This is a genomic window from Psychrobacter lutiphocae DSM 21542 (assembly GCF_000382145.1).
GTDB lineage: Bacteria > Pseudomonadota > Gammaproteobacteria > Pseudomonadales > Moraxellaceae > Psychrobacter > Psychrobacter lutiphocae.
Map to the genome: position 1 here is coordinate 4,670 of NZ_KB907628.1, position 57,671 is coordinate 62,340.

The window sequence follows — 57,671 nt, forward strand, 5'->3', positions numbered from 1 at the left end:
TAGACAATTTGTATATTACCAGTTAATAACTAGAATTGAAAAATATTTATAGCTTAATATTCACCCTTTAGTCAATGCTTATTCATTAATTTGTCTGATTTTCATGTATATAGGGGCTGTTTCAGGCTGTTTGTTAAAATGTGTCTAACTATTACAAGTAGCTACAAATTGCAGTAACAGGTGCTTAGTTGTATATAGAGTTCATAATTGGCAGTACAAGTAGCTACAAATTGCAGTAACAGGTGCTTAGTTGTATATAGAGTTCATAATTGGCTTGGCGTTTTTGGCTTAGTAAGTAAGAGAGCTGTAACAGTTATTTATGTCAATATGGTGACTGCTAGCCTGTTAATTTTGACAAATTGACAAACCTATACAAAGCTTATACAAATCAAGTAATAGAAGGGACGACAGTTAGTAAGCACTTAAAAAATGATGTAAAAAATATTGTTTTTTGATGCTTATTTAGATCTAATTTTGGCGCAAACTACCTCTAAATGAGTATTTTATTTGTAATTGATAGCAACAAACTCTATAATTAGGACATTAATAGATGCTGGCTTAGTTTTTAAGTTGGTGGTTATATCGTTTTTTAACCAGTTAATGAGCGAAAATTAACAAGTTAAGCAACGAAGATATCACAGCTGTAAAGTAAGTCGCCAACGCCTCCCAGATTTATTCTGCCCAGATTTATTCTGTATAGTTGAGCATTCTGTCTTGTGTTGTTAGGAATAGATGGATCTGTAAAACCTAGGTATGAAGACCAGTCTGGTAGCGGTGTCAGCTTTAGCATCGCATCCAAATGCTCTAAGTCTTTTAAATATTATAGATATCTTTTGAATGTAGATATTTAATAGCTCAATATCGATATCATTGCATAATTTGATATCGTGTAATTTGATTATGGCTATCTATATAATTTTGTTATATTATTAAGCATAATATTTAAAATGCTGTAAGCTTTACAGTATGGCTAAAAAATAGCCAGTTAGCTACTCCTTAACTTATCCGTCTCGTGTACGTTTTTAAGCGCGTATCCTGCTTAATAACCAGCTTGCTTGAGCGATTGTTGATCTTAAAGATGTTTTTACTCTAGTTGCTGTTAAACATTCGCTGGGTATTAACATTAAGTCATCACTGGCATAAGCACTGCAAACTCTAAGCAATTGAGCGTTAAAACTTATCCACGAGTGTCAACCGCAAAAGGACGCCCGCTGTGAAAAGCAACCGACCGATAAATCTGCCACTTAGCCAAGTGATAAGCGTTAACAGTTCACCAACGGCCAGAGCTTCGATTTTACATCGTATCTCGGGAATTATTTTATTTGTATTAATTCCGGTGATGTTGTGGCTTTTGCAAACCTCTTTATATTCTCCTCACCATTTTGCAGCTGTATTTAATAATATTGCTGTCCGCTTTGTTGCCTGGATTTTTGTTGCAGCAACGGCATATCATTTCGTTATGGGTATCAAGCACCTGTTTGCTGATATGGGTTATAACGAAGATTTGCAATCTGGTAGAAGAGCGTCAATTGTGAGCTTTGTGATTGCCGCTATATTGATAGTGCTATCATTTATATGGGTGATGTTCTAATGAAAAATGATTCAGGAATTAAAGCTGCGACAGGCCTAACCGGCTCAGGATCGCGCGATTGGATAATGCAGCGTATCAGCGCTGTGGTATTAGCCGTGTATGCCGTAGTGATGGTGGCATTCTTCTTGTTCAATGGCAGTGTTAGCTATGAGCAATGGGTGATGTTCATCATGAGTATGCCGATGCGTTTATTAAGCTTATTGGCAATTGTTGCCTTAGCAGTACACGCATGGGTTGGGATGTGGACGGTATTCACCGACTATATTAAATCTACTGGTCTGCGTATCGTACTACAAGCTGCTATGATCATCGCAATTTTGGTATACCTATTTTGGGGCGTCATGATTTTTTGGGGCCGCGGTATCATGTAGTTGACGAATGCGTTTGAGAGAGTCTCTTAAACGTCTTCTTGTATAAAGGTTAATACTTTGAGTAATCTATCTATTTATAGCTAGCCTGAAGTAACCATAGCTAGCCTGAAACAACAGCTGATCTGACGACTGACGTAATAGATTGAACCATGCGTTAGATTGAAGCCAAGCAAAAGTGACAAAAGCAAGATAGAGCGTCTCGAAGCAATGTTGAATCAATTGATGACCTAAAACTACTTTAGATTTAAGTGGGCCTATCTGGTAATGTAACGCTATAAAATAAAAAATGAACAAGATATTTTATAGCCCATCGCCAGCTAATATGACGACTAACGTATTCATTAGGAAAACGTAATGGCAACTAGACAAGACAATACAATCAGCAATATCAAAACCCTAAATTACGACTCTGTTATCGTTGGCGGTGGCGGCTCAGGTATGCGTGCGGCTCTGCAATTGGCAGAAGGCGGCATGAAAGTAGCTGTCATTACCAAAGTATTCCCAACGCGCTCGCACACAGTGGCAGCGCAAGGTGGTATTGGTGCAAGCCTAGGTAACATGAGTGACGATAACTGGCATTTCCACTTTTATGACACTGTTAAAGGGTCAGACTGGTTGGGTGACCAAGACGCTATCGAATTTATGTGCCGTGAAGCACCAAAAGTGGTGTATGAGCTTGAGCACATGGGTATGCCGTTTGACAGAAACCCAGACGGTACCATTTATCAGCGTCCATTTGGTGGCCACACCTCAAACTATGGTGAAAAAGCGGTACAACGTGCTTGTGCAGCTGCTGACCGTACTGGACATGCTTTATTACACACCTTGTATCAAAAGAACCTTGAAAAAGGGACTGAATTTTTCATCGAGTGGATTGCATTAGACCTTATCAAAGATGAAAAAGGCGATATCAACGGTGTGATTGCTATCGAGCAAGAAACAGGTACGGTTGCAGTATTCCAAGCGGCCAATACTATTTTAGCAACTGGTGGTGCAGGTCGTATTTTTGCCGCCTCAACTAACGCCTATATCAACACAGGTGATGGCCTAGGTATGGCAGTTCGTGCTGGTATCCCATTACAAGATATGGAGTTCTGGCAGTTCCACCCGACTGGTGTATTCGGTGCAGGTGTGCTATTAACTGAAGGTTGTCGTGGTGAAGGTGCTATCTTACGTAACAAAGACGGTGAAGCCTTCATGGAGCGCTATGCACCAACCGTTAAAGACTTAGCACCACGTGATCTAGTATCACGCTCAATGGACCAAGAGATTAAAGAAGGCCGTGGTTGTGGTCCAAACAAAGACCACATCGTAATGGATATGACCCACTTAGGTGTGGATACCATTATGAAGCGCTTACCATCGGTATTTGAAATTGGTAAAAACTTTGCCAACGTTGATATCACCAAAGAGCCAATTCCAGTTATCCCAACCATTCACTATATGATGGGTGGTATTCCAACAACCATGCATGGTCAGGTTATTGTACCTGACCTAGAAGGTAATGTTGATGATCACGGTCTTTATACCGATTCTAAAATCGTTAAAGGCTTATATGCCATTGGTGAGTGTGCTTGTGTGAGTGTCCACGGTGCCAACCGTTTGGGTACTAACTCATTACTTGACTTGGTTGTGTTTGGTCGTGCAGCAGGTAAGCACATCATTGATAACTTCAGCAGCTCAGATCACAATTATCATCCAATGAACCCTCGTGTATTAGACTTCACTATGGGTCGCTTGAATAAGCTACAAAATTCAACTGAAGGCTACAATGCGCAAGACGTTGCCGATGAGATTCGCAGAGTTATGCAATCACACGCCAGTGTATTCCGTACGCAAGCATTGATGGATGAAGGTGTTGAGAAGTTATTGGCACTGCAAGAAAAAGTTGACAATATTCATTTAGACGACAAGTCACAAGTCTTTAATACAGCTCGTATTGAAGCCTTAGAAGTTGCTAACCTTTATGAAGTCGCCAAGGCAACTATGATATCAGCTGCACATCGTCACGAATGCCGTGGTGCGCATACTGTATTAGACTATGATCGTCCTGAAGATGATCCAGTCGCACCAAATGGTCGTAATGATGATGAGTGGATGAAGCACACTATCTGGTACTCTGAAGGCAATAAGATCATTTATAAGCCAGTTCGTAAAGTACCACTGACTGTTGATTACGTAGAGCCTAAAGTACGTGTTTACTAATAAGTTTGTTATTTTATAACAATAAGTCTTATTTAATTTTAAACTTATTTAATTTTAAACTTATTTAATTTTAAATTAGTAACGCTGTTTTACACCGACAACACGTGATGCAAAAACAGCGTTACACCGTGTGGAGTTAGCACTATGAGCCGAGGTACTCGCACCATTGAGATATACCGCTACGATCCAGATAAAGACGCAGCGCCTTACATGCAGACTTATACGATTGAGCTTTTAGACTCAGATCGTATGTTGCTTGACGTTTTACTACGTTTGAAAAAACAAGATGAAACCATTACCTTCAGACGCTCTTGCCGTGAAGGCATCTGTGGCTCTGATGGGGTTAATATCAATGGTAAAAACGGTTTGGCATGCTTGATTAATATGAATACCCTGCCAGAGAAAATTACCATTCGTCCACTACCTGGCTTGCCAGTTGTACGTGACCTTGTGGTCGATATGAATCAGTTTTATGAGCAGTATGAAAAGGTACATCCTTTTTTAATTAATGATCAGCCAGCACCACCAACTGAGCGTTTGCAATCACCAGAACAACGTGAAAAGCTAAACGGTCTATATGAATGTATCTTATGTGCTTGTTGTTCAACCAGTTGCCCGTCGTTCTGGTGGAATCCAGAAAAATTCTTGGGCCCTTCAGCACTATTAAACGCCTATCGTTTCGTAGCTGATAGCCGTGATACCGATACCCGTGCACGCTTAGCTCGCTTAGATGATCCATTTAGCCTGTTCCGCTGTCGTGGTATTATGAACTGTGTCGCTGTTTGTCCAAAAGGGTTGAACCCAACACGTGCTATTGGTCATTTACGCGGTCTGCTATTAGAGCAAGCCGGTTAAGCTGATACGCTTAGGTTACAAATTTGCAATACTTTACGTGAATACCACAGACCTCTATTTGTTGATAGGGGTCTTTTTTTGTTAAAATTGTCACAGTACAAATGACGAATATTTAGCTTATAAATAGTTACTATTGAGCAAACAAACGCTAAAGAAGAAGGTTACATGATACTCTTATACTCAGTGTGCAACTGTATGCCCAAATTGCTGTGATAAATACAGCATGTATAATAATTACATTGAAAAAGAGCATACTTACTTAGAACAAGAATCCCACGCTCAACTTATTAATAGGCAATAAAATTAATAGGCAATAAAAGTGTAAATAATAAGTTAAATAACACAATTAACCATATTTTGACGGCTTTAGGCTTGAAATAATTTTAATTTGACATATTTTTAATTTGACATATTTTTAATTTGGTATATAGATGAATTCATCTATTGAAATAGCAACTGCATAAATGCCTGTGTTTTTATTTTAATTAAACCTTAATGTAAACAAGAAAAGACTATGAATACTATGACTAGTAATGACTTAAAAGCTGATGCTACTGAGCTTGCAGGGGACAACGCAAGCTATATCGAGTCTCTTTATGAGCAATATCTACAAGATCCAGATAGTGTAGATGCTGACTGGCAAGCCTATTTTAAAAAATTTGAAACTGGTAATGACGCTTTGCATCATGCCATTCAAGATCAATTCTTGCTATTGGCTCGCAATCAAACAGCGAACAAGATACCAGCACAAGTAACAGGGGCTGTCGGAAGCTCAGCAACGGGTGACATGCATTGCGTAGATCCCCGTCAAATGGGCGTGCAGAAGTTAATTTCTGCCTACCGTCGTCGTGGTCACCGCCGCGCACAGCTAGACCCTTTAAACTTACAAGTTCGTGATGAGGTCGAAGATTTAGCCCTTGAGTATCATGGCTTATCAGAAGCAGATCTTGATACAATCTTCCCTACCAGTGACTTTAATATTGGTAAATCAGAAGCGACACTACGTGAAATTATTGAAATTGCAGAACGCGTGTACTGCCAGCACATAGGCTTGGAATATATGCATGTTACAACCAGCACCGAAAAACGCTGGTTTGAAAAGTACATGGAAAGCAACTTAGGTTATATCAAGTTTGATAATGAAAAGCGTAAATCTATTTTAGAGCGCTTAACTGCAGCCGAAGGCTTAGAAAAATACTTAGCCCGTAAATATACTGGGGTGAAGCGTTTTGGTTTAGAAGGTGGCGAGAGCTTTATTCCTGCAGTGCATGAAATCATTCAACGTGCGGGTAGTTATGGTACCAAAGAGATGGTCATAGGTATGGCCCACCGTGGACGTCTCAACCTATTGGTCAATATCTTAGGTAAAAACCCAGAAGACTTGTTCGATGAGTTCGATGGTAAGAAAATTCCTGAGAAAGGATCTGGTGACGTAAAATATCACAATGGTTATTCTTCTAACGTGATGACACCAGGTGGTGAGGCGCATTTGGCATTGGCCTTTAACCCATCTCATCTAGAAATTGTTTCACCGGTATTAGAAGGCTCAGTACGCGCCCGTCAAGTCCGCCGTAATGATACTAATGGCAACCTAGTGTTACCACTGGTAGTACATGGAGATGCCGCTATTGCTGCGCAAGGTGTGGTACAAGAAACTTTCCAAATGTCACAGACTCGTGCGTATGGCACAGGTGGTACGGTACATATTGTCATTAATAACCAAGTAGGTTTTACTACCAGCCGCAAAGAAGATGCCCGCTCAACTGAATACTGTACTGACATTGCTAAAATGGTACATGCCCCGATTATTCACGTAAACGGTGATGATCCTGAAGCAGTAGTATTCGCAGCGCAAATGGCGTTAGACTACCGTCATAAGTTCCATAAAGATATTGTGATTGATTTGTTCTGTTATCGCCGTAATGGGCATAACGAGGCAGATGAGCCTTCTGCAACACAGCCACTTATGTATGCAGTAATCAAAAAGCAACCAACGACACGTACTTTATACGCCCAAAAGCTACTTGCAGAAGGTGTGATTAAAGAAGGTGATGATAAGAAGCTAGATGATGAATACCGTGAAGCTTTAGACAATCACGAATATGTGGCGAACTCTTTAGTACGTGATCCAAACGAAGAGCTATATGTTGACTGGAGTCCATACTTAGGTCACGATTTAGAAGATGACTGGGATACCAGTGTTAATATTGAAAAGCTAAAAGAATATGGTCGTCGTATGGCAGAAATGCCAGAAGGCTATAAGCTACAACGCCAAGTTAAGCGTGTGGTTGAGCAACGCCTAGCGATGCAAACGGGCGAAGAGGCATTAAACTGGGGTGCTGCTGAAACACTTGCTTATGCATCTTTGGTTGATGAAGGTTACCTAGTACGTATCACAGGGGAAGACGTAGGTCGTGGTACTTTCTCGCATCGCCATGCTGAGATTTACAATACCGAAAATGGTGAGATGTATGTGCCACTAGCCAACCTTAACGAGACACAAGCACGTTTTGCTATCTATAACTCCTTGTTATCAGAAGAAGCGGTACTGGCATTTGAATATGGTTATTCCACCACAGTGCCTAAAGCATTGATCATATGGGAAGCGCAGTTTGGTGACTTTGCCAACGGTGCGCAGGTAGTTATTGACCAATTTATCTCAAGTGGTGAAACCAAGTGGCAGCGTGTGTGTGGCTTAACCATGTTGTTACCACATGGCTTTGAAGGTCAAGGTCCTGAGCATTCATCAGCACGTTTAGAGCGCTTCTTACAGCTATGTGCTGAAGATAATATGCAAGTAATCACACCAACTACCCCAGCGCAAATCTTCCACGTCTTACGTCGTCAGGCAATTCGCCCAAGTCGTGTACCTTTGGTTGTTATGTCACCGAAGAGTTTGTTGCGTCATAAACTAGCAACTTCTGAGCTTGAAGAGCTGGCCAATGGTAAGTTTGAAACAGTATTGCCTGAAATCGATAAGCTAGACAACGACAAGGTCACTCGCATGATTATGTGTGGTGGTAAGGTCTATTATGACTTACTTGAGCAGCGTCGTGAGCTTGGATTAGATCATGTGGCTATTGTACGTATTGAACAACTTTACCCACTACCAGAAGAAAGAATGATCAAAGAAGTACAAAAATATGCCAACCTTAAAGAAATTGTTTGGTGCCAAGAAGAGCCACTAAACCAAGGCGCATGGTACTATTTAGCACCACATATGTACCGCATTTTTGGCCCACAGCCAGATGGTCAGCCACGTGTCACACAAGCACATATCGTTGAACCAGTAGCGCGTGAAGCCTCTGCAGCACCAGCAACAGGTCTTGCATCTATCCACGCCAGGGAGCAAAAACAATTGGTTGCTGGTGGTCTAGGTGTTGATGTAGATCAGCTAAAATAAGGCAAACAAGGTCTAAGTGGTCCGCCACTTAGACCTTTATATGGATAAAGCGAGATACACAGTATTTTGGCTAAACTGTATTTTGATCAAACAATACTTTTACTCAAACTGTTTATCAACGTTAAATACAAGTTATTAAATACAAGTGATTAAATAACTTTCAGCACAAGCTATTAAGTAAGTTAAATAATTAAACAAGTAAATAAATAAAAAAGTAGATTATTAATCTGTCATTTTTATTCACCAATACATAACACATAACATAAATAATGCGCTTATCTTTTTGTCATAACCTTATAAAGTTATCAATTATCCATAAGTCATTAATTAATAATATTAATATACATAACAGGAGCAGTTCCCATGTCAGAGATTAAAGTCCCCGTATTTCCAGAATCAATTGCTGATGGTACCCTTGTTGAGTGGCACGTAAGCGAAGGTCAGCAAGTGAATCGTGATGATGTTCTTGCTGAAATTGAGACCGATAAAGTGGTATTAGAAGTTGTTGCCCCAGATGATGGTGTGGTTACTAAAATAGTTAAGCAAGTAGATGATACTGTACTGTCAGAAGAGGTGATTGCTGAGTTTGAAGCTGGTGCAACAGGCACTACTGGCGCAGACGACAGTGCTGAAGAGGCAACAGAAGAAGCGCCAGCCGCTGAAGCTAGCAAGCCAGCTGCTAGCTCTGATAGCGAAGGTAACTTCAAAGATCAAAGCCCAGCAGTACGTAAAGCAGCTAAAGAGTCTGGCGTAGATCCAAAACAAGTTGAAGGCACAGGCCGTGGCGGTCGTGTGACTAAGCAAGACATGGCAAACCCAACTTTAAAAGCAGACAACTCTATCAAGTCAGACAGCGGTCGTCCGGTTGCTGAGTCAGTTGGTGAGCGCACTGAAAAGCGTGTTCCAATGACACGTCTACGTAAGACGGTTGCAAACCGTCTGTTAGCAGCCACCCAAGAAACAGCCATGTTAACCACTTTCAACGAAGTGAACATGAAGCCATTAATGGACTTACGTGCTAAATACAAAGACGAGTTTGAGAAGCGTCATGGCACTCGTTTAGGCTTTATGTCAATGTTCGTTAAAGCGGCAACTGAAGCTCTTAAGCGCTTCCCAGCAGTGAACGCCTCTATCGATGGCGATGACATTGTTTATCATGGCTACTATGATGTAGGCGTTGCAGTATCTTCAGACCGTGGTCTAGTGGTACCAGTATTACGCGATACTGATCGCATGAGCATGGCTGATGTTGAAGCGGGTATCCGTGAGTTTGCTGGTAAAGCACGTGACGGTAAGTTGGCGCTAGAAGACATGACAGGTGGTACATTCACCATTACTAACGGTGGTGTATTCGGTTCATTAATGTCAACACCAATCTTGAATCCACCACAAACTGCTATCTTAGGTATGCACGCGATCAATGAGCGCCCAATGGCAGTGAATGGTCAAGTTGAAATCCTACCTATGATGTATCTTGCACTGTCTTATGACCACCGTATGATTGATGGTAAAGACGCGGTACAGTTCTTAGTAACGATTAAAGAGCTTATCGAAGATCCAGCAAAAATCTTATTAGACCTATAAGCTCAAAAGGCTTGTACTGGATACAATCTGGTACAAGCTTTTTCATTCCAGATTCATTAATTTGCGTTGATTAGTCAATAAATTATTTTAAAAATAAAAAAACGTTTAATGAATGTTTAATGATTGAATTAATAAAACAAATAAACAGGAAATAATATGAAAGATAATTATGATTTGGTTGTGATCGGTGGTGGTCCTGGTGGTTATGAAGCGGCTATTCGTGCTGGTCAACTTGGTATGAGCGTAGCTTGTATTGAGAAGCGTGTCTATAAAGGCGAGCCTGCTCTTGGTGGTACTTGCCTGAACGTTGGATGTATCCCATCAAAAGCGTTATTAGACTCATCACATCGCTATGAAGTTACCAAGCATGAGCTTGGTGAGCATGGTATTAGTACTGGTGATGTGAGTATCGATGTTGCCAAAATGATTGAGCGCAAAGAAGGCATTGTGAAGCAACTAACTGGTGGCGTTGCTATGCTGTTAAAAGGCAATGGCGTTGACTGGTTACAAGGTTGGGGAACTTTAGTTGACGGTAAAGGTGACGAGAAAAAAGTTAAATTTACTTCACTTGAAGACGAGTCAGAAACCACCATTACTGCTAAAAATGTTATTTTAGCAGCGGGCTCTGTACCAATTGATATTCCAGTTGCACCTGTTAATAATGAAGAAGGTATTATTGTAGATTCAACTGGCGCACTAGACTTCACTGAAGCACCAAAACGTTTGGGTGTGATCGGTGCTGGTGTTATCGGTCTTGAGCTTGGTTCAGTATGGCGTCGCTTAGGCTCAGAAGTGGTTATCTATGAAGCACTACCTGAGTTCTTAGCTGCTGCTGATAAAGACATTTCTAAAGAAGCGGGCAGACTGCTTAAAAAGCAAGGTCTAGATATTCGCGTTGATACCAAAGTAACTGGTACTGAAATTAAAGACGGTCAAGTGGTTGTCACCAGCGAAAAAGGTGGCGAATCTAGTGAAGAAACCTTTGATAAGCTAATTGTGTGTGTGGGTCGTCGTGCTTATTCTGAAAAGCTACTTGCTGAAGGCTGTGGTATTGAGTTAACTGAGCGTGGTCTTGTCGATGTTAATGATCAGTGTAAGACCAATCTAGATGGCGTTTATGCTATCGGTGACTTGGTACGTGGTCCTATGCTTGCGCACAAAGCAATGGAAGAGGGTATGATGGCCGTTGAGCGTATTCATGGTGAAAAAGCACAGGTTAACTATGATACGATTATCAACGTTATTTATACCCATCCAGAAATTGCTTGGGTTGGCTTGACCGAACAGGCGGCAAAAGAGCAAGGTTATGAGGTGAAAACAGGCTCATTCAACCTAGCGGCTAATGGTCGTGCGTTAGCTCAAAGTGAAGGTCAAGGCTCAATCAAAGTGGTTGCCGATGCCAAAACAGATCGTCTGTTAGGTATGCACGCAATTTGTGCTGGTGCAGGCGATATCGTGCACCAAGGTATGATTGCAATGGAGTTTGTCTCTAGTATTGAAGACTTACAGTTAATGACCTTTGCTCATCCAACTATCAGTGAGGCAGTACACGAAGCCGCCTTATCTGCTGATGGTCGTGCAATTCATGCGATTCAGCGTAAAAAACGCAAATAATGCTGATTAGCTGAATAATTATGTTTAGGTTAGTAACATTAATAGCAATAGAGTTAATAAAAAATAGAGTTAATAAAAAGGTTATAGACTTGGCTTCATTCAAATAAGTCTGTTACTAATACAAGTAGCTGATCCTAAAAAGGCTTCATTGAGCAAGTTTGGGGTCAGCATTACCCTGTTAAATAAAAAAACTAAAGGATAACTTTATGAATTTACATGAGTATCAAGCAAAACTATTATTAGAAAGCTATGGATTGCCTATCCAAAAAGGTATCATCGCTCACAATGGCGAAGAAGCAGCGGAAGCTTTTGACAAAACACCAACAGACGTTGCAGTAATTAAAGCACAGGTTCATGCTGGTGGCCGTGGTAAAGCAGGTGGTGTTAAGCTTGCTAAAACTCGTGAAGAAGCCAAAGAAATTGCTGAAAGCCTAATCGGTACAAATCTAGTTACTTATCAAACAGATGCAGAAGGTCAGCCAGTTAACTTTGTCCTTGTTGCAGAAGATATGTACCCAGTACAAACAGAGCTATATTTAGGTGCTGTCGTTGACCGTGCGACTCGTCGTGTGACTTTCATGGCCTCAACTGAAGGTGGTGTTGAGATTGAGAAAGTTGCAGAAGAAACACCAGAGAAAATCTTTAGCATCACCGTAGATCCTTTAGTAGGTTTAATGCCCTTCCAAGCCCGTGAAGTTGGCTTTAAGTTGGGCTTAGAAGGTAAGCAAATTAATCAGTTCGTCAAACTAATGACAGGTGCTTATCAAGCCTTTATCGAAAATGATTTCGATATGATTGAGATCAACCCATTAGCAGTGCGTGAAAATGGCGAATTGGCTTGTGTTGACGGCAAAATCGGTGTGGATTCAAATGCTTTATTCCGTCAGCCAAAAATTGCTGAATTACATGATCCATCACAAGAAAATGAGCGTGAGCTAAAAGCGGCTGAATTTGACTTAAACTACGTTGCATTAGAAGGTAACATTGGTTGTATGGTAAACGGTGCCGGTCTTGCAATGGCAACGATGGATATTATTAAGCTATATGGTGGCAAGCCAGCTAACTTCTTAGATGTTGGTGGTGGTGCGACAAAAGACCGTGTTGTTGAAGCATTCAAAATCATTCTAGAAGATGACAGTGTAAAAGGTGTTCTAATTAACATCTTCGGTGGTATTGTACGTTGTGACATGATTGCTGAAGCCATTATCGCTGCTGTTAAAGAAGTCAATGTTACTGTACCAGTTGTGGTTCGCTTAGAAGGTAACAATGCTGAGATGGGTGCTAAGCTGTTAGATGAGTCTGATGTTGAGGTCATTTCAGCACAAGGCTTGTCTGATGCGGCGCAAAAAATTGTTGACGCTGTTAAAGCATAAACCTAAAAAAATAAGAAACCATAATTAGGAGTAAATAATGAGTGTATTAATTAATAAAGATACCAAAGTATTGGTACAAGGTTTTACTGGTAAAAATGGTACTTTCCATTCAGAGCAAGCGATTGAGTACGGTACAAAAGTTGTTGGTGGTGTTACCCCAGGTAAAGGTGGTCAAACTCACTTAGGCTTACCTGTATTCAATACTATGAGCGAGGCGATGGAAGCGACCAATGCTGATGCATCAGTCATTTATGTTCCAGCACCTTTCGTTCTAGATTCAATCATTGAAGCGGTTGACGCTGGCGTTAAGCTAATCGTTGTGATCACTGAAGGTGTGCCAACACTAGACATGCTAAAAGCAAAACGCTATATCGAGCAAGCTGGCGATGTAAAAATGGTTGGTCCAAACTGCCCAGGCGTTATCACTCCAGGCGAATGTAAAATCGGTATTATGCCAGGTCATATCCATCAGCCAGGTAAAGTGGGCATCATCTCACGCTCTGGTACATTAACTTATGAAGCAGTAGCTCAGACTACTAAACTAGGCTTCGGTCAGTCTACTTGTATCGGTATTGGCGGTGACCCAATCCCAGGTATGAACCAAATCGATTGCTTGAAAATGTTCGAAGAAGATCCACAAACTGAAGCCATCGTACTAATCGGTGAAATCGGTGGTACGGCTGAAGAAGAAGCAGCAGCTTACATCAAAGAGCACGTAACCAAGCCAGTTATCGGTTACATCGCTGGTGTTACTGCGCCTAAAGGTAAGCGTATGGGTCATGCTGGTGCAATTATCTCTGGTGGTAAAGGTACTGCTGAAGAAAAATTCAAAGCATTCGAAGATGCGGGTATTGCGTATACACGTGACCCATCTAAGATTGGTGAGACAGTTAAAGAAGTCACTGGTTGGTAATTTACCAGTCGTTACTTTAGTCAGTACTTATTGTCACTGACGCTGTTTTTAGCAAAAAGAGCATTCCTACGGGGATGCTCTTTTTTGTTTAGAATGTAAGTGGATTAATTTGATACAATACAAACAGAACCAGACAAACAGATTATTGATTCACTTTAAAATGATATTTGGATACTTATGACTACTCAAGTTACGCATGCTGTTATTCCTGTCGCTGGCTTTGGCACCCGCATGTTGCCTTTATCTAAGTCCGTACCCAAAGAGCTGTTGCCACTTGGCAATCGACCTGCCATTCATTATGTGGTGGAAGAGGCCATTGCGGCAGGCATTAAACACATTGTGCTGGTCGGCCATGCGCAAAAGAGTGCCATTGAAAACTATTTTGATGTCAATGCTGAGCTGGACAATCAATTAAGAGCAAAAGGCAAAGATAAGCTGGCAGACAGCTTAAATTGGCTGCCAGTGGATGTGTCTGTGTCTATGATACGTCAAGGCAGACCTTTGGGCTTAGGACATGCGGTATTACAAGCACGTCCTATTGTCGGCGATAATCCTTTTGCCGTGTTGCTACCTGATGTGGTGCTAAACCCTTTTACCACCAATTTGGCACAAGATAACCTCGCCTTTATGATAAAAGCGTTTAGAGAGTCTCAGCATTCTCAAATTTTGGTCAGTGCTGTTGCCGATGAAGATATACATAAATATGGCATTGCTGAACTGAAACAAGCAGAACAGTTAGAGCGAATGTCAGGGGATGAGAATGCCAGCTTTGCTGTGGCTGGATTTGTTGAAAAGCCAAGTTTGGCGCAAGCGCCCTCTAATCTGGCAGTCGTCGGTCGTTATGTATTTGATGCCTGTATCTTCGATTATTTGGCAAAGACTCAGCCTTCGGTCGGTGGTGAGATTCAGTTAACCGATGCCATTGATGCTTTAATCAGTACTCAGGGTGTGGATGTGACGACTATGTTGGGAGACAGCTTTGACGCTGGTGATATGACCAGCTATATGCAGGCGTTCATTTATTTTGCGCAACAGCAATTAGCCGCGCGTTAAAGTTGGGTTGTTAATATTCGAAGTTTACTAACATTGAAGTCATTTACTGAGTATCGTTGTCATGTCTAACCCCTTACCAAACCAGCTTTCACAATGGCAAAATCTACAAAATCTGGCACAGCAAGACTGGTCATTAACTGCCTTATTTGCACAAGATGTCAATAGAGCACACAACTTTAGTGTCAGTGCTCAGGGTATTTATTTTGATTACTCAAAGCAGTGCTTAGATAAACGTGTAAAATCTGAGTTGCTTGCGTTGGCTAAGGCTTGTCAGCTGCAACAAAAAATCAAGGCATTATACCGAGGTGACAAGGTAAATAGCAGTGAAAAGCGGGCAGCATTGCATACCGCATTAAGATTACCAGCAACGTCTCAGTTGGTGGTCGATGGTGAAGATGTGGTCAGTGCCGTACAGGCCAGCTTAGCGAAAGCAGCTGATTTGGTGGCGCGTATTCGTCAGGGGATTTGGCGTGGATATTCGGGCAAAGCCATAACTGACGTAGTGAATATTGGGGTTGGTGGGTCTGATTTAGGTCCAGTGATGGCCAGTACAGCGCTAGATGAGTGGGCAGACAGTGATATTAATGTGCACTTTGTATCAAACATGGATGGCACTCAGTTGGGGAGCTTGTTGGAGCGGTTAAACCCAGAAACCACTTTGTTTATCGTGTCATCCAAATCATTTGGTACGGTTGATACGCTATCTAATGCTCAAACTGCCAGAGCGTGGTTATTAACCACAGGAGCAAGTTTGCCTAGTTTGTTGCGCCGTCATTTTATTGGGGTATCTGCCAATCCAGAGCGGGCATTGGCATGGGGTATTGATGAGGCGCACCTATTGCAACTGTGGGACTGGGTGGGCGGTCGCTTTTCAATGTGGTCATCGATTGGTCTGGCAGTAGCAATTCGTATAGGCATGGCTCGATTTTATGACATGCTGGCAGGCGCACATGCGATGGATGAGCATTTTGTAAACACAGATTTTGAGACTAATTTACCCGTATTATTGGGCTTAATTGGTGTATGGAACAGTACGTTTTTGGGCATTAATGCGCATACGGTGTTGCCTTACGATGGACGTTTAAAGTATTTGCCCAGTTACTTAACGCAGTTAGAGATGGAGAGTAATGGTAAATCGGTAACCCATACTGGGGAGCCTGTCACATATTCGACCTGTCCAATTTTGTGGGGTGAGATTGGCTCAAATGCCCAGCACGCTTTTTATCAGTTGTTGCATCAAGGGACGCAAAAGGTCTCTTGTGACTTTATTGCCTGTGTCCATTATTATGACACTAGTGATGCAGGCGAGTTTAAGCATCAGCATGCACTATCCTTGGCCAACTGCTTGGCACAAAGTCGAGTGCTGGCCTTTGGCAATGATGCGGTCGTTGCCAGTCCAGACCAGCCTGTATCTAGGCTTGATAAATTCAAACGTTATCGTGGCAATCAACCGTCAACAACCTTGTTGTTAGATGAGCTGACACCGACCAGCTTTGGTGCGTTAATCGCTTTGTATGAGCATAAGGTATTTGTGATGGCTAGTATTTGGGACATCAATCCTTTTGATCAGTGGGGAGTGGAGATGGGCAAACAGGTAGCGAATGAGGTATTTGCGCATATTCACTGTCAGCAACCTAATCATCAGCAAGACGATGGTTCAGATGCAAAATTTGATGGCTCAACACAAGCGCTACTGGATCATATTAATCAGCAGTTAGATACCTAAGTTATTAGGGACACGTCCTAAATCGCCGAATAAGCAATTGCTCAATCATTAATCACTTAATACAAATTAATCACCTAATACAAAAAAAGGATGAGTCCCTCATGGCGACATCAGCTTCCGTATCAGATAATAACCCAGCCCAACGACTTGCCAGCAAAGAACCTTGCGTGATTGTCGGCCATTCTATCGACGCCATTACCACAGCGACGGTGATGGTCAGTCTTGGTAACTCAGTGTATTTATATGCCGATACCAAGCAGTTACAACACACTTTAGAAAATTATAGCTTTGAGCATCAGCAACAAGCCCTATGGCAACTGTATCTTAGTCAAGATAACCTGAAAGTATTGCCGATGCCAGCAGAGGCTGGTGATCTATTTTCTCAGATGGATAACAAAAAATTTCAAGCAAATAATCACGTTAGCGCAGCCAGTCAACAGCAGTGCCAGCCCAGCTTGTATTGGCTATTTTATAGTGACTTCCCCACGTCTTGGTGCCAGGCAGATGTGGTGACGCAAGCTGGTACTCAGCCTTGGGTGAGTGCGCTAAATGACAGTCAGATAGCGACTCAAACACCCATTATTTTAAGTGGCATTAGTACTTTAGGAGTATTTGCCGATATTGCTAACCAGTGCCGCCGTCCTTGGGTGTATTATGTGCCTTTTGTATTTTTACAAGATGGGCGTGCTTATCCTTCAATGCTGTCACCTAAGCTGTGGTTGATGGGTGAAAAAACAGCGGATTCAGTTGATAAAGTCGCCCTACTACAACCTCTAATAGCTCAAGCACAGGATAGCTATATTAGTGATATTGCGACTATTGAGTTTGCTCGCAGTGCCATCATGAGTATGCTGGCTACTCGGGTTAGTTTTATGAATGAATGGTCACGATTGGCTGATCAACAGGGTGTCGATATCTTAGAGGTGGCTGACATTATGGGGCTTGATAGCCGTATTGGTAGTAGTTACCTAAAAGCGGGCTGGGGTTTTGGCGGACAAACCTTACCTGCCGAAATTAAAGCATTGCAACAGACTTTAGAGCATACTCAAGTAGAGCATCGCCTGATGCAGGCAGTAAATGTGATTAATGATGATCAAAAAGAGCTGATTTTCCGTAAGTTTTGGCAGTATTTCGATGGGGCGATTGAACAAAAACAGGTCACCATTTGGGGTGCCAGCTATAAGTCAGGCTCTGGGCGTACTTCATCGGCAGCCATTCATCCATTATTGCGTCTGCTTTGGTCCTATGATATTACCACTTATGTCTATGCCTTAGAGGCAGAGTCTGAACTGGCTAGCTTGTATCCTGAACAGCCCTTATTGCAGTTTATTGATCAAGCAACTGCGACATTAGCGGACAGTGATGCGTTGTTTGTGCTGTCATGGCCGGAGACCAAGCGCTTACCGATTGGTGCCATTAATGAGGTGGTTGTGCCTGTATTTGATGCACAAAATGCCTTTAGCAATGCGCAAGTTCAGTCTCTGCAAGGTGAGTATCAGGGCATTGGTCGTCGTAACTAAAGTCATCCATCTTTCTTAATTCAAGTTTTTATGTTTTTTTAAACAACATAGCCGAATAACAGTTGAGCCTATTATGACCACTTCTTTAGCGTTTCCACACAAAAGCATTACCTCGTTTAAAGCCTATGATATCCGTGGCGAGCTGGGGGTTAACCTAGATGAAGACATTGCTTACCGTATTGGCCGAGCCTTTGCGCAAATATTGGGCAATACTAGCAGTAACGAAGACAAAAGCTCTGACAGTGACACCCCATTGCGTCGTTGCATCGTGATAGGCTGTGATATCCGAGACTCTAGCGACAGCTTAAAGCAGGCGACCATTCGTGGTATCGTGGATGCTGGCGTGGATGTGATAGATTTGGGCATGACAGGCACCGAAGAGGTGTATTTTGCGACCAGTCATTATCATGCGTTGGGCGGTATTGAAGTCACAGCCAGCCATAATCCGATTAATTACAATGGTTTAAAGCTAGTACGTGAAGGCTCTCGTCCAATTAGTGCTGATAGCGGTCTTGCGCAAATCCAACAAGTTGCGGAGCAAGGTGACTTTCAACCGGTCACCCAAGTCGGGCAAGTACAACAGCTGTTAGATAAAATCGCTTATATCGATCATTTAATGAGCTTTATTGATACCGATAAGCTTGTGCCATTAAAAATTGTGATTAACTCAGGCAATGGCAGCGCCGGTCCTGTGGTTGATTTGCTAGAGCAGCGCTTACAGCAAGCGCAAGCGCCAATTGAGATAATCAAAGTACATCACACGCCTGATGGCAGCTTCCCGAATGGTATTCCCAACCCCATGATTTTGGCCAATCGTGACTCTACCAAACAGGCGGTATTAGACAATCAAGCAGACCTGGGCATTGCCTTTGATGGTGACTTTGACCGCTGTTTCTTGTTTGATGCCAAAGGCGAGTTTGTGGAAGGTAGTTATGTGGTCGGCATGTTGGCGCAGGCTTTTTTGCAAAAGCACTCTGGTGCCACCATCGTGTATGATCCTAGAGTGTTGTATAACACCGAAGCCATTATTGCTGAAGGGGGCGGTAAGGCAGCCATCAGTAAGTCAGGGCATTCGTTTATTAAGCAGGTGATGCGTGAGTCGGGCGCAATTTATGGCGGTGAGATGAGTGCGCACCATTATTTCCGTGACTTCTTTTATTGTGACAGCGGCATGATTCCTTGGCTATTGACCATTGAGTTGTTATCGACCACAGGTAAATCTTTGGGTGAGCTGGTGAATGAGCGTATTGCGGCTTATCCAAGCTCAGGCGAGATTAACTTTAAATTGACTAAGGCCAGCAGTGATGAAATTTTGAGTGCCATTGAAAGCCACTTTGCGGCAGAAAGTCCGGTTAAAAATACTTTAGATGGGTTAAGCCTTGATTTTGGTGATTGGCGCTTTAATATCCGAGCGTCAAATACAGAACCTTTAATTCGATTAAATATTGAGACCAAAGCCGATGCGCAGTTATTGGCACAAAAAACGGCGCTGATTAAACAATGGTTGGCAGAGCAAGGCGCACAGTTGGCTTAAGTTAGTAAAGGTGGAATCCAAAAGCTTCTATTTTAGGACTGACGCACGAGTAGATATTATGGCAACTGGTAATCATTTATGTATCCTCTGAAGGTAGAGCCAGACGCTCCATAAATAATTAGCAGTCACTTTTAAAGCCTTGAAACCGTATTTTTGCGTAAGCCCTATATTCGAATTAACGAATTAACCAAATGCAGCAGTTAGCTCAAATTAGGTTCTAAACACAAGCTAAGTGCTAAATGTAAATAAGAGGTCAGTCATGCAATCTAATTCAGAGATTCAATCAAGCCAACAGCCACAGCCGCCGCAGCCAGTCGCAGGCACGCCAACAGCTACTGGTGAGCTGGATGACTTATTGGCATTGATGGCACGCCTGAGAGCAGACTGTCCTTGGGACAAAAAACAGACCAATCATAGTCTTATTCCTTATGCCATAGAAGAGGCGTATGAGCTGGCAGAAGCAGTGCAAGAAGGCGATATAGAAGACATCAAAGGCGAGCTTGGTGATGTCTTATTGCAAGTCATTTTCCATTGTCAGCTGTATGCCGAGCAGCATCAGTTTGATTTATCAGATGTGATTTACACTTTGCAAAGTAAGCTGATTCGTCGCCATCCGCATGTGTTTGAAGCAGACAAATTGCCCGATGATGAGGCGGTCAAACAACGCTGGGATGAGATCAAAGCGTTAGAAAATGCCGAGCGAGAGCGCCGTGGTAAGCCCAAACGCAGTTTAGATTCAGTCAAAGCGGGCAGTGCGCTGATGCAAGCGCAAAGTTTGCAACAAGCTGCCAGCAAATTAGGCTTTGACTGGGATGGCGTGGATGGGGCGATTGCCAAGCTTGAAGAAGAGATTGCCGAGCTAAAACAAATCATACCCAAAGCCGGTGAAAAAGCAGATGCGGCTCAAAAAGCAGCGCTAGAAAAAGAGCTGGGTGACTGTGTGTTTGGTCTGGTTAATGTCGCCCGCAAGCTGAAATTGGATGCCGAAGCGGCCACCTTGACTTGCACTCACAAATTCCGCTCCCGCTTTGCTTATATCGAGCAGGAGTTGGCTAAGCAGGGTCAAACCCCAGAAACCAGTAGCTTACAACAGATGGATGCGCTGTGGGAGCAGGCCAAGCAGCATGAATAAGCGCTGGCAGGATGATGTTAAAGACAGCATAAAAGAAGGTGTCAAAGCAAACGGCCAATCAACAGGTGTTATCAGTAAGCGTTTTTCGCCTGTTATTATTAGCAGAGGGCTTTTTGTATTATTTATGCTCTGGATACTGCTGTTTGTGGCAATGGTTAATTCCCATGCTCAAGCCAAAAACAACCTTCAAGTCCAAGCCGAGCAATGCTTTGCAGATCCTAAGCAGGCGTATGCTTACTTAATAGCGCAACAGCAGCAACAACGTCTGCAAGCCGATCAGGCTAAGCACAATACAATCATTAATATCAATCAAGCTGGTGAGGCAGAGTTAACCCAATTGAGCGGTATTGGCAGTCAAAAAGCGCAGCAGATTATTTTGTATCGAGAGACGTTTGGGCTATTTACATCGGTAGATGATTTGGCAAAAGTGAAAGGCATCGGCGCTCAGACGGTCGCAAATAATCGCGATAGAATGATAGTGCAGTAGCGGTTTGTCACTTAAATTGGCTTAAACTAAGGCTTAAATGACATACTTTAAAATCATAATATAGTGACAAATGGCGCCAGCCAGTACAAATAAATGCCAGATGACATGGTTATAAGGTATTTTTTCAACCGCATAAAATATGATGCCTACCGTATAAAATAAACCACCAGCTGCTAAATATAGCAAGCCATTCCATGCCACAGCCGCTTTTAGTGACGTTAAGTCCACCAAGATTAACCAGCCCATGACCAGATACAATAAGGTTGAAAATAATTCAAAGCGGCCAGTAAAAAACAGCTTCATAATGGTGCCAACAGCTGCAATCCCCCAAACACACCCCAATAAAATTAGACCATTGTGATCTAACATATTAATAACCAATACTGGGGTGTAAGTACCGGCAATTAGTAGGTAGATGCTGATATGGTCTAACACTCTCAGCTTTCGTTTCAGCTGCGGCTGAGATACCCAGTGATAACAGGTTGATGCCAAAAACAATACAATAACCGATAGCCCATAAACAGTAATCCCAGCTTGGCTGTATTTGGTTTTATGGCTGTCATTAGCCAGTAACGCCAATAAGCCAAAACCACCCAATATAGCCCCAATGCCATGAGTAAGCGCATTGAGACGTTCTTCTATTACAGTCTGTACGCGCATATTGTTCAAAACTACGATGATGAATGAAGAATTCTGACTATAGCATTGTATAATTCAATTTGAAATACCCGACAGGTGTTGAGAATGCTTCATTCACGTTTACGGCTTAGGTTGGTCTAGTGAGACTCGGTGATGAGTTTAGGTGATGAAAGTAGGGGAGCCAGTGCAAGTTTTATTAAGTCTATATGTTAAAAATAATAATAAAATTAATAAGATAGGTTTGTAATCCACACAAATATATATCCAAAATTTACATCTTATTTCAAGTTAAATATGATGGATTACTCAGTTATTGTTTAATGAGTACAGACGGCTTGCAGAATTTTGTCATCTTTAGCAAGAGGCTGCCAGATAAGTTCATTAAGGGATTTAAGTGTGTTAGGCGCATTGTCTGAGCTAGTGAGACTGTCTTGATCGCTATCTATATTGGTATTGAGACCGATAGGATCGGCAAGGGTTTGCTGGGTGCAGTTAACCAGTTGAGGTACTATCTTAGTGCTCATGCGTCGTTCAAATAAATAGAGATTAACTTGTTTGATGACCTCTGCTTGAGAAGAGTCGAGACGCTTGTTGGGGGCTACGGCCATAAAGCGAATCACTTGTGGTTTGATATAACTCCAAGGACGAAACCAAGTCTTACCTTCAATCAGTTTAAGTACCTGTGCATCTTTGGGGAGTTTTTCTATTTGTTGCTCATGCCAGTGATATTCTTGATGAATTTGAAACCCTAACATGCCAATGCCTGCAAAGATAGGGATAAGCCATTTGGGTGAGTTAAATCCGATAAGTTTAGAGAGGTGGCGGATAATAAGTGCTAAGCCTGCCATCGCAAATCCTGCGCTGATGGTGGCAATAAATTCGTAAATCATTTCTTTTCCTGTGTTGGCTTGTAAGCCCGTACCTGTCAGTGAAATGAGCCAGATAACTCTGGCTCATTTTTATTAACGTGTTCCATTTATACACGAACTAATTCTAATCTTATATCAGCTCGGTAGCTTAGTGATCAACGGCAGCACCAGCACCACGTGGAGAGCGGACGCTTTCTACCAGCTCTTGAATATGAGCAGGAGGTGGCGCAGTCATTGATGACACGACAAAGGCAACGATAAAGTTAATTAAAGCGCCAACAGCACCAAATGATAGTGGTGAAATACCAAATAACCAGTAATCAGCGGTATCTGGGAAGTTGGCAGTCCCTGCCATAAAGAACCAGCCTTTATAGATAAAGATATAAATCAAGGTCAGGACTAGACCAGTTAGCATCCCTGTAATAGCGCCAATACTGTTGATACGCTTCGAGAAGATCCCCATCATTAATGCTGGGAATAAAGACGCACCAGCAATACCGAAGGCGAGAGCAACAACCTGAGCGGCAAATCCTGGGGGATTTAAACCAAGATAAGTGGCAACAATGATAGCAACTGCCATAGAAATACGGGCAGCTAACAATTCACCTTTATCAGTAATATTGGGGTTAATATTACGCTTGATTAAATCATGGCTAATGGCTGATGAGATGGCTAATAATAAGCCAGCAGCGGTCGATAATGCAGCGGCCAAGCCACCAGCAGCAATTAGACCAATAACCCAAGGTGGTAGATTTGCAATTTCGGGGTTGGCAAGTACCATGATGTCCTTGTTAACATCAAGCTCGTTACCCTGCCATCCAGCGCCATCAAATTTACCATCTAATACATTGCTATGGGCGCTACGAGCCGCTTCAACAGCAGCTGTGGCTGCAGCAACATCGCCACCTTCAGCTTCAGCAGTGGCTAATGCTGCTTGAGCTGCACCGAGGCCACTATCATTATACATCTGAATACGGCCATCGCCATTTAAGTCTGAATATTGAATTAAGCCAGTTTCTTCCCAAGTTTGCATCCAGCTTGGACGCTCATCATAAGGAAGGGCAGGTGCATCTACACCTTGTGGATAAACGGTATCGATTAAGTTTAAACGTGCCATAGAACCTACCGCAGGGGCGGTAAAATATAGCAAGGCAATAAATACCAGTGCCCAACCAGCAGACCAGCGTGCATCAGCAACTTTCGGTACCGTGAAAAAGCGAATGATAACGTGTGGTAGACCAGCCGTACCTATCATTAATGATAAGGTAAAGAGCACCATGTTTAACTTATTTGGTACGTCAGCAGTATAAGCGGTAAAACCAAGCTCAGTGACCACTTGATCCAGTTTGGTTAATAGTGGTAAACCAGATTCGGTATGGGTTGAGAACATGCCTAAGCCTGGAATTGGATTGCCAGTAAGCTCAAGTGAAATAAACACCGCAGGGACAGTATAAGCGATAATCAATACCACATATTGTGCAACCTGAGTATAGGTAATGCCTTTCATACCACCCAAGACAGCGTAGAAGAAAACCACGATAGCGGCAATAATAAGCCCTGTGGTATTGTCCACTTCTAAGAAGCGAGAAAATGCTACGCCGGCACCTGTCATCTGACCGATAACGTAAGTGGTCGACGCCACAATTAAACAAACCACAGCGACCAAAGCGGCTGTTTTTGAATAAAAACGATCGCCAATAAAATCTGGTACTGTAAATTTACCAAACTTACGTAAGTAAGGAGCAAGCAGGAGGGCAAGCAATACGTAGCCACCGGTCCAACCCATCAAATAAGATGAGGCACCATAGCCACCTGCGGCCAATAAGCCCGCCATAGAGATGAAGGAGGCGGCACTCATCCAATCAGCGCCTGTTGCCATCCCATTTAAAACAGGGTGAACACCGCCACCTGCGACATAAAATTCTTTGGTAGATCCTGCGCGCGCCCAAATTGCAATACCGAAATACAGCAAGAAAGAGGCACCAACGAACAGAATATTAATTGTAAATTGACTCATTAGGGTTATTCCTCGTCTACACCGTATTTTTTATCAAGCTTATTCATGCGCCAGGCGTAGAAGAAGATGATGGCGATAAAGGTCGCAATCGACCCTTGTTGGGCAAACCAAAAGCCCAAATCAGCGCCGCCGAATTGGATGTTTGCAAGTAGAGGTCGGAATAAAATAGCAAAGCCGTAAGGGACAATGGCCCAAACCGCTAAGCAGCCTAAGATGAGGCGCACATTGGCTTTCCAATAGCCTGAGGCATCATGATTATTACTCATGTGACAAGCTCCTTTTGTCATAGTTATTTTATAAGAGGGCTGTTTGGGGGGAACACAGCCTGATGATAATCCGTTATATCAAGCATAAACGTGTCGCTTTATTTAGACATATTGTCGTAAGCGTATTGTTTTGAAGCTATCAAGGCAGGAGTTACTATTGTAACTTTAAGTGTAAATGTGCTTTAAAGTTAAGCAAATTGTATGAACTAAGTTACTATAATGTTTCAGTTTACAGCTGTAATTGACGGATAGCAACCAACTATTTAGAAAAAGTTAGTCTTTTTGAGTAAAAATAAGGCTTAGAGAGTGATATGAGGTTTATCAAGCGTTGATGACGTTTATGGGATTATGAGAAATACAGAGTCAAAAAATACCCCACTCAATAGAGTAGGGCATTTTTAGCAAAATTGTATTACAAAGCTAAAGTCGATTACATATTTGGATAGTTTGGACCACCGCCACCTTCTGGTGTTATCCAAGTAATATTCTGTGATGGGTCTTTAATATCACAGGTCTTACAGTGCACACAGTTTTGAGCATTAATTACAAACTTGGCACCTTCTGCATTTTTAACGACTTCATAAACCCCTGCTGGACAGTAACGCTGTGCTGGTTCTGCATAGACAGGCAAGTTCACCTCAATAGGCACGGTAGGATCAGTAAGTTTTAAATGGCTTGGCTGATCTTCAGCATGGTTGGTATTTGAAATAAATACCGATGACAGCTTATCGAAAGTCAGCTTACCGTCTGGTTTTGGATAATCAGGCTTGTATGATGTGCTTGCTTTATCCAAAGCCTTATAATCAGGTGTAGTGTCATGGATGGTTAACGGCATTTTGCCACCTAGGATGTTGTGCTCAATAAAGGTGAATGCGCCACCCATAAATAGACCTAAGCGGTGCATGGCCGGGGCAAAGTTACGTGCTGATTTATTGTCTTCATATAGCCAAGACTGCTCAAACTTGTCGGTGTAGCTGGTGACTTCATCATGCTGACGGCCAGCTTGTAGAGCTTCAAAGATGGCTTCAGCTGCCAACATACCTGACTTCATTGAGGTATGTGTGCCTTTGATTTTAACTGGATTTAAGAAGCCAGCATCATCACCAACAAGTACGCCACCTGGGAAAGTTAGCTTAGGTAAAGAGTTTAAGCCACCTTTGGTCATGGCACGTGCACCATAAGATAAGCGTTTGCCGCCTTCTAAGACCTCTTTAATCACTGGATGTGTTTTTAGGCGCTGCATTTCATCAAATGGCGATAGGTAAGGGTTGCTATAAGATAAGTCGATGACCAGTCCAAAGCTGACTTGGTTGTTTTCATCATGGTATAACCACCAACCACCGCTTGAGCCAGTTTCGGTTAACGGCCAGCCTAAGCCATGCATGACGACACCTGGCTCATGCTTGCTAGGATCTACTTCCCATAGTTCTTTGATACCGATACCATAATGCTGGGGATCGCTGTCTTTATCTAGGTCAAAGCGACTGATTAAACGCTTACCTAGGTGACCACGACAGCCTTCGGCAAATACTGTATATTTGGCCAATAGCTCATAGCCTGGCTCATAGCCTGGTTTGTGAGAGCCATCGGCTGCCACGCCCATATCACCCGTTAAGACACCGCGGACTGAGCCATCATCGTTATATAGAATTTCTGCAGCGGCAAAGCCTGGGAACATCATGACTTCAAGCTCTTCTGCCTGCTCAGCCATCCAGCGCACCACGTTGCCTAGAGACACAATGTAGTTGCCTTCGTTGTGCATTGGCGCAGGGATTAAGCCGTTTGGGGTTCTGATTGAGCGGGTTTGTGAGTTGAGATAAAACACTCTGTCTTCGGTGACAGGCACGTTTAGTGGCGCCCCTTTTTCTTTCCAGTCTGGGATAAGTTCATTTAACGCACGAGGTTCGATGACTGCACCAGATAGGGTATGAGCCCCAAACTCTGAGCCTTTTTCAACCACACAGACCATAAACTCTTCATTGCCAGCTTCTAACGCAAGTTGGCGCAGACGAATGGCTGTTGCCAGACCAGAGGGACCACCCCCAACGATAACAACATCAAACTCCATAGATTCACGTTCTATTTGTTCATCTTGCATTTTAGACTCCTTATAGCTGGCTTAATAATCACACAATGCGTGGCTAGACCATGATTGATTTGACAAGTCGTTGCTTAATAGTAAAGTATTTAATATAACTAAAAGTGAAGTAATCAATAGTAAAAATCAACTTAAAATCTTAATGAATAAATTAAGGCCTCAGTTAATTAATAGTTACTAATATCTATAATACAACTACTCATCAGTCACTTGTTCGCTGTGACTGTGCCATTATGTTAATTTTGAATGCTAGCAGATTTGGTTCAAACCGGTCCTTTATACCCAAGAATAATGTCAATTTATGGGCAAAAATCAGATTTTGGCACTTCATCTGGCAGTAATATAAAAAAAAGGGTTGCAGTTAGTGACTCATTATAAAATAAAAGTTAGATAAAGACGATACGATTTGTGACTGAGGCGTGATAAAGTACGAAAGTCATACTTTTCTTGTCAGGATACGATTATAATGTCTAATAATACTCTGAATCAGGTGAAAACAGCGCCTGTTGGATTAGAAGATCTGGTCACTCATCTTGAGCCATCTATTATCGATACACAGCAGAGTGACGAGCAACCGCAAGCAATGCTGCAAGGGCCCAATATTCCACCATTAAAACAGTGGCAGCCTAATTATTGTGCTGATATGGATCTACTCATCAAAGCCAATGGGGAATGGTGGCATGAGGGACGTCAAATTATGCGGCAATCTTTAATTGATTTGTTTGCTACTATTCTTTGGCGTGAAGGCAGTGATGAGGCGCCCCAGTATTTCTTAAAAACACCCGTGGAAAAAATGCGTATTCAAGTAGAGGATGTGCCATTTTTTATCACTCAGGTAAACGAGGTTCAGCAGCAGGGGATGAGTTATTTGCAGTTTGTCACTGCTACTGGTGATGTGGTGTATTTGACTGAGGATAATCTGATTGAGATGCGACCGTATTATCCTCAAGACAGCGCCCAAAAGCAAAGTGCTGAACCAGAGTACAGACCTTATATCCCTGTGAGATTTGGGATGTATGGCTTGATTTCACGTTCTGTCTTTATGCACTTGGTCGGACTTGGTGAGATCACAGAGCAAGATGGTGAAACACGACTGTCGCTGATCAGTGGCGGTAAGACCCACCACTTGTCGGTACCTAGCTAGTCAGCTTATAGCACAACAGCCAGCCAGCAGCATCAAATTGCGACATCAATTTCAACTTCGAAACCAAACGCTATGTCAGAATCTAAATCAAGTGCGACACCAGTCTCTGCCGATAGTACACACTTACTGACTCAAGCACACAGCTTGAGCCGCCCCTTATCTTTGCAAGCCAGTAATGAAGCTGATCTTATGCTGTCCTCTGCTGTCGCCCCTATTGGACTATTTGATTCAGGTGTCGGTGGACTGTCAGTATATATGCACTTAAAGCAGGTACTGCCTAACGAGCGTTATATCTATTATGCAGATACGCTCAATGTGCCTTATGGCCCACGCTCAAGTGACGAGATTAAGCAGTTAACCCTAGCGGCTGTCGATTGGTTGGTGGCTGCTGGCTGTAAGCTGTTAGTCATCGCCTGTAATAGTGCGTCAGCACACGCATTACAGCTGGTACGTCAACACTACCCACATATTCCGATTGTCGGACTGGTACCAGCGCTGAAACCTGCCGTTCTAAATACCGTCAGTAAAAGTGTGGCAGTGCTTGCCACCAAAGCCACCTTAGATGGGGTCTTGCTAAATGCGGTTATAGAGAATTATGCAGTACCAGCGCAGGTGAAGGTTATTAAGTGGTTTAATCCAGATTTGGTACCTTGGGTTGAGTCAGGAATGCCGATGCAAAGTGAGACTGTCTTGCGACTCAAACAGCAGTTGTATCAATTTGCACAAGAGCAGGTAGATCACTTGGTATTGGGCTGTACGCACTATCCATTTTTTCGAGATTATGTGATGGAAGAGGTTGCCAGTCAAAATCTTGGCATCACCGTCATTGACTCTGGTGCGGCGATTGCCAATCGGGTCAAAGATTTGTTGCGGCAATCCAATCAGCTTGAAGCGTTGCAGTTGCCTTTAGGGTCAGTCACTGGTGGCTTGTATGTCAATCATACTCAAGCACTAACTAAGCAAAACGCTAGGTTGGCAGTCAATACGCATAGGTTGTCATTTTTTGTCTCTGATCCTGGTGCTGATTTGAACAGTGTTTCCAACTTGGTGCAACGCTTGATATACCGCTAAGGTGATCAGAGTGCTCATCTAGATAGTGAGTAACAGCGAGATAGTGAGTAATAGCGAGATAGTGAGTAACAGCGCAGGTAAACCAACCAAAATATGAAGTAAGAATAAGAAATAAGAGTTAAGAATAAGTAAGGCTAAACGGGTAAGAAAAAAGAAGTGGTAGATTTGTTTGTACTTGTATTGGGCTTGGAGTAAAATTAAGATACCCTTAAAATTTTGGACCAGCAGGTCTAAGGACAATAAAATGAGTACGCCAGAAACAGAACGCTTAAAAGAAGAACTTGATCATTTAGAAGAAGTGATGCATGAGGTTGAACAGTTTCATACGTTAGAAGAGCAAGTTGAAGATATGAAACGCCGCGGCATCGACCCGCATGAGTCATACAAAAAGTGGGACGATGAAAAGGAAGATAAAGAAGAAGAGACAGACGCTGACAAAGATGACTAAAATCGTTTGGCTCATATCTTTATTGGTCTTAAGTGGTGTTGACTGATATTAATTTATGTTGATTGATATTGTTTGATTCACAAAAAAAGCAGGGAATCCCTGCTTTTTTTGCGTTTATCTATGCCTAAATCCATCCTCAGCCCTGAGAAGCGTTAAAAAAAGCTCTAGGAGAGCTTTTTAGCTTTGCAAGAGCCAAGCTGTGCTTGGCTAAAATCCATCCCCAGCCCTTCCTTTGAGAAAGGAAGGGGGTCAAACCTTGTAAGAGTTAAGGTTTGGTGTGTGGCGTGGAGATTATGGTGTAGGCTGGTGTGGAGGTAACGACACCCAGCAGTGTTACGCAACGAATGTGGACTGAAGGGGTGGTTTAGCCTCGACAGTAGCGGTATCCTGCCAAAGACAATGGCGATGCGGACTGTGGCTAGAGGTGGTGTCGAGATAACAGCAACACCTCTGGCCACGAGAGTCTGCACGCCATTGACGAGGCAGATACAAGCGGATGGCGAGATTTGGCTCCATAGACTCCTATTTATTTGCCACTGTCAATACGAACTAAGCGCACGCTGCCATCTGCACCGACCACACGGCGATAGCCATCTTGGCGCTCAATCAGTTGAGTGATGCTGTCATTGGTGGCACTTGGAGTTTTTTGAACAGGGGTGGTTGGGGTATTAAAAGAACGGCTTGATGCGCCACCGCTGTTGTTGCCCATAATTAGGCGGTAAAACTTCTGTCCAGCACGACCGTCGGCAGGGAACACGCCTTTGCTGGTTTGATACTGTTGAATGGCGGTACGGGTATTGTCACCGATAATGCCGTCTACGTCACCAATGTCGTAGCCTGCGTTGATTAGGGCTTGTTGGATGTCTTTGGCTTGTTGGCGACTGATGCCTGGGTCGTCAGTCGGCCATGCGGTGATAAAGTCTGTTTTACTGCTGTCCTCTTTGGCGATGAGGTCGGATAAGTGGGCGATGGCTAATGCATAGTTTTCTGATGCATTGTATGAGTAGAAGGTGTCGAAGTTTTTGCCTACGAGGAATGCAGGGCCGTTAAGACCAGCAGGTAGTAATAGGCCGGCACGATCTAGATCATAGGGTAGTGGGCGTCCGTCAACTAGCGTGAGACCTTTGTCACGCCAGTAGCTCATTGGCTTTTTGTCATGACGGCTGTTGGCACCCCAGAAGCCTTGTGGCAGCTTGACTTCATAGCCCCAAGGTTCACCGCTTCGGTAGCCACGATTTTTTAGGAAGTTGGCGGTAGAGGCTAGGGCGTCCGGCTTGCTGTTGACTAGATCGCGGCGGCCATCACCGTCAAAGTCGACGGCCAAGTCTAAGAAGGTGCCTGGCATAAACTGCGTCTGACCAAAGGCGCCTGCCCATGAGCCTTTCATGTCGCTGGCGGCGATGTCACCGTTTTGTACAATCTTTAACGCATTGGCAAATTCTCCACGAAAGTATGATTGGCGGCGGTCAAAGCAAGATAGGGTCGCCAGTGATTGGAACAAGTCTTTTTTGCCTAGGGTTTGTCCAAAGTTTGATTCCACGCCCCACACGCCAAGCACGTGCTCCGGCTTAACGCCATATCGTGATTCGATACGGCGTAAGGTGTCCGCCATTTCATATTTGGCGCGGATACCATCTTCGACACGCTCTTTGTCAACTAGGACAGACAGATAATCCCACACATCCTTTTGGAACTCTGGCTGATAATTAAGCGACTGAATGACGCTTGGATCTGGCTCACTGGGACGATAGTTGTTAAAGGTATAGCTGTCAATACTGCGAAAGGCGCTAGATCTTTGTAGGTTGTCTAAGCACTGCTGAAAATGAGCATTGGATAAGTTGGGTGCAGGAGGCTTGGCGGCTTGCGCTGTTGTGGCAGTTAGGGTTAGACCGATGGCAGTGGTGATTGCGGTAATCTTGGCGTAACGCATAAAAAAATCCTTTCATTTAAACGGCTGTGTTGTTATGTGTTTATCTGGCTATTCGGCATGTTGTGTCAGGGTGTCTGTGACAGGGACTACTGCTATGACAGGGACTAGTGTTATAACAGTGACAGCACCTATGACTGTGCCTGAAAACGAGAAGCATAAAATAAGGTTAGCTTAGGGTAACTAAAATCAGCTTTAAATTAAAGCTGTTCGGTATTTTGGTTACGATAAGATGACGTGAGAACAAGGTGAGGGAGAGGTGGGGGTGTGTATCGCCATAGCTTAAGAATCCAGTTTAACTCTATATCCAGCAATAAACATCATTATTTGAACGTAGAAGCTGTCTAATTGCAATGTGGAATTTAACAAGGCTATGTCGTCTATCAATGGCTATGTTGTCTATCAATATAGTAGAAAATACATCGTTAAATTGATTAGTGTTATGTTATAACATATTATGTTAATCCTACTAATTATCATGGAAATTAAACTATTTATCATGGAGCTTAAACTATTTATCATGGAGCTTAAACTATGATTGCCATCAAACAACCTATGTCTCAAGCATGTTTAGCCGAGCAAAGCTTATATCCGCAATTAATATCAGACATTCGGTCGCTATCTAAAACTTGCAAAATAACCTTAAATTATTTTTATGATGCGTTCTCAAGAGGGGTATGCCCAAGCTTAGAGCAATATTTCCTTGCTACACACACAGAACAACGTTTGATGGGCGTTGACTCGCAGCAAGGCGTGGTCACTGGATGCTTTGGGTGCTATTGTCAGTTTAAAAACGAGTACGAATTATCGACTAAAAAAAGGACTGAACATTTGGTGGATTGGTCCACGGGAAAGGTCTATGCCTGGTGTATATGGGATGCGTTTTTTATCGTTAAAACTATTGGCAGGTCTGCAACCATAACCAGCGTAGACCCAATAAATCATGAGCAAATCAAAATTTATTTTGATGGGGTCCACTTTCATATTGACTCTTTATGGTTTAGCTTTCCGCTTGGGTCTTTACACATTACGGACTCGATAAGAGCCTGCTTTTGTTGTCGTACCAAAGCATTTACGTCATTATCTTCAGCCAAACGCTTTGCCAAAGAGTACCAATGTGAAGTGGTGAACTTAGCACAAATGCTTGAGCGCACCGATCAAATGGTTGATGCTTTAAGCGTTGCTTAGAGTTTTAGGTTTTAGATATTACTTCTTTAAGAAACGGTGTCTATCATCGTTTACAACTAAATGTTGTAAGCATTGTATGCGACAACTATGTTGACAAACACCGCTACTAAGAAATCCTTAGTAGTTCAAATACAAGGTAAATCGAACTACTGGGGATTACTCGGTAGTTGTTCAAATCAATAAATACTTATATAACTATAACAATAGACCCCAACTATGATAACCCTAAACTTCGAGCCCAACCTAGAGCATCAAACCCACGCCATCAATGCGGTGGTAGATTTATTTAATGGACAACCCACCCAAGTAAATGGTTTAAACGACAGCTTTATTCTCACTCAACCCAATACTGACCTTATAACAAATATAGACAGTAGCCAAGATAATCAAAACTCTGCCAGAAAATCTATTGACAGCCAAACTATCGCCAATCAGCGTATCATTAGCGATGAGCAGTTACTAGATAACATTCAATCTATCCAAAAAGCCAATGGTATAGAGCCCTCAAATCTACTCTTTGATGAAGAAGTAGAGTCAAAATCAGTAAAAAGTAAGCAACCTATTCAATATGGCTTGCTAAAATACGGTATCAATGCCTCGATAGAGATGGAGACAGGCACAGGGAAAACCTACGTCTATTTGCGTAGTATCTTTGAGCTGTATCAAAAATACGGTATGCGTAAATTTGTCATTGTCGTACCATCAGTGGCTATCCGTGAAGGGGTGCTTAAGTCCATTGAGATGACCAAAACCCACTTCACCAGTCTTTACGATAACACACCTGTGAATGCTAGAGTCTATGACAGTAAGAACTTAAGCATTTTACGCGACTTTGCTACCAGTAACCTGCTTCAGATTTTGGTTATCAATATTGATGCTTTTGCCAAAGATGAAAATATCATCAATCAAGTGCGTGAGCGTGGTATTGCGCCTATTGAATATATCCAAGCCTGTCAGCCGATAGTCATTGTCGATGAGCCACAGAATATGGAGACGGATAAACGACTAAATGCCATCGCCAGTCTTAATCCTCTTATTACGTTGCGTTATTCAGCCACTCACAAATATAGTCGTCATTTGCTTTACAGTTTAAATCCGGTCAAAGCGTATGAAGCTGGTCTGGTGAAGCAAATTGAAGTCGATTCGATTATGGCGAATGATAAGTTTAACGAAGCCTATATCGAGCTATTAGAAATTACCCCTAAGAAGACCAAAATCACTGCAAAAATCAATGTCTATGCCAATGTAAAAGGCGTGGTAAAAAAGAAAACAATGAGCGTCAGTGATAATGATGACCTGTATAAAAAAACAGAGCGTGAGATTTATAGCAATGGCTATGTGGTCACAGGTATCAATGCATCTGAGGGATATATTGAGTTTGCCAATGGAAGCATTGTACGGGCGGGGCAACAATTGGGCGGTATGAATGACAGTGTCATGCGTTATCAAATTGAGCGCACCATTGAGGCGCATTTAGATAAGCAAAGACAATTACTAAATAAAGGTATTAAAGTGTTGTCTTTGCTGTTTATTGATCGAGTCGATAATTACCTAGTCAATACCGCACAGGGTTATGAGCGCTCAGGCAAGTTTGCGCTATGGTTTGAAGCACTGTATAGACAAGTATTAGATAAACCTAAGTATAAAGAGTTAAAGCAACAGCTGGCAGGTTTGTATCAAGGCAGTATCAGTGATATTCATAATGGCTATTTTTCTGTGGACAGTAAAGGGCGTGCGAAAGACACATCTGGTGCTACTCAAGCTGATGATGATACGTATAGCTTGATTATGAAAGACAAGGAAAAGCTACTTGATCTCTCTAACCCTTTACAATTTATCTTCAGTCATTCAGCGCTACGTGAAGGTTGGGATAACCCAAATGTATTCCAAATATGCACTTTAAATGAAACTAAATCTGGTATGAAAAAACGTCAAGAAATTGGACGTGGTTTGCGCTTGTGTGTTGGTGCAGATGGTAATCGTATTTATGACAAACAGGTCAATGTATTAACCGTTATTGCTAATGAAAGCTATGAAGATTTTGCCAAAAATTTACAGAATGAAATAGCAGAAGACTATGGTATTGAATTTAATGGCACCAAAAATATGGCGCAAAAACGTGAGGTCAAATATCGAAAAGACTTTATGTTAGATGATGACTTTAAAGCCATCTGGGATAAAATTAAACAAAAGACCCACTATCAAGTTCGTTTTGACAGCGATGCCTTAATTGATGCTGTTGCCAATCAGTTACAAGATATGGAAGCCATTCAAGCGCCACATGTGAGCGCGGTAAAAAAACGGCTAATAATGAGCGATGAGGGTATTGACAGTCGTATGGTTTCGGTGAATAGTCAAGCGGAACACTATCAGATTGATGCAGATGACACTGACAATAGTCATCAAAGCCGAACACTGTGGGCATTGCCAAATGTGCTAACGTATTTAGCCCGCCATACTAAACTGACTCGTCAGACGTTGGTTAAAATTTTAGCCAAAAGTGGGCGAATGGCAGACTTGTTTGTTAATCCACAACTATTTTTGGATAGAGCAGTACAAATTATCAAACAGCAACAAGCGACTTTGATGGTTGATGGGGTGGAATACCGTAAAAGTGGTCAAACCTATTCGCAAACATTACTGGCTAACTTAGTCAAGCAAACCACTGCTGTTTATGCGAGTGACTATCACTTTGAGGTAGAAGCCCCCAATAAAACGATTATAGAAAACCTGATACCGTTGGACTCGAATACTGAGCATCAGTTTGCGCAAGATTGCGAAAGTATGCCAACAGTACGTTTTTATTTTAAACTGCCTAATTGGTTTAAAATTGATACACCAGTCGGTACTTATAATCCTGATTGGGCAGTGGTGAAAGAAGATGAGGCAGGGGTCAGTCAATTGTATTTTGTCGCTGAAACCAAAAACACAGGTGGCATGAGTGCAGGTGGACATAACGTTGATATCAGTACATTACCGTTAGCACAGCAACAGCGTATTCATTGCGGGCAAGCCCATTTCAAAGCGCTGGATAATGAGGTGCAGTATAAGGTTGTGAAGACGGTGGCTCAGTTGTAGATATAAAACTGGATTAAATCACTAACATAGAGCGTAATATGAGAATTTTTGACTCAAGACATAATGTTTACGATGCAGTAAACGCATTCATCGAACATGGTGTGGTAGTAATAGGTGGTACTAAAACACCTGCTATTGCTTATATTGAACGCTTAAAAGAATGCTTAAGTGTCTATGCAGATGTAGAACCTATTTTAGGCTATGAAAACGTACCAAATTATGGTTACTTGTATTTTTTATATGATTTAAATAGATTTGAATCGAGAAGTGAAGAATTGCTTCGAGTTGTAACGCACGTTGACGAAATGAATGCCCTCTAATTTGTACTTATTGCATTCACTAATTACACAGCTTTCCGCCTAACCCAAACCCCCATCTCCCAAGCCTCACCAGCGCCCAACGTTACATAATCCAAATGCGCATTGGCAGTTTCGATACATAACATGCGTTGGTAGGCGTCATTAGCAAATTGGGATACTTGTTTAGCGGTGTCGACCCACGGATTCCAAACTACTGTGCTATTGCTACCCATTGCGGTAAGTTGATAAATATGGGCTGGCGTGTTTAGGATGATGTCAGGTGCAGCATGATAAATCCTATCGACTTCACCAGCAAAGCTAATATCACCATGTTGGGTAACTGTTTGGGTGGATGTGTTCCAAGCTTTGGTTAGTGCATCGCTGTAAGATATGCTGTCAAAGCCAGCAATATGGGTGTTGATGATGTCAGCAGTGGGTAAGTAGGTGTGTAGGGCTTGCGAAAAATGTACGGTGTGTTGCGCATTGTTTTGGGTAATTAGGTTAATGGCAAAGCCTTGCTGACTAAAGTTAAATTTGACCTTCAAGTCAAGCTCAACAGATGGTGTTTTATCATGCATTAATTTTAAAACAAGTTGTGACGCTCCATTTAATGGAAAATGGATATTATCGTTATCCATATTGCCATTATTTTTGCTATTAAAGTCATTATTATCAAGGCTTTTGTCAAAACTGTCCATGACAAACGGCTGAATGTCGGCATAGCCATGTTGGGTGATGTCAAACGGACAATCAGCAAAGCATGTTTTCACTGCTGGAGGATTAGCCTCAAACATGCCAAATACAGGCCAGCAAATAGGCACGCCACCACGCACCGATACCCCTTTTTTATACTCTGCTTGTTCGCTTACCCAAAGCCAATTATCCGAAAAATCAGAATGTGCTTTTTGTTTGGCATCAGCACCGTTATCCGTCATAAAATGGATAAGCTGTGCCCCTTGCAATAACACAACGGCACGGTATCCTTCACCCGATATGGTTAGGGTATCTAGTTCGCCTATTTTATTATGGTTAAGAGTAACTGGCATGATGCTGGCTCGATTTAGCTATCAAAGTATAAGCAAGACGATATCCTGAGTTGCCAGCAGTTGATACCACGTCATTTTTTTGGCGTACTATCATGTTGATATCATAATGCTTAGCATAATAGTCATCTAGCATCGCCTCGGTAATGATAAATGGTGGCCGTACTCTTTGCAGTTCATCTTCTAGATACTCATCATCATAGGCAAAGGTTAATAGTAGCTGGTTCGCCCCACCACTTAGGTGAATTAACTGCTGGGTGTAGCGTGTGCGCAAACAGTCAGGTTCAAAGTCAGGTAGGGCAACCAAAGCACCACGGTCATAAATGCTATCAACCTTACCAATATCGGCAGGGGTTAAATCAAAAATATCACCCACCCAAAGCTGGATATCGCATCCATTATGTTCGGCTTGATAGCAGGTTAAATTTGGCGTGGTTGGGTGTGGTGTTATTGTGGCTTCAATGCCACGTTCAGCAAAAAAATCTACAACAGCTCGTTCTACCAGATCAATACCAACCACTTCATACCCTTGCTCGGCAAACCAAATTATATCAGGGCTTTTACCACATAAAGGCACAAAAACCCGCCCTTGCTTAGGCGTGTTTAATACCTCAAAATAATTGACTAACATATAGTTGGGCTTTGATTGGGTAAATCCTGTGTTACCATTTTTCCAAGCGTGTTGCCAAAATTCAGCTTGCATCATTAACATCCATATTTTGTTTTATTGTTTGCTAGAGTAAGGTTTGAGACTATAGCAGAATTTGGCGTACTGGTTAAACCGCTAACCCAAATACTGTTTAAACTCTTTGCGTAGTTTAGCCAGTTTTGGTGGAATAACAGCCGCACAATAGCCTTGGGTTGGGTTTTTATTAAAATAGTCTTGGTGGTATTCCTCTGCTTCATAAAACTCATGCACAGGATGCACCTCGGTGACGATATCCACCCCCATATTGCGTAGTTTATTAATCACACGGTCGATGGTGGGTTTTTGTTTTTCTTCATCGGTATAAAATACCACCGAGCGATACTGGCTACCCACATCATTACCTTGGCGGTCACGTGTGGTGGGGTCATGGGTGGCAAAAAAGATATCCAATATAACCTCTAATGGCACAATCGACTCATCAAAATCTACCTGTACCACTTCGATATGACCTGTTTCCCCGGTACACACATCTTTATAGTTGGCAGAAGCTTCGTCACCGCCCATATAGCCAGAGGTTACCTTTTGTACGCCTTTTACCGACTGAAACACAGATTCAGTACACCAAAAACAACCGCCACCTAATACTAATGTTTGCATAAGAATTATCCTTGTTGTTTGTCGTTTTGATTGTATGTTGAGGATATAAATTTTAGCAGGCGATTGCCAATAGGTGAGTAACAAAGGGTAATGTTATAATGCACTATTGCTATTTATTTTTAGCAAAATATTAGCGCATGATTAGCAAACCGACCTCACCAATACAGCCAAGAGAGTCCCTATGTCAACAACCCCAAATACCCCAGATGCGGTCGTGTATGACAAAGTATTCACCACCCCCCTCGACAAAGCCGCCCGCTTTTCATTTGACGAGCAAGTGGTCGCCTGCTTCCCAGATATGATTCGCCGCAGTGTACCAGGCTATGGGCAGATGCTGGCGATGCTACCGATATTTGCCAAGCGTCATTGCCAGTTTGGTCAGACCAATGAGGCTGGCAAGCGCATCAGCCGTGTCTATGACTTGGGCTGCTCGCTAGGCGGTGCCACCATGGCGTTGTTAAATGAGGCGGGCGGATTTACTGCGGATCAGCTGCAAATCAAAGCGGTGGATATTTCACCAGCGATGACCGAAAAAGCAACCCGTGTATTGGCCGAAAACTATCCAGACCATGATATCGAAGTCATCACTGCCGACATTCGGGGCTTTCAGCTTGAGCCATGCGACATGGTAATTTTAAATTTAACCTTACAATTTTTACCGCCAGAAGACCGCACCCAAGTATTGCAAACCATTTATAACGCCTTAAATGACGGTGGCATCTTAGTATTGACCGAAAAAACCCATACTGGCGATGAGCAAGATGATGCGTGGCTGGTCGAGCGTTATTATGACTTTAAACGGGCAAACGGTTACAGTGAGCTTGAAATTAGCGGCAAACGTAATGCGTTAGAAAACGTGTTGATTACCGATACCTTAGATACCCATCATAAGCGTTTATCAGAAGTGGGCTTTTGCCGCAGTTTGACCTGGTTTCAGTTTTTAAACTTCGCGTCTATGATTGCTTTTAAGTAGGCGTACCTGAGCGCTCTGAATAGACCCTAACAAAACGATAAGTAGCCAATCGCGCCATTCGCTACTATCTTGGTGAGTAAGGCGAGGGGTGCTAATAGACAGTGGCGTTCCTGCGCCACGATACCGCCACCGTCTAAGCACCCCTAACGCCTTACCACACCAAGTATATCCGCTACTGTCACGGCTAAACCGCTTTTTACGGCGACGCTCAGCCCAAAAACCACCCCAAGCTTTTCAACACACAACAGCAAACATTTGCTATCCTTCAAGCTGACTGCCACCGCCTGATTCAGCGTATAGTACAAACACTCTAACGCAAGCTATCATTTTGCACATTGAATAAATCAACCAATAGGTACACCCATGATTCACTACATAACCGGCGGTGAGCGCTCAGGTAAAAGTCGTTATGCCGAGCGCTTAGCCGAAGAGATGAGCGACACGCCTTATTATCTGGCGACCTCTCGGGTGCTTGATGATAATTTTGCTAAGCGTGTTCAGCGCCATGTTAAGGATAGGGTAGAGTCAAGCCGTCAGTGGACGACTATTGAGGCGGATTTGAATTTAGCAGAAGCCTTACAGCGCTATTTTAATCAGCACAAGTCTGATTTAAAGCAGTATAACCAACTGCTAACTATCGTCATCGATTGCGTTACCTTGTGGTTGACCAATTACGTGATGGATTATGACTATGATGTTGACCAGTGTTTGACTTTAGCCAGACAAGACATTGATTCTCTAGTGAATTTTGCCAATCAGAACAAGGCCACACTGTTTATTATCTCCAACGAAATTGGTCTGTGCTTACATGCCAGCACCGCTGAAGGTCGACAATTTGTGTCGTTACAAGGCTGGGTCAATCAGTATTTGGCACAAGTAGCGGATAAAGCGACCTTGGTGGTGTCAGGGCTACCCCTCACTTTAAAGTAAAATTGAATCATTTAATAGATAACATGCTTAATTTTTTTAATCATAGCAGACCACAGTTAGTAAAGGACGACAACATGAGTTTCACCTTAAAAAAAGCCACTCTCGCATTGATGCTGGCATCCGTTTTCTCTGTTTCAGCGCTTGCTGGCAATGATCCTGATTATGATGAGGACTTTGAGGTCGAAGAGGATTGCGATTTGCCTAATATCACAGTTAACAGATACACGGAGATAGGCTGTTTGTATGATGATATTGCTGTTGTTAGAGTGGGAGACAATACCGATAATACTCGCTTTGGTATGGTAAATGCCGATGGAGAGGAGGTTATTGCACCAGAGTATCGTTTTTTTAAGTTTTTTTCAGATGACTTGTTTATCGCTTTTGATAAGGGTTTGAAAGCAGGTCTTATTAGCCGTAACGGTGAGATAGTGCTGCCTGTCATCTATGATTTTGTAGATTCCTTACAAAGCAAGGAGCACACTTTTGATAATCACGCTATTATTCAGGTTGGGAAAAGCGGTGATGATATTAAGACCGGACTGATTAATAGCCAAGGTCAAATTATCATTGAACCCAAATACCTTTTTATCTATAGCGCTAGTGATGATAATAATCAGCTTCTCGATGTGGCTATCAAAGTCGGCGATAGTATGGATGATGTCAAATATGGATTGGTTACTTATTCCGACCAAATTGTTGCACCTCTGATTTATGATGCACCGATTCACTTTAACGGTAACAAATGGGCGAGCCTGTGTAAAGATAACAAATGCAATTTTATAAATACCAAAGGTGAGTTGTTATTGCCGTATTGGGCAGATGATGTCGGTAACTTTTCGGAGTCGATGGCTTGGGTCAAGCAGGAGGGTCGATATGGCTATATTGATGAGTCAGGGCAGTTAGCGATTCCCTTTACTTATAGTGAAGCCGAGGGCTTTGAGCAGGGGCGTGCTATTGTAGTTTATGATGATAACAATCTGAGCTTAGCGCCTGGCTGGGATGAGGCGGAGCAATGGGATACTTATGGCATCATTGATCAAGATAACCATGCCATCGTACCCTTTGAGTATCAATGGATTAAACGGATTAATCCTAACTTATTTTATATTCAGAAGTCTGATGGCTTTGATTTTGTCGATAGCGATGGCAATTTAGCGACGACAAAAAAGTTTGACGAGATTGTCACTGTTTCACTGACGGACGAGTTTTTTGCCGTAAAAAAAGACGGTAAGTGGGGCTTTATTAATCGTGACTTTGAGACAGTCATCCCTTTTGAATATGACAAAGCAGTTGAATTTTACGATGATTTAGCAGCGGTGAAGAAAAACAATAAATTTGGCTTTATTGATAAAGACGGTCAAACCGTTATCCCTTTTGACTATGACGATGCCAATATTGATATCGACGATTGGCGTACGAGGGTTGATAGGAAGTATCGGTTCGGTGACAACATGACAGTCGTGCGCAAAGCAGGTCGTTGGGGCGTCATTGACAAAGGTAATAATATCATTGTGCCTTTTGAGTATGATGATGCGATTGTTGAAACATTCTTTCAAATTAAAGCAACCAAAAACGGTGTGGATTATTTATTTGATATGGATGGTAATCCAGTTGAGGCAGATGATGCTGAGTCTTTAAACCAGTGAGTATTTTCAGCAACTGACATTAACCATACGTTCTGATTTCACCCTCAGCGCATTACCCTTTATAATAGCGACCTTCATTACCAAGCTCACTACCAAATATAAAAACATAACGCCAAATTAAACATAAAAACACAATGAAATCTCTATGATAAATAAAACCATTGAAACTGCCGAACGCGAGCTGTATCTGGCATTGATTCAGCGTGCTCAATATCGTCCCATTGCCACCCAGTGGCTGGCTAAATTGCCACAGTGGTTAAGTGATATCAAAGACAAGCGTAAGTATGCGCATGCGCCGGCATTTTTGGCAGCGGTTGAAAAGTTGCCACAATTGGATATCAACAATGTTGACTTAAACACTGATGTCTTGACCATAGACGCCCAATTAACCGAGGCGCAAAACAAGCAAATCACCGCTTTAATGAAGCAGCTGATGCCGTGGCGTAAAGGTCCGTTTCAGATTGGCACTGGTGATAATAAAGTGTTTATTGACACTGAATGGCACAGTGACTGGAAATGGAATCGAGTAGCACCACATATTGGCTCACTAGAGGGACGTTATGTACTCGATGTTGGCGGTGGCTCGGGCTATCATGGCTGGCGTATGGCAGGGGCGGGCGCAAAGCAGGTGATTATTGCTGATCCGTCTTGCTTGTTTTATCATCAGTTTATGGCGATTAGGCATTTTGTGGGTGGGTTTGATGCCGATATGGCTGAGGATAAAACAGGCATGGGCTACCGCACCCATTATATCCCAGTAGGATTAGAGGCTTTACCAGCCAGTACCGATCAAGGCAATCAATTGTTTGATACGGTGTTTTGTATGGGGGTGTTGTATCACCGCCAATCACCTTTTGAGCATTTGCATCAGCTTAAAAATCAGCTGATAAAAGGCGGACAGTTGGTATTAGAAACTTTGGTTATTGAGGGTGATAAGAATACAGTATTGGTGCCGCATGACAGATACGCTAAGATGAATAATGTGTATTTTATTCCGTCTGTGGCGGCGCTAACCGGCTGGCTAGAAAAGGTAGGTTTTAGTGAGGTGCAATGTGTGGATATTGATATCACCTCGACGGAGGAGCAACGTGCCACCGATTGGATGACTTATCAATCACTGGCTGATTTCTTAGATCCGAATGACTTTAGCAAAACTATCGAAGGCTATCCAGCACCAATGCGGGCAACATTGATTGCGACCAAATAATGCAGGCTGTGAATACGTTATGGATTAAAGGTTGTTTTTGCTGGCAGTTCTGGTGCTGTATCTAGCAAGTGGGTACCACACAATAAATGCCAGCAAATTTGCTATAATACCCACTTCTCAAAGATAACTTCCAATACCAATTTTAATAAAAAGCCGACAAAGCCTGCACCCAATGCCACAAAGATCCAAAACGTACCAGCACGCCCAGCATCTGACTTCTTTGAAATATCCCACATAATAAAGAATAAAAATGCAATAAAAACAGGGAGCAAGATATATAAGCCCCAGTTTGTCACAGTTTCGGCAGAGATGGCAAAGACAGTCGCAATCATGAAAGCAATCCTAATAATGGTTGTGAAAAAAATATCGCTCTAACACCTATTTTGCAATAGGCGCTGTCGGTTAGTACCAGTCGCTACGATGCCAGATTTAGACTGGCTTGAAATAGCGTATGGCTTAATTAAATAGATAGCGTATGGCTTAAATAGATAGGATAACAAATATTGGTCAACCTTGTCGTATATCTTACGTTTTAATCTCTAAAACCTAGGGGTTAGGCCTAAGAATTAAATGTAAATTTTATGGAAAAAAAGCGCTAACCTTGATATATTGAAGGGTTGGTTAAAAGCTCCCTTACACATTTAATAAAAGAGTTTAATAAATTATGTCGCAAGCTCAAATTGATGAAATCCAAGCCTTATTAGACAGCGCTGCTGCTGCCTTAATTGAGCAACAAGTATTGCCTGAAGATTGGCAAAATAACAGCCAGATTACCCGAAGTAAAAATCCTGAGCATGGAGATTACGCCAGTAATATTGCGTTAACCGCCGCCAAAGCTGCCAAGAGCAATCCACGTGCGCTGGCTGAACATCTGATAGCTGCTCTACCAGACAATGATAGCATTGCGAAGATGGAGGTGGCAGGCCCTGGATTTATTAATATCTTTTTGAACAGTGATGCTAAGTTTGCGGTATTAGATACTATTTTTGAACACCAAGCACGTTTTGGTTTAAACGATGAGTTTGCTGGCAAAAAGGTACAGGTTGAGTTTGTTTCTGCCAACCCAACCTCAAGTCTGCATGTCGGTCATGGTCGAGGCGCTGCCTTTGGTATGAGTGTCGCCAATCTACTTGAAGCGGTTGGCTACGATGTCACCCGTGAATACTATGTCAATGATGCTGGTCGTCAGATGGATATTTTGGCAGTCAGTACTTATTTGCGCTATCTTGAGTTAAACGGTGAGCAAATCCATTTCCCAGTGGGCGGTTATCAAGGTGGTTATGTGATTCAAATAGCAGAGGGCGTGCAAGTTGAGCATGGCAGTGTCTATGTGCATCCATATCGTGAAGTCAGCGCTAATATCCCAGAAGATGAGGTCTCTAAAGTTAACGATGCTGGTGAAAAAGAAGTGGTATCTGGCGATAAAAATGCACACGTTGATGGCATCATCGCCAATGCAAGGCGTCTGCTAGGTGAGGGCTATGAGGTCTTTGCCAATGCCGCCTTAAACAGCATCTTGGATGACATCAAAGAGGACTTAGCTGAGTTTGGCGTTCATTATGAGCAGTGGTTTAGTGAAAAGTCATTATCGGATCAGATTGAGCCGGTATTGGCCGAGCTAGACAGCAAAGGCTATCTGTACGAAAAAGATGGCAATACTTGGTTTAAATCGACCGAGTTTGGCGATGAAAAAGACCGTGTGGTACGCCGTGCCAATGGTCTGACCACTTATTTTGCCTCGGATATTGCCTATCATAAGAACAAGTTTGACCGTGGTTTTGATACGGTTATTAATGTCTGGGGCGCTGACCATCATGGTTATATTGCCCGTGTGCGTGCGGCGTTAACGGCGTTGGGTATTGATGAAAAGCGCCTAGAAGTTATTTTGGTACAGTTTGTGGCGCTATGGCGTGGTGAAGAAAAAATCCAAATGTCATCACGCTCAGGTAAATTTGTCACCTTGCGTGAGCTGCGTGAAGAAGTAGGCAATGATGCGGCTCGCTATTATTATGTCGCACGTAAGCCAGAAGTGCATATGGACTTTGATCTTGAGCTAGCAAAGTCTCAAAGCAAAGACAATGCGGTGTATTACATTCAGTATGCGCATGCTCGGGTATGTAGCGTATTAGAAAAGATTGCTAGTAAGGGCTTTGAGGTAGATGATGCACAAGGCAAAGACCATCAAACTTTACTGACAGCCGAAGTTGAAAGTGAGCTGATCAAACTGTTGGCGGCATATCCGTCAACTTTAAAACGAGCAGCGACCGGTCACGATCCTCATGTTTTAACCAATTACTTAAAAGATTTGGCATCGTTATTCCATGCTTGGTATAACGACAATCGTATCTTACCGGTCAGCATTATTGCAGATGAGACACCAAGCGAAGACGAGTTGGCATTAATGCAAGCCCGTTTGCGGCTATCAAAAGCGGTGCGTCAAGTACTGGCCAATGGACTAAGCTTGTTAGGACTGTCTGCACCAAGTAGCATGTAGTTAGCAGAAATTAGATTAGCAAAGGTTAAGTTAGCAAACTTAGCTGATGGTACATTAATGTGTGGTGAATTGAAGCAGTATCCGACTTGATTGAGTCATAAATGGAGAAACTATGTTAGCAAAAAAACCCAAAGGTGGCGTACAAAAGCGACAAAGCAGTAACAGCGCTTCAAGCTTGTTGTGGATCTTTGTTGGTGCTGTATTGACCATAATTATTGGTGGGTTCTTATATTTATGGAATCCATTTGATCTGGGTTCAGAAGAACCAATGACAGAGCGAGTGGTTGAGCCCATCAACCAACAGCCAGTGACCCAAACTGACAGCTATGAATTTTATGATTTGTTGCCAGATCAAGAGATGATTAGCTTGCCGGATGAAGCCATCTTGGGCGATACTCGTCTGCCAGATGAAAATGTGCGTTTGCGACCAGATGTGGTATTAACTCGTCCAGAACAGAGTGGTAATGATGAACAGGCCGACAATAACACTCAGGGTACAGAGTTTGGTGTTGCAGGTGAGACCCAAGGTACTACTGAAGGAACACCAATACAGATGCAGCCATCGACCTCTGAGCCCGATATTGTTATTGTTGAGGAAGAAGGCACGTATGACGATGTGAGCAGTACTCAACAAACTAACCAGCCTGTTGTTGCAGAGCCAAAACAAAGCTATATCTTACAAATTAACAGTTATAGTAATGCGGAAGAGGCGGATAAGCGCCGAGCTCAAGTATTGCTAGCTGGAGTGGATGCTAAGGTTGTCAAAAATACTAAGAATAATGGTCAAGTCTTGTATCAAGTGGTGTCTTCTACGATGACCAGCAAGCAAGCCGTTGCGGTCGCACAACAAAGATTGCAAAACAATGGGATTGACTCATTAATAGTAGAACAGCGGCGCTAGTAGAAAAGCTTGATAGCAAGATGTTTTTTTTGAGAGCAAATCACTTTTCTTGATAATAAAACACTGTGTTTGATGGTAAAGCATATAGTATTTGCCGACCTTAATTCTTTAGGTAAACCATAATTTAGGTGTACAGACTATGCCCAAAGTATCATCGATTACCCGCGTGCTGCGTATCATTGAGGCAGTCTCATATGCGGCAAAGCCGATTACGCCTTTAGAGCTGTCACAAGAGTTAGATATTCCCAAGCCTACGGTGCATCGTCTATTACAGCAATTGATAGAAGATGGTTTTGTGATGGTGGATATCACTGGAGGGATTATTGCTGGTAAGCGTGTGCGTAACTTAGGTGTTGAGTTGTGGCAGCAGCGTCAGTTTTATAGTGAGCGCCATATCATTTTGCAACGTTTAGTACGTGATGTAAAAGAAACTTGTGGCATAGGCGTGCCACATAATATGCATATGGTTTACACCAACCGTGCTATTACCGATTTGCCTTTGCAAATATATTTGCCAGTAGGCTCAAAGTCTCCCATGTGGTGTACCGCAACTGGCAAGCTATATTTAAGTCAACTGCCACCAAATAGACGCCAGAGAATGCTACAAAACCTGAGTTTAGATAAGTTTACCAAAAACACCATTACCGACATTGATGAGCTAAATACTGAGCTTGATAGTATCTCTAAAACGGGTATCGGTATTGATAATGAGGAGTTTATCTCAGAGATGGTAGCAGTCTCTGTGCCAATACTTGATAAACAACACCGTTACTTAGCGTCGCTATATCTACATGCGCCAACCGTACGCATTTCCTTAAAAGAGCTTCATGACTTTGTGCCACGTATGCAAAAGGCGGCACTAGATATCCAAGATTTGGTATATGAGTTGCAAAGCTAGTATTCAATAGCATTAAAGCAATACAGATACTGACAGTGATAATGATAAAAAAAACATCGCAAGTGCTGCTTGCGGTGTTTTTTATGGGCGTATTATTAGTGCAGATTGTAGTTTAAGTTATCAAATAACAAGTTGTTAACGTTACACGTCTTTTAATACACTGTCATCAAAATAACCCATAATACTTGAGAAGTCTTTGTCATTATACTGCTCATTATGGTCATCATAAAGGGTAGTGGCTTGTGTGCCCATCGGCACCTTAGCGCCAGAGTCCTCAGCAGTTTGTAATGCCAAATGCAAATCTTTATGCATGTGCTGAGTCATAAAGCCGCCGCTATAACCACGGCTGGCAGGCACTTTTTCTTGAATCCCAGGATAAGGGTTATACACTTCCAGCGTCCAGTTGCACCCTGAACTTTGCAGCATAACCTCTGATAAAACAGCCGCATCTAAGCCATTTTTCACGCCTAAATTAATCGCCTCTGCTGTCCCTGTCATTAAGATGCCTAGGAGCATATTGTTACAGATTTTTGCGACTTGCCCAGCACCATTGTCTCCAGCATGAAAAATATTTTTTCCCATAATTTTTAGGATAGGGAGTGCGCGCTGGAAGGCATTTTCTTTACCGCCCACAATAAAAGTTAAGGTGCCCGCTTCAGCTCCTGCAGTGCCTCCAGAGACTGGTGCATCAATAATATCAATACCTTTAGCCGCAGCAACATTAGCCACCAGTTTGGCATCTGCAGGGGCAATAGTGCTACTGTCTATGACTAAGGTCGTGCTTGCGATATGTGACAGTATTCCAGCCTCTGTAAGTGCTGTTGCATTGGCATCACCTAAATATACGCTTTTTACATGTTTGCCTGCTGGTAGCATAGTGATGACGACATCTGCCTCTTTGACAGCCTCTACTGGCGATGTGGTGGTATGTGCACCAGCCTGTGCCAGTTGTTGCTGGGCAGTGTCAGATAAGTCAAAAACGGTGACGTTAAAGCCAGCCTTGACTAGGTTTATGGCCATAGGTCCGCCCATATTGCCTAGTCCGATGAAGGTAAGGTTTAAAGGAGAGTTAGTGCTGTGTTTATTAATAATTTTTGAAAGCATGACATCATTCCTTGATGAGTTTTATTTGGGTTTGATCGAATAGAAAAAGGTGGACACCCCTTAATATAGTGACACAGGGACACTTAAAAATAGGGACTGTATAGAGTTGATAAATATCACTGATAGACAGGCAACCCATTTACTCCACCTTCATTGCGCCTAAAGCATCTGTACCTAGCCAGTCGGTAAAAATATGCTTGCCTTGTGGATAGGGGCTAGTAAAGTGATTGGCAATATAGGATCGGCCTTCAGTGCTTAAACAGTCTTCTAAGCTGCGTGACCAAGTTGGATTTTTATCTTTATCAATTAATAACGCACGTACTCCTTCTTTAAAGTCAGGGTTATTAGCGCAGTGTACTGCCACATTAGCCTCCAGGTATAAGATTTGTTCTAACGACAAGTCTTTGACCTTATAATACAGCTCATAAGTTAAGGCGGCGGTGACTGGGCAGCCAGCACGATAGGTGGCTAATGCACGCTGTGCCCAAGCATCTTCTGCAAACTGAGGATTTAATTTAGCAAGCGCTTGATCGTCTTGTAATAAGGCGTCAATTTGTCTTAGGCCGCCGCTGACCATCAAGGTTTGGATAGCTTGCCAATGTTGCACCAGTTTGCTTGGCTTGAGTTCAACTGCTGTATTTTGTGCTAAGGTCGCTAGGCATTGACTGGTGATATGACTGGCGGCACTGGTTAAGTCGTCAGGATATTCGCTAGAGCTGTTTCCCCAATCTGTTTTCGTAAGAGCATCAACCAGTTGCGGATAGCCGTCACTGGGTAGGGCATATTCGGCAAGGCTGGTAAACAGTGCATCACTGGCATTACATAGGGCGCCGGTCAGCCCTAAAAACAAGCCAATTTTGGCTGGCATCCGCTGCAAAAACCAGCTACCAGAGGCATCAGGGAAGAGACCGATGCTAATCTCTGGCATGGCAAACTTAGTGCTGTCAGTGACAATGCGATGACTACAAGCCGCCATCAGCCCCATGCCACCGCCCATAATGATGCCGTTGCCCCATAAGATAATCGGTTTGCTATAAAAGTGCATCTGCCGATAGAGTGCATACTCGCTACCAAAGAAGTCGGTGGCATAAGGGTTGGGCAGTGGTGGGTTATCGAGCATACTGTCATACAGCTTACGAATATCGCCGCCAGCACAAAAGGCCTTATCGCCTGAACCACGTAGTAAGATGGCCACGACTTTATCGTCATTTTGCCACTGTGTTAGCTGCTCACTGATTAGCTGGCACATATCTACGCTCAAGGCGTTGAGTGACTTGGGTGCATTGAGTGTCATCTCACCAATCACATGCCCTGACTTTGTGCTATGGGAGACAAATAAAACTGGCGCATTGTCTGAATGTTGCATTTAAAAATCCCTTTTCCCTGATAGTTAAGCTGCGAGTACCTAGTACCTAGTTATGTTGCTAGTAAACAGTCTTTATTGAGACGTCTTTTTTGGCTTATGTTTTTGTTGAATGATTGTGTTGAATGATTGGGCTTATTTATTGCTCCAAACTGGCTTACGTTTTTCTAAAAACGCATTTACCCCTTCGGTTTGATCAGCGCTATCAAATAGCTTCACAAAGGCTTCGCGCTCATTGATAAGATTGTAGGCAGGTGCCTGATGTCTGGCTGCCTGAATGAGTTGTTTGGAGGAGGTGACAGCCACTGGTGATTGATTGGCAACCTTTTTGGCAAGCGCTAGAGCTGTGCGTAACCCTTCGCCTTTAGCAACCACTTCTTCGACCAAGCCAATACGCAATGCAGTTGCTGCATCAACCCGTTCGCCACAAAGGACCATGCGTTTTGCCCAGCCTTCACCGACCAGCCAAGGTAGATTTTGGGTACCACCAGCGCAAGGTAACAGGCCGACACTGGCTTCTGGTAGCGCCATCACAGCATGATCTTCGGCAATACGAATATCACAGGCCAAGGCAGTTTCTAAGCCGCCACCCATGGCATAGCCATTAATGGCGGCAATGCTGACACCTCGATAGTTAGATAAAGCTTCAAAGGCCTCACCAAAGGCAACCGCCATCGAAATGGCATTGCCTTTGTCGCCATCGGCAAAGCTGTTTAAATCAGCACCAGCGGAGAAGAATTTTTCACCGTCACCATGAATTACTAAGGCATACACTGAGTCGTTATTATTTAAGTCGGTGACCAGATGTTTTAACGCTTGTAAGCTTTGCAGTGTCCAAGTATGTGCTGGCGGGTTGTTTAGGGTTAAGGTGGCGATGTGGCCGTCAATGTTGAGATCTAAATTGGTATAAGTTGTCATAAGGTTCCCTTGTATTTGTTTTATCCTTGATGGGTTTGTCTTTGTCTTTTTTTTAACGCAAACTGTCTGTTAACGTAAGCTGTCTGCTTGTCTGCTAGCGCAAACTGTCTAAGGCGCCTTCACTTAGCATTTTGCGTGACACTATGACTTGCATAATCTCATTTGTTCCTTCCAATATCTGATGCACGCGTAAATCACGCACATGTCGCTCAAGGGGGTATTCGTTTAGATAGCCATAGCCGCCATGTAGCTGTAAGGCTTGATTTGCAACATCAAAACTGAGTTCAGTTGCCATACGTTTTGCCATAGCACAGTAAGTAGTGGCATGGACATCCTTGTTATCCACTTTATTGGCCGCAAGATAAATCATTTGTCGAGCTGCGATAGTTTGGGTCAGCATATCTGCCAATTTAAACTGTACCGATTGCAGCTTACTAATGGCGCTTCCAAACTGTTTGCGCTCTTGTACATAAGTCAGGGCAGTTTCTAGGGCGGCTTGTGCGGTACCGACTGCACAAATACCGATATTAATACGGCCACCATCTAAGCCTTTCATTGCAAACTTAAAGCCTTCGCCCTCACTGCCGAGCAAGTTTTTGGCAGGGACTTTAACGTCTTTAAAATGAATGGTACGGGTTGGCTGCGCTTTCCAGCCCATTTTTTGCTCGTTTTTACCATAACTGATACCGTCACTGTGAGCATCGACCACGAAGGCAGATACGCCTTTTGCGCCTGCGTCGCCGGTGCGTGCCATAACGACTAATATATCAGTTGAGCCAGCACCTGAGATAAAGGTTTTTTCTCCATTTAAAATATAATAGCCTTCATCACCGTCGTCTTCTTTAACTGCTTTGGTGGTGAGCGATCCTGCGTCAGAGCCTGCATTAGGCTCGGTTAAACAGTAGCTGGCAAGTAGCTCACCACTGACCAGCTTGGGAACGATGTCACTGCGCACCTCGTCTTTGGCATACTCGCCAATCATCCATGCCACCATATTGTGAATACTGATATAGGCAGCAATAGCAGTATCGCCCCAAGCTAGCTCTTCAAATACGATTGCAGAGTCAAGGCGAGGAAGGCCAAGACCATCATAATCTGGATTGGTATATAAGCCTAAAAACCCTAATTCTCCTGTTTTTTTGATGACGTCGACAGGGAAGTGGCTGTTTCTATCCCACTCAGCGGCGTTAGGTTTCAATTCCTTTTGGGCAAATTGGCGTGCCATTTTTTGGTAAGCCAATTGATCATCGGTTAATGCAAAGTCCATGATGCATCCTGTTTAACAAGTTTTTATAAGGTGTGACGGTTTTGTTTACGCTAATTTTTTAAGCTCTTTTCTTTTAGCTAAAGAGCCAGGCTAAAAGGTCAGTCTAAAAAGTTAAGCTAGCCCTTTAGTATAGCAATCTAGTATAACAAGCAAAATAGGCTTGGGTACTATTGATGAATAACTAGATCAACTAATCATTACATCGAAATAGTGGTATTTACCTTACCCTGACTGGCTTCATCATCAAACCAGCGCGCGGTGACCGTCTTAGTTTGGGTATAAAACTGTACCGCCTGCTTACCATAAGGCCCTAAGTCACCCAGCTTACTGGCACGTGAGCCTGAAAATGAGAACATTGGCAGTGGTACTGGAATAGGTAGGTTAATACCCACTTGACCTACGTCAATGTCTTGCTGGAATTTATGTGCGGCTGCTCCTGATTGGGTAAAGATGGCTGTACCGTTACCATTTGGATTGGCATTGATAATCTCAATGGCGTCATCCAATGAGTCAGCACGTATGATACATAACACTGGACCAAAGATTTCTTGAGTATAAATCTGCATGTCGGTTGTCACATTATCAAAGATAGTTGGGCCAACGAAGTTCCCCTTTTCATAACCATCAACCACGATGCCCCGACCATCCAATAACAAGTCAGCACCTTCATCGACACCAGTTTGGATCAGATGCTCCACTCGTGCTTTGGCTTGTGGGCTAATTAGTGGTCCTAGATCCTTATCCTCTTTACCAGCAGCGACTACCAAGCCTTCTGCTTTGGCTTTGATGTCATCAATCCAGTTTTGTGCGTTACCAACCAAGATGACTACTGACAGCGCCATACAACGCTGACCAGCTGCACCAAAGGCAGCCCCAGCCAACTGATTTAGAGTTTGTTCTTTATTAGCATCAGGGAGGATGACAGCGTGATTTTTAGCACCCATCATACATTGCACTCGTTTTCCAGCTTCACTGGCACGCTGATAGACGTGTTTGCCGACCTTGGTTGAGCCTACAAAAGAGACCGCTTTAATATCAGGATGGTCACAGATGGCATCAACCGTTGGCTTGCCACCATGCACTACATTCAATACGCCTTCAGGCACACCAGCTTCAATGGCCAATTCGACCAAGCGCATGGTAACCATTGGATCTTGCTCAGACGGTTTTAATACAAAGGTGTTACCGGTGGCAATCGCCATGGGGAACATCCATAGCGGAATCATGGCTGGGAAGTTAAAAGGGGTAATACCAGCACAGACGCCAAGAGGTTGCCAAATGCTGTAAGTGTCCACACCAGAGCCGACATTTTCAACAAAATCCCCCATTTGTAGATTGGTAATGCCAGAGGCATGTTCGACCACTTCCAGACCACGGAAAACATCACCACGAGCATCAGCGATGGTTTTGCCTTGCTCGGCAGTGAGCAACTCAGCCAGCTCATCCATATGCTCACGGATTAAGGCCTGATAGGTTAAAAAGATACGGGCACGTTTGCTAATAGGGGTCTTGCGCCAAGTTTTGAAAGCTTCTTTGGCAGCAGCAACAGCGGCATTGATTTCATCATCTGTGGTTTGCGGAACTTTGGCGATGACTTCTTGGGTGGCTGGGTCAGTAATATCAATCCATTCTGAGGTATTTGACTCAACGAACTGACCATTAATGAGTTGTTTGACGTGGTGCATAAGATGTCCTTATCTTTATTTACTGTTGTGATTATAGTTGCTAATTGATTAGTTAAATAAGGCATTAACTAGTCAATCAACAACAGAATATTAGATTAATTTAGATAATAATGATACAAAATATATCATTTTACAAGTGTAAATTAAAAAATAAGTGGCTAATTTAGATAATATTTTTAATCATAAGTTTGTCTACTGATTAAAATGAGCCAAATAAGGTGCCAAGCATAATAATCACGATTAGGGTAATGATAGGAATGACCACTGCTGTCACAAAAATATCTTTATAGGACTCTTTGTGGGTTAAGCCGCAAATAAGAAGCATAGTAATAATAAAGCCGTTATGAGGCATGGCATCAAGTCCACCACAAGCTAAAGCGGCAATTCTATGTATTAGTTCGGGACTGATATCATACTGCTGAGCCAGTTGCATATAGGTTTCACCCATAATTTCAAGTGAAATACCTAGTCCACCAGATGCTGAGCCTGTAATACCAGATAGTATATTGATCATAATGGCTTCAGAGATCAAAGGATTATCTGGAGATATGCTTGTTAAGTATTTCTTAATAATAGCAAAGCCAGCTAATGTTGCAATGACGGAACCATAGCCCACTTCTGACGCTGTATTAAAGATAGGTAAAAGAGAGCTGGTTGCTCCTTTATTAAGACTATCCACCATATTCTTAATTTTGCCTATATTCATAAGTATGACGAATAAGCAGGCTAGTAATAAAGAAAATAAGATAGACCACATGCCAATAACAGCACTGATATCAATGCCACCAAATTTATCAGCAGATAAATAGCTATGGTTTCCTATGGGCAAAATAATTTTAGAAAAAATATAATTACCAGTGATAACAATCACGATGGGAACTAATGCGAGCCAGAAGTTAGGTAGATTCTCATGAGATAGAGGTGGTGCTTCATTTAATGTATGGTCGCCATAGCCTTCATTGTTTGCAGTGGCTATACGTTGCTGACGATTCATCCAAAGCACCCCACAGCCAAGCATAATAATTGATGCAATGATACCTAAACCTGGTGCGGCAAAGGCATCGGTCTGGAAGTAGGGCATGGGAATTGCATTGTGTATCGCAGGAGTGCCTGGCAAGGCTGTCATTGTAAAAGTGGCTGCACCAATACATATAGCAGCAGGAATAAGCCTTTTAGGAATATTAGCTTGCTTGAATAAAGTGGCTGCAATGGGATAAATAGCAAATACTACGACAAAAACTGAGACACCGCCATAGGTTAAAATTGCGCAAGCGATAACTACAGAAAGTAGAGCGTGTTTTGCCCCTAATTTTTCTACGATGTTACGGGATATACTGTAAGCATATCCTGAATCCTGCATTAGCTTGCCAAACATTGCGCCTAAAATAAATAAGGGGAAGTATTTAACAGCAAAGCCCCCCATACCTTTCATAAAGATTTGGGTATAGACCCCCATGGCTTCAGAGCCTTGACCACTTAAAATAACAGCGAGTACAGATAGTACAGGCGCTAGAATTAAAACACTAACGCCTTTATAAGCAAAATACATTAACAATATGAGGGATAAAACAATTGCGAAAATACTCATTTTTAGCATCCTTGCATAATAGATATTGGTTTAGTATCGAGTATTTCCTAACTCCTTTAAAAAATACTTTGTTTCTAAAAATTCATTAGCCGTTAATGTTGTTTAGCCAAAAGCATCTATCTTCGCAGTAGACTATATCCCTTTTGCCTAATATCCCGCAATTGCTGCCTTCACCGCTTCAATAGCTGTTGGATCATCTAGAGTAGACATATCTCCAGTATCTTGACCTTCAGCAAGCGCACGAATGGCACGGCGCAAGATTTTTCCTGAGCGGGTTTTGGGTAGGGCAGTGGGGAAGTAGACCGCAGCAGGTCGAGCCAGTGCGCCCAATGACTTGGCGACAATGCCAAATATTTGCTGTTCTACTCGAAAGCGATTTTCGGTATCGGCAATAATAGAAGGATCTCGCAAAATACAAAACGCAATCGGCAACTCACCTTTTAGCTCATCTTTGATACCAACCACCCCAACCTCAGCGACCTCAGGATGCTCACTAATGGCAGCCTCGATTTCTTGAGTGCCCAACCGATGACCAGCGACATTAATCACATCATCCGTACGCCCTAAAATATAAAAATAACCATCTGCATCGGTCATTGCGTAGTCTGAGCTAGAGTACTGTTTGCCATCAAATAAATTGTAATAGCTTTTAATAAAGCGCTCATCATTACGCCAGACTGTGGTCAAACAACCAGGGGGAAGTGGTGCCTTAATAGCCAGTAGACCTTTTTCACCGGGTTTACAAGGCTCACCGGTTTCTTCATTAAGCACTTTAACATCAAAGCCATACATCGGATAACCAGGTGAGCCTGGCTTATGATCTTTGTAATCAAACTTAGGCACATGGCTCAAGATGGGCCAGCCAGTTTCCGTTTGCCAGTAATGATCCAAGATTGGTACGCCCAAATGTCTAGATAGCCAATCGGCAGTTGGCTCATCTAACGGCTCACCAGCCAAAAAGAAAGACTTGACACTACTGGTGTTATAACGGGCCAACCAAGACTCATCTTGTTTTTTTAGCATACGGATGCCTGTCGGAGCAGTAAACAGAATATTGACCTTATTGGCTTCCACAATACGCCACCAAATACCTGGATTTGGGCGATGCGGCAGACCTTCATACATAATACTGGTCATACCAGCAAGTAGTGGGGCATAGATAGTATAAGAGTGTCCGACTGCCCAGCCGATATCTGATATTGCCCAAAAAGTTTCACCAGGCTTACCATCATAAATTAAGTCAATAGATGTGGTCAGCGCCACCGCATGACCGCCAGTATCACGCTGCACCCCTTTTGGCGTACCCGTTGTACCCGAAGTGTATAACAGGTATGATGGCTCATTAGACTCAAGCCACACAGGCGTAACCTCAGCCTTAGCATCACGACTGATACGGCGTTCAGTAGCATAGTCGACATCGATAGGCTGTGGTTGATAGGGCATGATGCCTCGGTTAACCACCAGCACTTTTTCTGGTTTATAGCCCGCCTGCTCAACCCCTTGATTGACCAGATTTTTATAATTTATTACCTTACCGCCACGCAGACCAGCATCCACCGTAATCACCACTTTCGCCTGAGCATCCGTCATACGCACTGCCAAATTATGCGCCGCAAAGCCACCGAACACCACAGAATGAACCGCCCCAATTCGGGTACAGGCCAGCATCGCATAAGCCGCCTCCAGTATCATCGGCATATAAATAACCACTCGGTCACCCTTGCCCACACCCAGACGTTGCAGGACATCAGCAAAATAATTGACCTCTTTATACAAGCGGTTATAGGTCAGACGGCGCTTGGCATAATCGGTATAAAACTCGACATGATTATCCAGCGCCTGAAACGCATCGACCACACCTGGATGGTTGTCAATTAAGTCTTGATTAATCTCAGACGACACCCACACAAAGGCATCCTGCTCTGCCCGTTCTGGCACATGAC

Annotated in this window: 45 protein-coding genes (1 of these 45 cut by a window edge); 28 read left to right on the forward strand and 17 right to left on the reverse strand. The window is 42.9% G+C overall.

Translation table 11 applies throughout. The features are described 5' to 3' along the window. Window positions 1–1,213: 1,213 nt before the first annotated feature. From sdhC to H140_RS15425, 15 genes are all read left to right on the forward strand, one after another. Window positions 1,214–1,591 carry a succinate dehydrogenase, cytochrome b556 subunit gene (gene sdhC, locus H140_RS0103940; RefSeq protein ID WP_019672356.1) on the forward strand — a complete coding sequence of 126 codons (378 nt, stop codon included), beginning with the start codon at window positions 1,214–1,216 and terminating at the stop codon, window positions 1,589–1,591. Window positions 1,592–1,608: 17 nt separating this feature from the next. Then, complete coding sequence (sdhD, locus tag H140_RS0103945) at window positions 1,609–1,962, forward strand: succinate dehydrogenase, hydrophobic membrane anchor protein (RefSeq protein ID WP_201546932.1); 354 nt, start codon at window positions 1,609–1,611, stop codon at window positions 1,960–1,962. A 354-nt stretch (window positions 1,963–2,316) separates the two neighbouring features. Then, on the forward strand, window positions 2,317–4,167 hold the full coding sequence (gene sdhA / locus H140_RS0103950; protein ID WP_019672358.1) for a succinate dehydrogenase flavoprotein subunit: 1,851 nt from the start codon (window positions 2,317–2,319) through the stop codon (window positions 4,165–4,167). Between the two features lie 144 nt (window positions 4,168–4,311). After that, window positions 4,312–5,022: a succinate dehydrogenase iron-sulfur subunit gene (locus tag H140_RS0103955; RefSeq protein WP_019672359.1), complete on the forward strand. Its 711-nt coding sequence runs from the start codon at window positions 4,312–4,314 to the stop codon at window positions 5,020–5,022. A gap of 514 nt (window positions 5,023–5,536) precedes the next feature. Then, on the forward strand, window positions 5,537–8,425 hold the full coding sequence (locus H140_RS0103960; RefSeq protein ID WP_019672360.1) for a 2-oxoglutarate dehydrogenase E1 component: 2,889 nt from the start codon (window positions 5,537–5,539) through the stop codon (window positions 8,423–8,425). Between the two features lie 363 nt (window positions 8,426–8,788). Then, a complete protein-coding gene (gene odhB, locus H140_RS0103965; protein ID WP_019672361.1) occupies window positions 8,789–10,009 on the forward strand; it encodes a 2-oxoglutarate dehydrogenase complex dihydrolipoyllysine-residue succinyltransferase in 1,221 nt (406 codons plus the stop codon). Window positions 10,010–10,165: 156 nt separating this feature from the next. After that, the gene (gene lpdA / locus H140_RS0103970) at window positions 10,166–11,623 is read left to right on the forward strand and encodes a dihydrolipoyl dehydrogenase (RefSeq protein ID WP_019672362.1); all 1,458 of its coding nucleotides are present in this window, start codon (window positions 10,166–10,168) and stop codon (window positions 11,621–11,623) included. Window positions 11,624–11,829: 206 nt separating this feature from the next. Further along, window positions 11,830–12,996 carry an ADP-forming succinate--CoA ligase subunit beta gene (gene sucC, locus H140_RS0103975; protein ID WP_019672363.1) on the forward strand — a complete coding sequence of 389 codons (1,167 nt, stop codon included), beginning with the start codon at window positions 11,830–11,832 and terminating at the stop codon, window positions 12,994–12,996. A gap of 37 nt (window positions 12,997–13,033) precedes the next feature. Further along, window positions 13,034–13,909, forward strand: a complete 876-nt coding sequence (gene sucD / locus H140_RS0103980) for a succinate--CoA ligase subunit alpha (RefSeq protein WP_019672364.1) — start codon at window positions 13,034–13,036, stop codon at window positions 13,907–13,909. Between the two features lie 177 nt (window positions 13,910–14,086). Further along, complete coding sequence (locus H140_RS0103985; RefSeq protein WP_019672365.1) at window positions 14,087–14,962, forward strand: UTP--glucose-1-phosphate uridylyltransferase; 876 nt, start codon at window positions 14,087–14,089, stop codon at window positions 14,960–14,962. A gap of 61 nt (window positions 14,963–15,023) precedes the next feature. Continuing rightward, window positions 15,024–16,688 carry a glucose-6-phosphate isomerase gene (gene pgi / locus H140_RS0103990; RefSeq protein WP_019672366.1) on the forward strand — a complete coding sequence of 555 codons (1,665 nt, stop codon included), beginning with the start codon at window positions 15,024–15,026 and terminating at the stop codon, window positions 16,686–16,688. A 101-nt stretch (window positions 16,689–16,789) separates the two neighbouring features. Next, window positions 16,790–18,208, forward strand: a complete 1,419-nt coding sequence (locus tag H140_RS0103995; protein ID WP_019672367.1) for a UDP-glucose/GDP-mannose dehydrogenase family protein — start codon at window positions 16,790–16,792, stop codon at window positions 18,206–18,208. Window positions 18,209–18,281: 73 nt separating this feature from the next. Beyond that, entirely contained in the window at window positions 18,282–19,742 is a 1,461-nt protein-coding gene (locus tag H140_RS0104000) for a phosphohexomutase domain-containing protein (RefSeq protein WP_019672368.1), read from the forward strand. 259 nt (window positions 19,743–20,001) lie between these two features. After that, window positions 20,002–20,874 carry a nucleoside triphosphate pyrophosphohydrolase gene (mazG, locus tag H140_RS0104005; protein ID WP_019672369.1) on the forward strand — a complete coding sequence of 291 codons (873 nt, stop codon included), beginning with the start codon at window positions 20,002–20,004 and terminating at the stop codon, window positions 20,872–20,874. After that, window positions 20,867–21,361, forward strand: coding sequence for a ComEA family DNA-binding protein (locus tag H140_RS15425; protein ID WP_019672370.1), 495 nt, complete (start codon window positions 20,867–20,869; stop codon window positions 21,359–21,361). The genes mazG and H140_RS15425 overlap by 8 nt, the downstream gene beginning before the upstream one ends. 33 nt (window positions 21,362–21,394) lie before the next feature. On the opposite strand, the gene trhA is transcribed toward H140_RS15425, so the two are convergent. From trhA to H140_RS0104035, 5 genes are all read right to left on the reverse strand, one after another. Further along, window positions 21,395–22,021 carry a PAQR family membrane homeostasis protein TrhA gene (gene trhA, locus H140_RS0104015; RefSeq protein WP_019672371.1) on the reverse strand — a complete coding sequence of 209 codons (627 nt, stop codon included), beginning with the start codon at window positions 22,019–22,021 and terminating at the stop codon, window positions 21,395–21,397. Between the two features lie 296 nt (window positions 22,022–22,317). Further along, window positions 22,318–22,890, reverse strand: coding sequence for a hypothetical protein (locus H140_RS0104020; RefSeq protein ID WP_019672372.1), 573 nt, complete (start codon window positions 22,888–22,890; stop codon window positions 22,318–22,320). Between the two features lie 127 nt (window positions 22,891–23,017). Continuing rightward, window positions 23,018–24,886 (reverse strand): sodium:solute symporter family protein, encoded by a 1,869-nt coding sequence (locus tag H140_RS0104025; protein WP_019672373.1) that lies wholly within the window; start codon window positions 24,884–24,886, stop codon window positions 23,018–23,020. Window positions 24,887–24,891: 5 nt separating this feature from the next. After that, complete coding sequence (locus tag H140_RS0104030; protein ID WP_019672374.1) at window positions 24,892–25,152, reverse strand: DUF4212 domain-containing protein; 261 nt, start codon at window positions 25,150–25,152, stop codon at window positions 24,892–24,894. Between the two features lie 430 nt (window positions 25,153–25,582). Then, complete coding sequence (locus H140_RS0104035) at window positions 25,583–27,250, reverse strand: electron transfer flavoprotein-ubiquinone oxidoreductase (protein ID WP_019672375.1); 1,668 nt, start codon at window positions 27,248–27,250, stop codon at window positions 25,583–25,585. Window positions 27,251–27,716: 466 nt separating this feature from the next. Between H140_RS0104035 and H140_RS0104040 the strand changes: the two genes are divergently transcribed. The 3 genes from H140_RS0104040 (at window position 27,717) to H140_RS0104050 (ending at window position 29,913) form a co-directional block, all read left to right on the forward strand. Beyond that, complete coding sequence (locus H140_RS0104040) at window positions 27,717–28,394, forward strand: DUF1285 domain-containing protein (protein ID WP_019672376.1); 678 nt, start codon at window positions 27,717–27,719, stop codon at window positions 28,392–28,394. Window positions 28,395–28,583: 189 nt separating this feature from the next. Continuing rightward, a complete protein-coding gene (gene murI, locus H140_RS0104045; protein WP_227672920.1) occupies window positions 28,584–29,465 on the forward strand; it encodes a glutamate racemase in 882 nt (293 codons plus the stop codon). A 244-nt stretch (window positions 29,466–29,709) separates the two neighbouring features. Continuing rightward, the gene (locus H140_RS0104050) at window positions 29,710–29,913 is read left to right on the forward strand and encodes a hypothetical protein (RefSeq protein ID WP_019672378.1); all 204 of its coding nucleotides are present in this window, start codon (window positions 29,710–29,712) and stop codon (window positions 29,911–29,913) included. A gap of 526 nt (window positions 29,914–30,439) precedes the next feature. Here the strand turns inward: H140_RS0104050 and H140_RS0104055 are convergent. Next, window positions 30,440–31,843: a lytic murein transglycosylase gene (locus H140_RS0104055; RefSeq protein WP_019672379.1), complete on the reverse strand. Its 1,404-nt coding sequence runs from the start codon at window positions 31,841–31,843 to the stop codon at window positions 30,440–30,442. Between the two features lie 531 nt (window positions 31,844–32,374). Here H140_RS0104055 and merB point away from each other — a divergent pair. The 3 genes from merB (at window position 32,375) to H140_RS0104070 (ending at window position 36,426) form a co-directional block, all read left to right on the forward strand. Further along, complete coding sequence (merB, locus tag H140_RS0104060; RefSeq protein ID WP_019672380.1) at window positions 32,375–33,028, forward strand: organomercurial lyase; 654 nt, start codon at window positions 32,375–32,377, stop codon at window positions 33,026–33,028. A gap of 216 nt (window positions 33,029–33,244) precedes the next feature. Beyond that, window positions 33,245–36,106: a restriction endonuclease gene (locus tag H140_RS0104065; RefSeq protein ID WP_019672381.1), complete on the forward strand. Its 2,862-nt coding sequence runs from the start codon at window positions 33,245–33,247 to the stop codon at window positions 36,104–36,106. Window positions 36,107–36,144: 38 nt separating this feature from the next. Next, complete coding sequence (locus H140_RS0104070; RefSeq protein WP_019672382.1) at window positions 36,145–36,426, forward strand: hypothetical protein; 282 nt, start codon at window positions 36,145–36,147, stop codon at window positions 36,424–36,426. 23 nt (window positions 36,427–36,449) lie between these two features. Here H140_RS0104070 and H140_RS0104075 read toward each other — a convergent pair whose 3' ends face one another. The 3 genes from H140_RS0104075 to msrA all read right to left on the reverse strand — a co-directional run bounded on the left by H140_RS0104075 (window position 36,450) and on the right by msrA (window position 38,754). Further along, the gene (locus H140_RS0104075; RefSeq protein ID WP_019672383.1) at window positions 36,450–37,451 is read right to left on the reverse strand and encodes a D-hexose-6-phosphate mutarotase; all 1,002 of its coding nucleotides are present in this window, start codon (window positions 37,449–37,451) and stop codon (window positions 36,450–36,452) included. Further along, on the reverse strand, window positions 37,435–38,154 hold the full coding sequence (locus H140_RS0104080; RefSeq protein WP_227672875.1) for a class I SAM-dependent methyltransferase: 720 nt from the start codon (window positions 38,152–38,154) through the stop codon (window positions 37,435–37,437). The genes H140_RS0104075 and H140_RS0104080 overlap by 17 nt, the downstream gene beginning before the upstream one ends. A gap of 78 nt (window positions 38,155–38,232) precedes the next feature. Continuing rightward, window positions 38,233–38,754, reverse strand: coding sequence for a peptide-methionine (S)-S-oxide reductase MsrA (gene msrA, locus H140_RS0104085; protein WP_019672385.1), 522 nt, complete (start codon window positions 38,752–38,754; stop codon window positions 38,233–38,235). Window positions 38,755–38,935: 181 nt separating this feature from the next. Between msrA and cmoA the strand changes: the two genes are divergently transcribed. The 4 genes from cmoA to cmoB all read left to right on the forward strand — a co-directional run bounded on the left by cmoA (window position 38,936) and on the right by cmoB (window position 43,510). Further along, window positions 38,936–39,727: a carboxy-S-adenosyl-L-methionine synthase CmoA gene (cmoA, locus tag H140_RS0104090; RefSeq protein ID WP_019672386.1), complete on the forward strand. Its 792-nt coding sequence runs from the start codon at window positions 38,936–38,938 to the stop codon at window positions 39,725–39,727. A gap of 363 nt (window positions 39,728–40,090) precedes the next feature. Next, complete coding sequence (locus tag H140_RS0104095) at window positions 40,091–40,657, forward strand: bifunctional adenosylcobinamide kinase/adenosylcobinamide-phosphate guanylyltransferase (RefSeq protein ID WP_019672387.1); 567 nt, start codon at window positions 40,091–40,093, stop codon at window positions 40,655–40,657. A gap of 74 nt (window positions 40,658–40,731) precedes the next feature. Continuing rightward, window positions 40,732–42,303, forward strand: a complete 1,572-nt coding sequence (locus H140_RS0104100; RefSeq protein ID WP_019672388.1) for a WG repeat-containing protein — start codon at window positions 40,732–40,734, stop codon at window positions 42,301–42,303. A 145-nt stretch (window positions 42,304–42,448) separates the two neighbouring features. Continuing rightward, window positions 42,449–43,510 carry a tRNA 5-methoxyuridine(34)/uridine 5-oxyacetic acid(34) synthase CmoB gene (gene cmoB / locus H140_RS0104105; protein ID WP_019672389.1) on the forward strand — a complete coding sequence of 354 codons (1,062 nt, stop codon included), beginning with the start codon at window positions 42,449–42,451 and terminating at the stop codon, window positions 43,508–43,510. A gap of 101 nt (window positions 43,511–43,611) precedes the next feature. Here cmoB and H140_RS0104110 read toward each other — a convergent pair whose 3' ends face one another. Then, window positions 43,612–43,842: a DUF2788 domain-containing protein gene (locus tag H140_RS0104110; RefSeq protein ID WP_019672390.1), complete on the reverse strand. Its 231-nt coding sequence runs from the start codon at window positions 43,840–43,842 to the stop codon at window positions 43,612–43,614. A 332-nt stretch (window positions 43,843–44,174) separates the two neighbouring features. Between H140_RS0104110 and argS the strand changes: the two genes are divergently transcribed. The 3 genes from argS (at window position 44,175) to H140_RS0104125 (ending at window position 47,803) form a co-directional block, all read left to right on the forward strand. Beyond that, a complete protein-coding gene (gene argS, locus H140_RS0104115) occupies window positions 44,175–46,004 on the forward strand; it encodes an arginine--tRNA ligase (RefSeq protein ID WP_019672391.1) in 1,830 nt (609 codons plus the stop codon). 112 nt (window positions 46,005–46,116) lie between these two features. Further along, window positions 46,117–46,905, forward strand: coding sequence for an SPOR domain-containing protein (locus H140_RS0104120; RefSeq protein ID WP_019672392.1), 789 nt, complete (start codon window positions 46,117–46,119; stop codon window positions 46,903–46,905). A gap of 139 nt (window positions 46,906–47,044) precedes the next feature. Beyond that, window positions 47,045–47,803: an IclR family transcriptional regulator gene (locus tag H140_RS0104125; protein ID WP_019672393.1), complete on the forward strand. Its 759-nt coding sequence runs from the start codon at window positions 47,045–47,047 to the stop codon at window positions 47,801–47,803. Window positions 47,804–47,944: 141 nt separating this feature from the next. On the opposite strand, the gene mmsB is transcribed toward H140_RS0104125, so the two are convergent. The 7 genes from mmsB to H140_RS0104165 all read right to left on the reverse strand — a co-directional run. Beyond that, window positions 47,945–48,907: a 3-hydroxyisobutyrate dehydrogenase gene (mmsB, locus tag H140_RS0104130; protein ID WP_019672394.1), complete on the reverse strand. Its 963-nt coding sequence runs from the start codon at window positions 48,905–48,907 to the stop codon at window positions 47,945–47,947. A gap of 139 nt (window positions 48,908–49,046) precedes the next feature. Continuing rightward, on the reverse strand, window positions 49,047–50,273 hold the full coding sequence (locus tag H140_RS0104140; RefSeq protein WP_019672396.1) for an enoyl-CoA hydratase/isomerase family protein: 1,227 nt from the start codon (window positions 50,271–50,273) through the stop codon (window positions 49,047–49,049). A 132-nt stretch (window positions 50,274–50,405) separates the two neighbouring features. Then, a complete protein-coding gene (locus tag H140_RS0104145) occupies window positions 50,406–51,188 on the reverse strand; it encodes an enoyl-CoA hydratase (RefSeq protein WP_019672397.1) in 783 nt (260 codons plus the stop codon). 94 nt (window positions 51,189–51,282) lie between these two features. Next, complete coding sequence (locus tag H140_RS0104150) at window positions 51,283–52,455, reverse strand: acyl-CoA dehydrogenase family protein (protein ID WP_019672398.1); 1,173 nt, start codon at window positions 52,453–52,455, stop codon at window positions 51,283–51,285. A gap of 197 nt (window positions 52,456–52,652) precedes the next feature. Next, window positions 52,653–54,140: a CoA-acylating methylmalonate-semialdehyde dehydrogenase gene (locus H140_RS0104155; RefSeq protein WP_019672399.1), complete on the reverse strand. Its 1,488-nt coding sequence runs from the start codon at window positions 54,138–54,140 to the stop codon at window positions 52,653–52,655. 199 nt (window positions 54,141–54,339) lie between these two features. Beyond that, window positions 54,340–55,728, reverse strand: a complete 1,389-nt coding sequence (locus H140_RS0104160) for a GntP family permease (RefSeq protein WP_019672400.1) — start codon at window positions 55,726–55,728, stop codon at window positions 54,340–54,342. A gap of 147 nt (window positions 55,729–55,875) precedes the next feature. Further along, window positions 55,876–57,671: the 3' portion of a propionate--CoA ligase gene (locus H140_RS0104165; protein ID WP_019672401.1), read on the reverse strand. It continues 217 nt past the right edge of the window; only the last 1,796 of its 2,013 coding nucleotides appear in the window; its start codon lies off the right edge, out of view — the gene reads right to left on this strand; the stop codon is at window positions 55,876–55,878.

Excerpts from the sequence above, each read along its gene's own strand:
- H140_RS0104125 (WP_019672393.1), top strand. The coding sequence starts at position 47,045 with ATGCCCAAAGTATCATCGATTACCCGCGTGCTGCGTATCATTGAGGCA.
- H140_RS0103995 (WP_019672367.1), top strand. The coding sequence starts at position 16,790 with ATGGCGACATCAGCTTCCGTATCAGATAATAACCCAGCCCAACGACTT.
- H140_RS0104065 (WP_019672381.1), top strand. The coding sequence starts at position 33,245 with ATGATAACCCTAAACTTCGAGCCCAACCTAGAGCATCAAACCCACGCC.
- H140_RS0104035 (WP_019672375.1), bottom strand. The coding sequence starts at position 27,250 with ATGCAAGATGAACAAATAGAACGTGAATCTATGGAGTTTGATGTTGTT.
- H140_RS0104080 (WP_227672875.1), bottom strand. The coding sequence starts at position 38,154 with ATGATGCAAGCTGAATTTTGGCAACACGCTTGGAAAAATGGTAACACA.
- H140_RS0104050 (WP_019672378.1), top strand. The coding sequence starts at position 29,710 with ATGAGTACGCCAGAAACAGAACGCTTAAAAGAAGAACTTGATCATTTA.
- H140_RS0104140 (WP_019672396.1), bottom strand. The coding sequence starts at position 50,273 with ATGCAACATTCAGACAATGCGCCAGTTTTATTTGTCTCCCATAGCACA.
- sdhA (WP_019672358.1), top strand. The coding sequence starts at position 2,317 with ATGGCAACTAGACAAGACAATACAATCAGCAATATCAAAACCCTAAAT.
- murI (WP_227672920.1), top strand. The coding sequence starts at position 28,584 with ATGCTGTCCTCTGCTGTCGCCCCTATTGGACTATTTGATTCAGGTGTC.
- H140_RS0104070 (WP_019672382.1), top strand. The coding sequence starts at position 36,145 with ATGAGAATTTTTGACTCAAGACATAATGTTTACGATGCAGTAAACGCA.
- argS (WP_019672391.1), top strand. The coding sequence starts at position 44,175 with ATGTCGCAAGCTCAAATTGATGAAATCCAAGCCTTATTAGACAGCGCT.
- lpdA (WP_019672362.1), top strand. The coding sequence starts at position 10,166 with ATGAAAGATAATTATGATTTGGTTGTGATCGGTGGTGGTCCTGGTGGT.
- pgi (WP_019672366.1), top strand. The coding sequence starts at position 15,024 with ATGTCTAACCCCTTACCAAACCAGCTTTCACAATGGCAAAATCTACAA.
- msrA (WP_019672385.1), bottom strand. The coding sequence starts at position 38,754 with ATGCAAACATTAGTATTAGGTGGCGGTTGTTTTTGGTGTACTGAATCT.
- H140_RS0104100 (WP_019672388.1), top strand. The coding sequence starts at position 40,732 with ATGAGTTTCACCTTAAAAAAAGCCACTCTCGCATTGATGCTGGCATCC.
- H140_RS0104075 (WP_019672383.1), bottom strand. The coding sequence starts at position 37,451 with ATGCCAGTTACTCTTAACCATAATAAAATAGGCGAACTAGATACCCTA.
- H140_RS0104000 (WP_019672368.1), top strand. The coding sequence starts at position 18,282 with ATGACCACTTCTTTAGCGTTTCCACACAAAAGCATTACCTCGTTTAAA.
- H140_RS0103985 (WP_019672365.1), top strand. The coding sequence starts at position 14,087 with ATGACTACTCAAGTTACGCATGCTGTTATTCCTGTCGCTGGCTTTGGC.
- H140_RS0104025 (WP_019672373.1), bottom strand. The coding sequence starts at position 24,886 with ATGAGTCAATTTACAATTAATATTCTGTTCGTTGGTGCCTCTTTCTTG.
- H140_RS0104145 (WP_019672397.1), bottom strand. The coding sequence starts at position 51,188 with ATGACAACTTATACCAATTTAGATCTCAACATTGACGGCCACATCGCC.
- H140_RS0104120 (WP_019672392.1), top strand. The coding sequence starts at position 46,117 with ATGTTAGCAAAAAAACCCAAAGGTGGCGTACAAAAGCGACAAAGCAGT.
- H140_RS0103960 (WP_019672360.1), top strand. The coding sequence starts at position 5,537 with ATGAATACTATGACTAGTAATGACTTAAAAGCTGATGCTACTGAGCTT.
- H140_RS0104150 (WP_019672398.1), bottom strand. The coding sequence starts at position 52,455 with ATGGACTTTGCATTAACCGATGATCAATTGGCTTACCAAAAAATGGCA.
- sucD (WP_019672364.1), top strand. The coding sequence starts at position 13,034 with ATGAGTGTATTAATTAATAAAGATACCAAAGTATTGGTACAAGGTTTT.
- cmoA (WP_019672386.1), top strand. The coding sequence starts at position 38,936 with ATGTCAACAACCCCAAATACCCCAGATGCGGTCGTGTATGACAAAGTA.
- trhA (WP_019672371.1), bottom strand. The coding sequence starts at position 22,021 with ATGCGCGTACAGACTGTAATAGAAGAACGTCTCAATGCGCTTACTCAT.
- H140_RS0104055 (WP_019672379.1), bottom strand. The coding sequence starts at position 31,843 with ATGCGTTACGCCAAGATTACCGCAATCACCACTGCCATCGGTCTAACC.
- mazG (WP_019672369.1), top strand. The coding sequence starts at position 20,002 with ATGCAATCTAATTCAGAGATTCAATCAAGCCAACAGCCACAGCCGCCG.
- H140_RS15425 (WP_019672370.1), top strand. The coding sequence starts at position 20,867 with ATGAATAAGCGCTGGCAGGATGATGTTAAAGACAGCATAAAAGAAGGT.
- H140_RS0104160 (WP_019672400.1), bottom strand. The coding sequence starts at position 55,728 with ATGAGTATTTTCGCAATTGTTTTATCCCTCATATTGTTAATGTATTTT.
- H140_RS0104030 (WP_019672374.1), bottom strand. The coding sequence starts at position 25,152 with ATGAGTAATAATCATGATGCCTCAGGCTATTGGAAAGCCAATGTGCGC.
- H140_RS0104155 (WP_019672399.1), bottom strand. The coding sequence starts at position 54,140 with ATGCACCACGTCAAACAACTCATTAATGGTCAGTTCGTTGAGTCAAAT.
- odhB (WP_019672361.1), top strand. The coding sequence starts at position 8,789 with ATGTCAGAGATTAAAGTCCCCGTATTTCCAGAATCAATTGCTGATGGT.
- H140_RS0104020 (WP_019672372.1), bottom strand. The coding sequence starts at position 22,890 with ATGATTTACGAATTTATTGCCACCATCAGCGCAGGATTTGCGATGGCA.
- H140_RS0104110 (WP_019672390.1), bottom strand. The coding sequence starts at position 43,842 with ATGATTGCGACTGTCTTTGCCATCTCTGCCGAAACTGTGACAAACTGG.
- cmoB (WP_019672389.1), top strand. The coding sequence starts at position 42,449 with ATGATAAATAAAACCATTGAAACTGCCGAACGCGAGCTGTATCTGGCA.
- merB (WP_019672380.1), top strand. The coding sequence starts at position 32,375 with ATGATTGCCATCAAACAACCTATGTCTCAAGCATGTTTAGCCGAGCAA.
- sucC (WP_019672363.1), top strand. The coding sequence starts at position 11,830 with ATGAATTTACATGAGTATCAAGCAAAACTATTATTAGAAAGCTATGGA.
- H140_RS0104040 (WP_019672376.1), top strand. The coding sequence starts at position 27,717 with ATGTCTAATAATACTCTGAATCAGGTGAAAACAGCGCCTGTTGGATTA.
- H140_RS0104095 (WP_019672387.1), top strand. The coding sequence starts at position 40,091 with ATGATTCACTACATAACCGGCGGTGAGCGCTCAGGTAAAAGTCGTTAT.
- mmsB (WP_019672394.1), bottom strand. The coding sequence starts at position 48,907 with ATGCTTTCAAAAATTATTAATAAACACAGCACTAACTCTCCTTTAAAC.
- H140_RS0103955 (WP_019672359.1), top strand. The coding sequence starts at position 4,312 with ATGAGCCGAGGTACTCGCACCATTGAGATATACCGCTACGATCCAGAT.